Consider the following 57367-nt stretch of genomic DNA (forward strand, 5'->3'; position numbering starts at 1 on the left):
AGTGGCCGAAGCTGAGTGCCGCGGCATTGATCCGGCCAGGCAAGACGCCGGCCGGTGAGACGATACCCGCGTGTGGCCTGCCGCCAGTGCGTGCGGCCTTTGCAACCGGGTCTTCGACGATGTCGGCGATGCTGACTGCCGGGTCGACAATCTGGTTCACGAAAGAAGAATTCGCACCGTTCTCAAGCAACCGGCGGACAAGATAGGCAAGCAGCGTGGCATGCGGACCGACCGGCGCATAGATCCGGCACGGACGTCCGAGCTTCGACGGGCCGACGACCTGGTCATATACGGTTTCGCCCATGCCGTGGAGGCACTGAAACTCATATTCCTTGCCACCGGCGAGCGTATGCACTGCCGCGATGGAGAAGGCGTTGTGCGTGGCGAACTGCGGAAAGATGGCATCCGGCGCGTCGAGCAGGACCCTGGCGCAGGCAATGTAGCTCACGTCAGAATGGACTTTTCGCGTGAACACCGGGTAGCCCGCCGCGCCGGCATCCTGGGCCAGCTTGATTTCGGTGTCCCAGTACGCGCCCTTCACCAGCCGGACGTTGATGCGGCGGCCGGTCGACCGTGCGAGCGCGATAATCCAGTCGGCAACGGCTCGCCCCCGTTTCTGGTAGGCCTGCAGCGAGATGCCGATACCGTTCCAGCCTCGCAAACCCGGTTCCCTGCAAAGACGCTCGAGCATCTCGAGCGTAAGCTCGAAGCGCGCGGACTCTTCCTGGTCGAGATGGAACCCGATGCCATATTTTCTGGCGAGTTCCGCAAGCTGCAGGAGGCGGGGATAGAGCTCGACGAGAACGCGCTCTCGCTGTGCGAGTTCATAGCGCGGATGCAGCCCGGAAATCTTGACGGAAACGCCAGGGCCGTCAATCGGCCCACGACCTTTCGCGTCCTCGCCAATCGCCTCGATGGCGTGCCGGTATGACTCGAAATATGCCTGCGCATCCTCGTCCGTCAGGGCGGCCTCGCCGAGCATGTCGTACGAGTAGCGATAACCTCCTGATTCGCGTCCCTTAGCCGCGCCGATCGCCTCCTCGATGGTCTGGCCCGTGACGAACTGCTTTCCAAGCATCCGCATGGCGTACGCCACACCGGCACGGACGACTGCCTCGCCACCCTTGCGCAAGACGTTCGTCAAGGCCTCTGTCAGCGCCTTCTCGTCCGGCTGCTTTAGCAGCTTTCCCGTCACCAGCAATCCCCACGCCGTGGCGTTCACGAATAGCGAAGGCGATTTGCCGATGTGGGCACGCCAGTCTGCGTCGACAATCTTGTCCCGGATCAGCTGGTTCCGGGTTTCCGTGTCCGGAATGCGCAGCATCGCTTCCGCGAGGCACATCAGCGCAATGCCTTCGCGACTGTCGAGCGAGAACTCCTGCGTCAACAGGTCCACGCCCCCCGCATCGATGCGCGCGTCCCGCACACCTTGCGCGAGTCGCGCTGCAAGCGCCTGAGCCGTCTTGAGCGTATGCGCATCCATTCGCGCGGCCTGCATCATCGCCTGAACGGCAACCTCCTCGCTGAGAGCAGACGCATCGGTAATCCTTTGACGCAAAACGCTGAGGCTCGTCGTAACGTCCGGCATTGCTTTTGTTTCCGACAACATATTGAGGTGACCCGATAAAGAAGGCTCGAAAAGCGGCTATAGCCTGCAGCTAGATTGCGCGTGCACTTCCACGCAGCCGTTCAGTTCTACGACGCAGCATTTCTAGCGTCAGGAGCAACAATGTTGAGATGACAACCAGAACAGTGGCGACGGCCAGGATAGTCGGGCTCAACTGCTCTCTGATGCCGGACCACATTTGCCGTGGCACGGTGCGTTGATCGGTGCCCGTGAGAAACAGCGCGACGACAATTTCATCGAACGATGTCGCGAACGCGAACAGGGCGCCCGAAATGACACCCGGGGCGATAATGGGCAACTTGATCTGAAGGAAGACTCGCACGGGAGAGGCCCCCATGCTTCTGCCCGCCCGCGTCAGGGTCTCGTTGAATCCGGCAAGCGTCGCGGTCACCGTCACCACGACAAACGGAACGCCGAGCGCCGCATGCGCGAGCGTCAGACCCGTCAGACTGTTGGTGAGTCCGAACGGGCTGAACGCAAAGTAGACGCCGACTGCGGTGATGATGACAGGCACGATCATCGGCGACACCAGGACACCCGTAATCAGCGCCTTTCCCTTGAGTCGCGGATGCATCAGACCCAGCGACGCGGTCACGCCAAGAACGGTTGCAAGGAGTGTCGACGCCACGCCGACGATCATCGTGTTCTTGAGCGCAAGCATCCACTCCGGGCTGTTGATGAAGTCGTGGTACCACCGCAGGCTTACGCCAGGAAGCGGATAGGTGAAATAAGGCTGTGAGTTGAACGACAGCGGCATCACAACCAGTACCGGCGAAATCAGAAACAGCAGCACCGCAAGTGAAAGCCCCACGTGGGCAAGTCTTCCGACCCGGCCCCATACTGTCACATAGGCTGGAAAGTTGAACATGTCATCACCCCAGTTTGACGCCGGCGCCACCGGTCATCCGCACAAAAATTGCATAAACAACAAGCACGCCGACAAGCAGAATGGACGCCAGTGCGCTTGCGAGTCCCCAGTTCAATGTGTTGTTCACGTGATTCGCGATGTAATAACTCGCCAGTTGGTCATCCGCGCCGCCGACGATGGCAGGTGTGATGTAGTAGCCAACGGCAAGGATGAACGTGAGCATCCCGGCCGCGCCAACGCCGGGTAGCGTCTGCGGGAAATACGCCTGAAAGAAAGAACGAATCGGGCCTGCCCCCAGTGATCTGGCCGCCTTCACATAAATGTTCGGCACACCTTTCATCACGCTGTAGAGCGACAGGATCGCGTACGGAAGAAGGATGTGCGTCATCGCGATGAGCACGCCATAGCGGTTGTAAATAAGGGCGAATCCTGTCTTTGTCAGCCCCAGGCGTATGAACAGGTCGTTCAGGACACCGTTCGTCTGCAACACGACCACCCATGCGGTTGTGCGCACAAGAATCGACGTCCAGAACGGCAGGAGCACCATGATCATGAAGATGTTGCTGTAGCGCGCCGGGATGTTCGCAAGAAAGTACGCGACCGGATATCCAAACAGCAGGCACAGCGCGCTCACGGACAGGCTCACCCATGCGGTGCGTACAAACACGCTGACATAGAGGCGCTCGCTTTTGGGCTGACGCACGACGGCGCCGCTGCTATCGTGTTTAAAATCGAAAGCCTTCAGGTAGTAACCGAGCGTCCACGTCGACGAAGCATATTTCATCGTTGACCAGGTACCGACATCGTCCCACCGTGAGTCGATCGCCGTCAGACGCTCGTGCCATGTGCCCGACTCGCTCTCACCCAGGTGTCGGGCAGTTTTCATGACGAGGCTTCGCATGCCGGCCTCATCGTAATTGAGCCGGGAGGCGACCCGGCTCACCCCTTCGTTGCTCTTTGCCGCCAGCAGGTCCTGGCCAAACGCGTTGAATACCGGCTCACCAGGGAGCTTGCCCGATGAAGGATCCCATTCGCGCAGCAGCGCGGCCGCGTGCGGCAACTCCTGCGAAATGGTCGGGTCCCGGAAACTTTTCATCAGCAGACTGCCGATGGGCACGAGAAATGTGACGAGGAGAAACGCGAGCAGCGGAAAAATCAGCAGCATCGCCTTGATTCGCTCGGCGCGCTCCGAACTGCGAAGCTTCGCCTTCAGGCTTTTCGAATCAGCAATTGCTACTTGTTCGTTCCCGTTTGCAGGGACCGCAAAGTCACTAGGCATAATCATCATGGTTCCAGCGGCCGCTACCGCGCGCTCCTCGTTATTGCCACGCCAATCAGTTAATTCTGGCCGAGCCAGACGGCGAACTTCTGATTCAGGTCGTCTGAGTGATCTGCCCAGAAAGCCGTGTCAACATCAATTGCGCCCTTCTGATTGCCAGGTGCAGTCGGAAGGTAAGGCGCCACCTTCGCATCGACCATGGGAATCGACGACTTTCGCGCCGGGCCATAGGCGGTTAGCGGTGCGAGCTTTGCGAGAACATCGGCCTGAGTGGCGTAACGGACGAGCTCCTGTGCCGCCTTGAGGTTCCTGGAACCCTTTACGATGACGTAGCCTTCGATGTTCTTGATCTGGCCGTCCCAGATAAATCCAAACGGCTTCTTGTCGGTAATCATCGCGCTATAGATCCGGCCGTTATAGGCGCTGCACATCGTCACCTCACCGTCCGCGAGAAGCTGCGCCGGTTGCGCGCCTGTTTCCCACCAGACGATCGATGACTTGATCGTGTCGAGCTTCTTGAATGCGCGATTCAGTCCCGCCGGAGTTCTGAGCGTTTTATAAACGTCTGCCGGAGGAACGCCGTCGGCAAGGAGCGCCCATTCCAGCGCGCCTTCAGGTGACTTGCGCAGGCCGCGTTTGCCCGGGAAATTCTTCAGGTCGAAGAAATCGGCAATCTTCGCGGGCTCGTGTCCCTTGAACTTGTCCTTGTTATAGGTGATGAGCGTCGACCAGGCGATGCTGCCTACGAGGCAGTCCGACAGCGCTCTAGGAACGAAGTCGTTCTTTGCAGGTGTCCCGTCCTTTGCCGGAGCAAGGCTGGCGGGGTTCACCTTTTCAAGCAGGCCTTCGTCGCACGCCCGGATGGAATCCGCCAGCTGCATGTCAACAACGTCCCACGTCACGTTATTCGTTTGCACCTGGCTGCGCACCTGTGCGATGCCGCCGTTGTAGGTGTCGGTCTTGAGCTGAACGCCGGACTGCGCAGCGAACGGCTTCGCGGCGGTCGACTCCTGTGCGTCCTGCCATGCCCCGCCCCACGAGACGAAAGTAACCTGTGCAGCAGATGCGGTCGTCCCGATACAACATGATGCGAGAAGCGTTATTAACAGCGCGTTGTACTTCATTTCATCGACTCCATTGTTTTAAGAGAGACTCACGGATTAACCCGGCGGCGACTGCCAGTCATTTACTGCAATGCCCGGCAGGCGTCGGCCATCCAGCCGACGTCGACCGAGTCGCCGATACGCAACTGGCGTGCAGCGCCATCATTGGGTAGCTTGACAATGAAGTCGTTACGCCCGCATACCTGCATCACTACACGGAGATGGTCGCCGTAATAAATCAGGTCTTTGACGCCACCCTGGAAGACGTTGTCACAGGAGCGAGCCCGCTCCCCAACAGCAATTCGTTCGGGTCTTAGCGAAACGCTCGCGCCGCCAGTCGCAGAAACGGCAACGCCAGCGCTTGCCTTGATGCTGTGCCCTCCGTCGAGCTTGACGGTACACAGTTCACGGTCAACGGACGCCACGACACCCTTGAGTTCGTTGCTTTCCCCGATGAAGCGGGCCACGAAAGCGTTCTCAGGTTTCTCGTAAAGCTCCGACGGCGACGCCAGTTGCTGGATGATCCCGTTGTTAAACACGGCGATGCGATCCGACATCGTCATCGCCTCGCTCTGGTCGTGGGTCACGTAGACCACTGTCAAGCCGCTTTGCTCGTGAATCTGCTTGATCTCGTATTGCATCTGCTCACGCAGTTGCTTGTCGAGAGCCCCGAGCGGCTCGTCCATCAAGACGAGCGCCGGTTCGAACACGAGCGCCCGTGCAACCGCGACACGTTGTTGCTGACCACCGGAGAGCTGCGCGGGCATCCGGCTGGCGAACTTTTCCATGTTCACCATGTTCAGCGCCTGCGTCACTTTCCGGGCGATTTCGTCCTTCGGCACCTTCCGCACCTTGAGCGGAAAAGCCAGATTCTCGGCGACTGACTTGTGCGGAAAAAGCGCGTAGCTCTGGAACACCATGCCGATGTTGCGACGCTCCGGCGGAATGCGGTTTATCGGCTTCCCCTGAAGAAGAATCTCGCCGTGAGTGGCAGTTTCGAAGCCGGCCAGCATCATCAGACAGGTCGTCTTGCCGGACCCCGACGGTCCAAGCATCGTCAGAAACTCACCCTTTCGAATCTCGAGATTGAGATTCTTCACGACGAGCGTTTCGCCGTCGTAGGTCTTCTGGACGTTTTTGAAAGAGACTATGGTCGACATCGAAATTTCCCTCAGAAAAAGCCGTGAAACACGCTTACGCGCCGAACTGCCAGCTGCGCGGCGGCATGTACGTTTCTTTAACGACTCGCGGCGACACCCAGCGGAGCAGGTTCAGATGCGAGCCCGCCTTGTCGTTGGTACCGCTTGCCCGGCCACCGCCAAAAGGCTGCTGGCCAATCATCGCGCCGGTCGGCTTGTCGTTCAGGTACAGGTTGCCGGCCGCATTGACGAGTGCGTCTTCTGCCTGGTGCAGCGCGAAACGGTCCGTGCAAAAAATCGAACCGGTCAGCGCATAGGGGCTCGTTGCATCGATGAGCTCAAGCGTTTCCGGCCACGCGTTGTCTTCGTACACGAACACCGACAGCACCGGGCCGAAGAGCTCCTCGGTCATCAGTGCATGCCTCGGATTCGAAACCTGAAGCACAGTCGGCTCGACGAAGTAGCCTGGGTCGGACCACGTCTTGCCACCGGAGACGACCTTAACCGCTGAGTCTTCCCTGGCGGCCGACAGGACACGACTGAGTTTTTGATGCGAAGCCTGCGAAATCACGGCACCCATGAACGTGCTGAAATCGGCTACGTCACCCACCTTCAGTTGCGCGAGACGGTCACGCAATTCCTGTTCGACCGAACCCCACAGGCTTCTCGGGATATACGCGCGCGATGCCGCGCTGCACTTCTGGCCTTGATATTCAAACGCGCCGCGAATCAGTGCGATTGCGACTTCCGAAGCGTTCGCAGAAGCGTGGGCCAACACGAAGTCCTTGCCCCCCGTCTCCCCGACGAGACGCGGAATCGTCCGGAACGAATCAACCTTCGACGCGACGCCCTTCCACAGAGACTGGAACACGGCAGACGAACCGGTGAAGTGGATACCCGCGAGGTCGCGTGACGACAGCGCGAGGCGTGTGGTCAGCTCAGCGTCACCCGGTACGAAGTTGATGACGCCCGGCGGCAGACCCGCTTCCTCGAGTGCCTCGAAGAAGATGTAGTTAGCCAGCGCCGATTTCTCGGACGGCTTCCAGAGAACCGTATTACCCATGATCGCGGGCGCGGTCGTCAGGTTGGCGCCAATAGCCGTGAAGTTGAACGGCGAGACGGCATACACGAAGCCTTCCAGCGAACGCCAGTCGGTGCGGTTCACGGCGGTCGAAACCGAGATCGGCTGCTCCGCATACACGCGCTGCGCGTTGTAGGCGTTGAAACGCAGAAAGTCGATGAGTTCACAGGCGCTATCCGGCTCGGCCTGGTCAACCGTCTTGCTCTGACCCAGCATCGTTGCGGCGTTAATCCTTATGCGCGAGCGTGTCGCGACGATTTCCGCTGCCCGATGAAAAATGGTGGCGCGACTTGCGTGCGTCAGATTTGCCCAGTCACGCGCAACCGTCTTCGAGCTGGCGATGGCTTCGTTGATTTGAGCGTCAGACGGACGGTGAATGCGGGCGAGCAACCGTTGGTGGTCATGCGGTGCGCGCACTTCCACGACGTCGTTCGAGAAATAGCGCTTGCCACCGATGACAGTCGGGATTTCAACGACGTCGCGTTGTTCGAGTGCCTTGACCAGCTCGCTGGCTGCCGGGGTTCCACGGCCGAAATGCACTTCCGGCTCGTTTGCCGGCAACGGGAATTGAGGACCTGAAATCACGCCTGCTCCTTAATGAAATCCAACCAGTAAACCGCAAGCAAACCTGGCACCTGCTGTTGGGTTAACCCTTATCGGGCGGGCCTTTGCGGCCAACTTGCTGCGAAGAGAAATCACGCTCCGAGAGTAGTCGCTGCCAAAAGAAGAGGTTCCTAATAAACCCTCCGTTATGAATTGAATCTGATGCGGTTATGCAAACATCAGGGAGCACACACAATCTCACCGCAGCGAGCCTCAACACCGTGCACGCCGATGCTCGCTCACACTTGAACCCACGATGGATCAGGACTTCAATGAACGCCGACCGTGGCAACAGGCGCTCACTTCGCACCCTGTAGCTGGTCAAGCGTTGACGTCGGATTTTTCAGGTCACCCTGTGGGTTGAAGGAGATGTCCCCTGTCATCTCCGTGTATTGCGTGGTGCGCATTAAAGGCCAATGTGTGGGTCTCCCTGGTCGTGCACCGGATCGGGTTCGAAGCGTATGGCCTGACCGACCGGCTTGAAGCGCTGGTTATGGGCTTCCTCGATGGCCAGGCAGACGCTGTTCTCTATGCCCTTCCCGTTAGAAACACCGTCGCCCATCGAGGGACTGGACACGACAATAGTACTGAACACATGTTCAACATAATTTTCATGGCTGTCACTATATAGCCGAACCACGGCGCGTCAAAAATACTTTCCGCATCGATTGCGGTGCTTTTTAGTGATGAAAATATGGATTAAAGGGTAAACACCGATAAAAATTCATTGCACAAAATGAACATTCGTTCAGTGTTTTGCTCGCTTATGCTTTAACCTATGCCATCAGGCCGGTGAACAAACGAGGGATTGGACAGAGCATGCAGGGCGTCAAGACAAAGACCGCAGGGAGCGATCTCCGAAAGGAAGACTCAGCTCAATACGAGGGGATGCCGCTCAAACTCATCGATTCGACGCTGGAGGTTGTGGGACAGGTTGGGCTCGAAAACCTGACCATCCGCAAGGTCAGTGAGCACGCCGGCGTGTCGGTAGGGCTCGTGCATCATCACTTCGCAAACAAGGACAGCCTCGTCTACAAGACGTTCGTGTATCTCATCCGGCGAACGCGGGAGCAGCTCACTGCTGGAAGACGCGGGATTACCGATCCGGTTGAACGCATGAAATTCACCGCGGACATGTGCTTTAGCGACGACGTGATGAGCCCAGGCGTGGCGAATGTCTGGCCGCACATGTGGAGTTCATCCTCCCACAACCAGGAAGTACAGCGCCTTTGCGCGGCCTTTTCACGGCGCCTTCGCTCGAACTTCACGCATGACTTGCGGCAGGCCGGATGTGCGCCAGCAATCGCGAATATCCATGCTATCCAGGCAATGGCACTGGTTCACGGCCTCTGGATCGAGTACCGCGTTGCTGGCGCAATTTCCATCGACGAGGCGCTCGGTGTGTTTCATGGCGTGATTGACAGCGCCACCGGCCAGATCTGGAAGTTGAATATGAGCCAGCCTTCTAGACAGACGCAATAGCGCAGCGGTTTGAGGCGCTACACCTCTTCCGGCAGACAGACATCTTCGGGCTTTAGCGACAGCGCGCTGGCGATGTCACGCGACACCTGGCGCTCATAGGCCCGTCGAAGCAGGTCGTATAAGTCCGCGGGAAGATGACCCAGTTCGTTTTCCCTGAACGCGAGAAAGAACGAACGGCTGAGCGCTGTGTTGGCGCGGCCGTGCCGCGAGAATGCCGACAGCGGCACGACGCGCAAATCCGGCACATAGTGCCGCGACTGCCAGACACACAGCGGCGTGGTGATTGCAAACCCAAGGCCAGCCGCTACAAGGCTGAGCATCGGGTCAGTCGCGTCGAATTCACATGTGCGTTCGACGTTCTCCGCGTTCGCGGCCAGATAGGCATCGACATGCTGGCCGATGACAGAACGGGCACTGTATCGAATGAACTGAAGATGCCGGCTCAGGTCCGCAAGCGTCGAGAAATGATCGACCTCAAAGCTCTTTGGCAAGACGACAAAGTAAGGCTCGGAGAAGAGCTTCTGTCGACGGATACCGGGCGCTTGTGCGAGCCCGGTCGTCGTGACCGCCATGTCGAGCTGGCGAGCCTCGAGCTGACCGTCGAGCGTCGGGGTGATGCCGGACCACAGGCGAATCTGATGCGACGTACCGGTCAGCGCCTTGATGATGATCGGGCCGATCGTCGCCGCAAATGAATCGACGCAGCCTAACCGGACAACAACGCGCTTTGCCCGGGTCACGTTGCGTACGCTCTCGACCATCTGGTCCGCGCCCTGCAACAGGACAGTTGCGTGCTCAAAGAGCCGCTGACCCGCCGCGGTAGGTCGTGCCGGTCGCGTCGCACGGTCCAGAAGCGTGGTGTCGAGAATTGTCTCCAGCGCCTTGATGCGCTGGGACACCCCGGCCTGGGAAATGGAGAGCCGGCTTGCCGCGTCCGAAATGGAACCGGCCTCCACCACTGCCACCCAGCTGGCAAGCAAGTCCCAGTCGGGATACTGTTCGGGTGCGCTCTCTTTCATGGTCGGCGGCGAAGTGGCAGCGAAATCTCGTTAGTCGGCCGCCCGGGGCGTTCAATCTCCCGGACGCATTTTTATTGGCGCCCCTCGGGCCCGGAACCGAAGTGAGCGTGCTCTCCGTTCCTGGACATCGTCCTCAGGACCGCATCGAGCGCATCCAGCACGTTGCCCGGCGCAGCATCCTCGTTCGCTCCACCTCCCGGGAAAGCAGCATCTCGCGGCTCGCAGTCGAGGCGCCAGCGGCCAGCCACCTCGACCTCGATCGCATGCACCCCGTTCAGAGGCATGCCGTAATGCTGGGCGGCAAACGCGTCCACGAGCTTTCCGTTGACCACCCAGGACCGGCTGGATTCCTGCACCGATTTCGTGATTGCGGCTACGAGGCGTCTGTCGCAAGCCGCACCGCGGTTAGTGCCTATATTACATTCTGCAGCACCCGGTTGTTCCCGATAGGGCGACAACCACGAGCTGGCATGCGAGACGAGGAGCAGAACATTGTCGTGCAGGCTACGCAGCCGCAGCAGTTCCTTTAGGAGCGCCGCGTGAAACGGCTTCCAGCACTCTTCCACGCGGGCGTTTACGTCGGCTTCGGAGGGTTCCTGCCCCTCCGGGTATAACGCCTCTCCGCGGGACGTGTGCGTCCTGCACAGTCCGACGTGATTGAGCCTTGACGAAAGCGGCCGGCTATCGGGCGCGACGTTGAGGTCGATGACACACGGATGATACAGAGCAGAAATGCACGTCATGTCCCTCTTCAAGGCGGCCGTCCGCAAAATTGCGCCGAAAGGGTCCGCCAGACGACCCTCGACGGCCAACCAGGCAGGATTGACGCGCAACCCAGCCGGTACGGACGTTCCGGTGTGTGGTGTCACGACCAGCACTGGAGCGTCCCCTTGAGAAATCTGGCCGTAAGGCAGGTTCTGCATGTTAGTACCCTCAGGTTCGCATCCACGCGCAGCGGATGCGCGTTATTCGAGCTGGCGCATCTGGACGTCATTCGATGTCGCTCACGGTACCTGAACAGGATTCCGGGCTGCCTTTCGTAAGCCCGGGTTTACCTGTCCATAAGTGGCGCTTAAGAAGTGCAGACGCTGTGGCGTGGCGAAAAGCCTTATTCTGTGGCCCGACAGCTTAAGGCCGCGCCCCATTCACGACGACCATGAGAGACCGTTGTCTCTTACCTGACCTTTGGAGCGGCATGCCGTCATGTTGCAGCGCACTCCGGTCGGCTTCAATTCCCGTTGCGATGGCTCGCCGTCAGCCGGCCATTCTCGAATATCATCACGGGCAGCGGTGCATGCGTGACCGTTTTTCTTGCAAGCCATCTTCACAACCAGACAATGAAATCGGCCACTCAGGGAGCAAAGGGATATCGGCGACTTATACCGTCGTTGACCGCCCTTGTTGAATTTGAAGCTGTCGCCCGCTTGAGCAGTTTCACGTTGGCAGCCAACGAGCTCGGGGTCACGCAAGCGGCCGTGAGCAGGCAGGTCCGGCTCCTCGAGGAATCCCTGGGCGTTCACCTTTTCCATCGCCTGCATCGGTCAATCAAGCTCACGCGCGAGGGCGAAGCGCTATATCTCGTGGTTGCGGAGTCCATGCAGAGAATTGCGGGAGTCTTCGACCGGCTGGCGGACGGAAGCGAGCAACAGGAACTGGTCCTTGCCACCACGGCGGCCTTCTCCCAGTTCTGGGTGCTACCCAGGTTGCCCGAGCTGAAACGTCTTCAACCACAATTGAAGCTTCGTTTGACGACTCAGATGTTCACCGCCGACCTGCGCCACAACGAAGTGGACATAGCAGTCCGGTTCGGCAACGGTAAGTGGCGCGACGGAACGTCATCATTGCTGTTTGACGAAGAAGTGTTTCCGGTATGCTCACCGGCCTGGTTGCAGGAGAACGGGTCGCCGCACTCTCTCGCGGAACTCGCAAAGACACAGTTGATCGATTCTGACTCGACGTCTGAAGGGTGGATGGGTTGGGAGACCTGGTTTGAAGCCGTCGGCTTACGACCACCACGGTTACAGTACGCGCTACGCTGCAGCCTGTACACGGACACGATTCAAGCTGCGCTGCATGGGCAAGGTGTTGCACTGGGCTGGCACAGACTGTTGACCCGCCACCTCGAATCGGGAACGCTTGTGCGCCTCACGGAGGCGACGGTCAAGGTCAGCGATTCGTATTTCGTCGTTATCCCTCACGGTCGCGCGATTACACCCACTACGAATCGCGTGATTGAATGGCTGCGCGGCGATGTCGCGGTCTCCTCGCACCAGGATGAATGAATTGCCCAACGCCTTGCTGCGTCAATCAAGGCCCTGAAGCAAGCTGGCAGTTCTCGCATAACTTAAAGTAATGTCAGAGCAAGAATAAAGCGCATTGACGGCCAATATCGTCGATTCAATACTGGATTCATAACGTTGATGCGGTGGCATCACGACTGTCAATCCAGGTAAGGGGCAATCGATGTCTGTGGCAAATCTTAAAACTCACAGTGAACTCGCGCGCGGTCGCACACCTGGCCATGGCATGCCGGGAGAACTGTTCGGGCGGCAGGACGTGTTCGAGACAGACGTCGACGTGTTCTTTCACAAGCACTGGATTCTCGCCGGCGTCACCGCTGATGTTCCAGAACCCGGCGATGTGTCTACCGTCGACATCGGCAAGGCATCGATTCTGATCGTGCGCGACGACGATGAAAACATTCGTGCCTGGCGAAACGTGTGCCGGCATCGCGGAGCCCGACTGAAAGACGCTGGAAAATCCACGGTCGGCATGCTCGTTTGCCCTTATCACCAGTGGACCTACGACCTCGACGGCAGCCTGAAACACACGACCCACATGGGCGTTGATTTCGACCGCTCGTGCCGCGGCCTTATCCCCGTGAAGACACGTATTGTCGGCACCCATATCTTCGTGTGCCTGTCGGATGACGCGCCCGCCGACATGGATATCCTCGAACAAACGATGGCTCCCAGGTTCGCACCGTATGACCTGACACGAACCAGAATCGCACACGAGGCCGAAATCATCGAGAACGGCAACTGGAAGCTCGTGATCGAGAACAACCGGGAGTGCTATCACTGCGGTGCGACCCATCCGGAGCTGACAGCGTCCTTCCTTCCTGAAGATTTCGGATTCTGCCCGCAGGGTTTGAGCGAGGAATCCCAGCGCGCACTCGACGCGTACCACGCACGCAACGCCGCGAGCGTCTCCAGTTGGGAAAAGGATGGATTGATCTGCAACGCGTTCGAACGGCTCGACCCCGATGCCGCCACCAGCTTCCGGACGCAGCGCCTGGTTATCGCCGGAAACGGCGAATCGCAAACGATGGACACCAGGGTAGCAAGCAGGAAGCTCCTCGGTGAATTACAGCGCCGTGACCTCGGCGACGTGCATATGTGGACCCACAATTCGTGGACGCATGTGATGAGCGACCATGCGGTCGTCTCCTACATTGTCCCGCTGGCACCGGACAAGACGCTCGTGCGTACCAAATGGCTGGTCCACGAAGATGCAGTGGAGGGAGTCGATTACGACCTGAACGCGTTGACTGAAGTCTGGGTTGCAACGAACGCCCAGGACGCAAGCCTGGTTGCAACCAACTATCGTGGGACACAGGATCCGGCCTATGAGCCCGGTCCGTTCTCTCCTTTTACAGAGACCTATGTGGAACTGTTTGCCCAATGGTACGCAGCCCGGTTGGGTGCGCACGGAGTTTAAGTGACTGCCATGAATTTTCCAGACACGTACGCCGACGCTACCCTGCCGGACGCGCTTGAAGACAGGTTGACCGATAGCGCCGTCTGGGAGCGCGCCGGCGGTCAATGGACCAGCGCCGAGAAGAGGCGGCTGGTGTGTTGTCGCACCATTGACGAAACACTCGACGTCAAAACGTTCGTTCTCTGTGCGAATGACGGCGTTCCGTTCAGCTTCGAGCCGGGGCAATTCATTACGATATCGGTCGACGTCGGCGGTCAGGCGCTGTCACGCTGCTACACGATATCCTCGCCCCCGACACGCCCGTACACCCTGTCCATCTCGGTCAAGCGCGTACCCGGCGGTGTCGTATCGAACTGGCTGCACGACAATCTGTGGCCGGGCGGCACGTTGCAGGCCTACGGACCTTCAGGCGTGTTCACGCCTTCATCTCATCCTGCAAGGAAGCTGCTCTACCTTTCCGCCGGTTCAGGCGTGACACCACTGATGTCGATGACGCGCGCGGGTCATGACCTCGGACTCAACCGTGACATCGTGTTCCTGCACAGCGCGAGAACACCTGCGGACATCATCTTTCGAAACGAGCTGGCTCAGCTTGGCGCGTCCGCGGACCGGCTCAGGGTCGTCCATATATGCGAAGGTGTCGGCCTGGAACGCGACTGGAGCGGCCCTGTCGGCAGATTGTCGCTGGAACTACTGGAGCGTTCAGTACCCGACTTCCGGGAGCGGGAAGCATTCACGTGCGGCCCCGCGGGTTACATGCAGTCGGCAAAAGAAATCCTGCGTGAAGGCGGTCACGACCCGGCACGGTATCACCAGGAAAGCTTCGACATCGGCGCCAGTCGTGCCGAAGGCGGCGTTGCTGTCGCTCCTGTTTTGCCGTGCAACGCAACCTCCGATGGCCGACAGTCGTTCAGCATCCGGCTCGCCCGCTCCGGGAAAACGTTCACGATGAACGATACCGAGACCGTGCTCGCCGCGGCTCGCAAGGCTGGCGTGCCCGTTCCGTCTTCCTGCGGACAGGGTCTTTGTGGAACCTGTAAAACCGCTGTTCTCGAGGGTGATGTCGATATGCAGCACAACGGCGGCATACGTCAGCGGGAAATCGACAAGGGACTACGGCTGCTATGCTGCAGCCGCGCCAGATCGGATCTTGTGCTGGATCTTTAGCCAGGCGGCCTCAAATATCCGGATATGTGCCTGTCTTCCGCTTCAGTCGGCGTCTTCCGTCAACAGCGTCTCGCCAGGCGCACCCAGTGCAAGCCATCCGCCATCGACGTTGAGCGTCGTCCCCGTTATAAAGCTGGCGCGGGAAGAAGCCAGAAAGGCGATTGCCTCGGCGACTTCTTCCGGTTCGGCCATCCGTCCCATCGGCGTGCGGCGAACGATCGCGTCGCGGTCGAGCACCCCTCGCTTCGACAGGTCATCCACGAGCGCGGTACGCACATAGCCCGGCGCCACGGCATTGACGCGCACGCCCCGACGAGCCCACTCGCATGCCATCGAGCGCGTCATGGCCACGATGCCAGCCTTGGCGGCACCGTACGCGTTGCGTGCAGGGATACCCGCCTGTCCGGCAATCGAACCGAGATTGACGATGGCACCCTTTCCGCGGGCAACCATGCCGCGTGCCACGGCCTGACTGACGAGGAAGGTGCCTCGCACATGTACGTTGATGACCCGGTCGAACGATGCCACGTTCTGGGTCAACGTCGTCCCTGCCTGTTCACCGATACCGGCGTTATTGACGAGCACATCGATCCTGCCGAATCGCTCCAGCACGGATGCCACTGCCACCTCCACCTGCTCCTGTGAACTGACATCGGCGGCCAACCCCATGTGCGGCTCCCCCAGCTCGTGCGCACGCTCAAGCGCCAATTCCCTGTTCAGATCGACAATCACCACGTGTGCGTGATCGCGGGCAAGACGTTGCGCCGCGGCCCATCCGATCCCGTCCGCTGCGCCAGTAACAATAACCACCGATCCGCTTTGCGGATGACCCAACGACTGTTCCATCGATTCACCTTGCCCGATCAATCTGGTCTGCCTGCTTGAGGAGGTTTAAAGAGCCATGCTCGACACTGCGGATCAGCCTTGTCTCCTGTGCCACGACGAGGTGTGCCGATGCGCTTAGATACGCGGGAAAATCCGGATGCGTGTCGCGGCGCAAACACCTCGCTTCATAATCGGCAAGGCTGTCGTATCCCCACAGATGCACAAACTGGTTCAATGGACCCACGACGCTGGTATAGAAACCGAGTGGGTGTCCTAGCGTTTCAAGCAGGATGGGCATTGCCATCCTCTCGAACACTTCGATGAACTCGTTCATCCTGCGCGGCGGGATCATGTATATCCGGTGATCCACCCATGCCTTAGCGACGGCCATTGACCACCTCCTTCTCGCGCACTACTGGGTTCGCAACCGTGTTCGCGGCATTGCCCGCCTGCGCAATGTGCCGGCCGGTGATGAACCCGAACGTCATGATGGGTCCGAGCGTGATTCCCGCACCCGGGTAATTGCCGCCCATGATGCTGGCGCGGTCGTTGCCCACGGCATACAGGCCAGCAATCGGCTTGCTGTTCGCATTAAGCACCTCACCCACGACACTGGTGCGAATGCCATCGAACGTGCCGAGGTCGCCCATGTAAATCTTCAACGCGTAGTACGGGCCCGTTTCGACTGGTGCAACGCATGGATTCGGCTTGTGTTCGGGATCCGCGAGATAGCGGTTAAACGATGTGGTGCCCCGGCCGAACTGACGGTCTTCGCCGTGTACCGCTCCTTCGTTGTATTCGCGCACCGTCGCCTCAAGCGCGGCCGCATCGATACCGGCTTTTAGAGCAAGCTCGGACAGCGTGTTCGCCTTCGTCAGATAGCCATTCCTGACAAGCGGTCCAAGGGGCAGCGGCCCGGGTTTTGCATAACCCAACCCATACCTGGCTATCGTGGCGTGGTCGCAAATGAGCCACATCGCCGTCTCATGCTCACCTTCACAGGCCGTAATCATCGCGGCGCCAACGTCGTGGTATGAACTGGATTCGTTGGTGAACCGGCGTCCGTTACGAAGCACGCCAATCACCCCCGGTTTGTAGCGGTCAAGCAGATGCGGAAAGACGCCGTAGCGACCGCCTTTCAGCGGCACGCGCGAGACTGGCATCCACGCTGCCGCATCCTTGAAACGGATGTCGACTGTTCCCCCTGCTTTCTCGGCCATCCGCCCGCCATCGCCTGTATTCGACTCAGGTACGGGCGATACATGCTCGCCACCGCGACGCACGTGCGGGTACGCTTTGCCAATGCGCTGAACGTCATGGGAGAAACCGCCACAGGCGAGAACGACACCGCAACGGCTTTCGACACGCACGGTCTGGCCATTGCGTTCAATGAGCGCACCGGTAATCGCTCCATTGGAAACCAGCAGCTCTTTCGCCAGACTCGAGGTCCAGATCGGAATCTCAAGATCGAGCGCCGATTTCGCAAGCCGGGCGGCCAGAGCGTTTCCACTGGTGACATGAATCCCGCGGCGATAGAGAAGCAGCTCTTTCATATGAGCCGCAAGACGCTTCGTCACATACACTGCGGACGCAACCGATTTGGTAACGTTGAAAAAATGCTTCAGATCGGCGTTGGACGAGTTGAACATCATGCCGATGAAGGTGATGGTCTTGAGCGGCGGACGCAGCCGACGCATATCCTCGCCCAGTTCCCTGATGTCGAAGGGAGCCGCGAGAATCGACCGTCCCACGTCGACGCCTCCACCAACCGTCGGGTGATAATCCGGGTAAAGCGTCGGAACGAACTTGACGCTCGTCTCGCGCTCGAACCACTCCACCATCTCCGGGCCGGTGTCGAGGAATGCGTTCACCGCCGCTTCATCGAAGAACGGACCGGTCTCGTTCTTCAGATACTCAAGCGCGGCTTCGCGGCTGTCCGTTACACCCTTATTCCGTGCCACATGATTATCAGGAATCCAGAGCACTCCGCCCGAGAAGGCCGCGGTGCCGCCAAAAACATCCGCCTTCTCCGCGACGACGACGCTCAAGCCATGCTTGCGCGCCGTGATGGCCGTCGACATGCCGCCAGCGCCCGCACCAATGACCAGCAGGTCGCACTCGACCCGGTTCGGACTGGTTGAAACGTTCCCCATGATTCATCTTCCTTGCGTATTTCTCAACGCGGAGTCGGTTGACTGCGTCCGGTCCCGTTGAACCCGGGACGAGGCACGAGATCCATGAGCATGGCGTCCATGCCTCCGTTCACGGCGACTTCAGCGCCAGTCACATAGCTCGACCTGTCGCCAAGAAGAAAAAGGGTGACGTTGGCGATGTCGATGGGCTCGCCGACCCGCTTGCTGGCGGTCACTGCCGCCCGCTTCTCCTCGAAACCCGGTTCTTCGTAGAACTTTGCTGAAAGCGCGGTGCGGATCATGCCCGGGCAGACGGCATTGCTGCGGATGCCCGGACCCCATTCGGCTGCGATCTGCCTCGACAGCAAAAGGACGCCCGCCTTGCTTGCGCTATACGCGCCACTTCCTGTTTGCGGATGACTGGCGGCGATCGATGCGACGTGGACGATGCTGCCGCCTCCCGCAGCATTCATCTGATCGGCAAAGGCGCGTGAACAGACGAGGTAGGCCGTGAGATTCACCGAAAGAACCTTGTTCCATTCGTCGGATGTCACCGATTTCAAGGCCGAAGGTCTTAGCATCCCGGCGTTGTTCACGAGTGCCGTGCAGGGTCCAAGTTCGTCGTTGACGCGACGGGCAGCCTGGATGACGGCCGCTTCGTCGGAGACATCGCACGCAATTCCGATTGCGGTGAGGCCACGACCGCATAGCGCGTCCGCGGCTTCCTTTGCGGCGGCGCCGTTGAGGTCCAGCAACGCGACCTTCGCACCAGCGACCGCGAGCTGTTCGGCAATGGCTGAACCAATTCCACTGGCCGCACCGGTCACAACGCAAACCTTGCCTGCAAGACCAAGCCAGGAAAAATGGTCGAATGTATTTGTCATGTGCAATCGGACTATGTAATCTAACCCGGACAATTCCGGCGTATCCGGGCTTGTCGTCCAGCGGCAAATCGAGCCTCGCCGTGCTGTGGACATCCCCCGGATTTCAGGGAAAACCTCTATTTTCAGCAGTATTTATGCGGTTTTTGATTCGCAAAGTGTAGAAGCCAAAGGTAGTCTCCTCAATAGACAAACCAGGCTGATAGCCGGACAAAACATGCATAAGAGACCAAAGCCGGGATTACCCCTATGAGCAAGATTCCAAATTACGCACTCTATGGAACCGACCCGAAACCACCATGGGAAGACTTCGTATTTTTTGAGCGAATCCCTGAACGTTCCGGACTGCACAATTTTCAGATCGAGCCCCACATGCATGACGGCATGCTGCATCTGCTGTATGTGAGAAGGGGCGGCGGGGACACGTTTGTTGATGACGTGAAATGGCCGCTGCGCGAGGACAGTCTGGTGATCGTCCCATCTCAATGCGTGCATGGGTTCCGGTTCACGAGCGATATCGATGGCCCGGTTGTCACGGCGGCGCAAAGGCCGATAGAGTCGCTGGCGGCGGTATCGGCGCCCTACCTTCTGGACACGATTCGTCAGCCGGCGGTGGTGGACACGTCGCTCTCGCCCCGGCATGCGGAGGCGTTGATGCCGCTCTTCGAGGCGATTGCCGAGGAGGCACGGGTTCAGGCGGCCGACCAGATGGCGTGTAGTGCGGCGTTGATGCTCGCGCTCTTTATCCAGATTCACCGGATACGCCAGTCGAGCGAGCATGCAAGCGCAGTCGGAGGGACGCTTTCCCGCCGGGGCATGCAGATCGAGAAATTCCGTGCGCTTGTCGATGCTCATTTCCGCGAGCGTCCCGCTATCAGCTGGTACGCCACCGCGCTCGGGCTAAGCGCCGGTCAACTCTCGCGCCTGTGCCGCGAAAGCCTCGGCATGTCGAGCCTCGAGGTCATCAATGCGCGTGTCACGCACGCGGCTGAACGAGAGCTTATCTATTCGACGCTGACGATCAAACAGATTGCCAATAACCTCGGCTTTGCAGACGAGGCGTATTTCGGTCGATTCTTTCGCAAGCAGACAAACCGGTCGCCGAACGAATTCAGGCAGATGGTGCGTGAACGACTGGCGGCAAGTCCGCACGTGCTTCAGGAATGAAAGCCGAGGAGGTTTCGGCGCTATCCGATCTGACTTCGCCGATCGAACCACCGGGTCAGGCACGGCTCGCAGACAAATTCAGCCGCGCCAAATAAACCGCAACCCGTTGTGAGCTATAGTTTCGGATAACCCCGCTCACGGGCGGAACTTCGACATCGATCCACGTCAGCCGCGGATTCTCGTGCGGCATGGTTTCATTCACCATGGCCACCTCGCGCATCCCCTCCATACAAGGACTGCTGGCGTTCGAAACGCTGGCCCGGCTGCGCAGCGTCACGCTCGCCGGCGAGGAACTCAGCGTCACGCCCAGCGCGGTCAGCCATCGCATCCGGCAGCTCGAATCTCAACTGGGCATCAAACTTTTCGCGCGCGGCGACTTCAGCCTGAGCACCGAGGGTGCGGCCTACCTGAACCGCGTGCGCGAGGCGCTGGCCGTGCTGCAGCAGATTCCCGGCCGCGGCAGTGCAGCCGGCACCACGCGGCTGCGCGTCGCGGTCACGCCGACTTTTTCTCGCCAGATGCTTTTGCCCAGGCTGGCGCTGTTTCGCCACGCCTATCCAGAGATCGACCTGGTGCTCCACGTCACGATTCCGATGCTCAACGTGACGGCCGAGGAGGCCGACATCGAACTGCGCTTCGGCACCGGCCCCTATGCGGATCGCGAATCATTGCTCCTCTCGTCCGACGAGGTGACGCCCGTGTGCAGCCCCGAATACCTGAACGAAGCCGGGCCGCTCGACGAATTCGCCACGCTCGACGCGGTCTCGCGCGCCCGGTTGATCCGCTGCCCACTCGAGCCCTGGCGTACCTGGTTCAGCGCAAACGGCATCACGCTGGACGAACCGGGCGGGGGTTCGCAGTTCAACGACATCGGCCTCGTACTCGATGCGTCGGTCGCCGGCTTCGGCGTCGCCCTGATGCGTCTGCGACTGGGCGCCGCGTGGCTGGACAGCGGGCGACTGGTTCGCCTCTCGCCGCGCAGCGTGCCCTCGCCGCACCACTACTTTCTGTGCTGGAAACCGGGCGCGCTCGACCGCTGGGAATGTGCGGCCTTTGTCGAGTGGCTGAAGCACGCGCTCGGGTGAGCACCGACCGGGCCGCTTGAAAAACATTCACGCCGCGGCCACCCACGATTCATCCCAGGTCGCCCACTGCTGACTAAATTGTCGCCTCAACGGCGGATGAACCGTCGAGGAGACAACGATGGTGTGGCAGCAGGTCTACGACCCCTTTGGCAACATGTTCATTTCCACCGCACTGGCGGCCATTCCCATCGTGGTGATGCTGGCGTGCCTGGGGCTTTTCCACATCAAGGCCCACATTGCGGCCGGACTGGGCCTGCTCGCCGCTGCGCTGGTGGCCGTGTTCGCGTATGGCATGCCGGCCGGCATGGCCGCCCGCGCGGCGCTCTACGGAGGCTTCACCGGGCTGCTGCCGATCGGCTGGATCGTGCTCAACATCATTTTCCTACAGCAGCTCGCCGAGCGGAACGGGAGCTTCAAGATCCTGCAGGACTCGCTCTCGGGCATCACCGAGGACCGGCGGCTGCAACTCCTGCTGATCTCGTTTTGCTTCGGCGCCTTCTTCGAGGGAGCCGCAGGCTTCGGCACGCCCGTGGCGGTGACTGCGGGCATCCTGATCGGGCTGGGCTTCTCGCCGCTGGCCGCCTCGGGCCTGTCGCTGATCGCCAACACCGCACCGGTGGCCTTCGGCGCCCTGGGCACGCCCGTCATCACACTGGCCAGGGTGCATGGCTACGACCTGATGGAGGTCACGGCCATGATCGGCCGCCAGTTGCCGCTGTTTTCGTTGATGGTGCCGTTCTGGCTGATCTGGGCCTTTGCCGGGCGCAAGGCCATGATGGAAATCTGGCCCGCCATTCTGGTAACCGGCCTGTCGTTCGCCATCCCGCAGTACCTGGTCTCGAACTTCATCGGCCCCGAACTGGTGGACATCATCGCGGCGCTGGTCTCAATGGTCTCGCTGGTGCTGTTCCTGCGCGTCTGGCAGCCCAGGAAGATCTGGACCTCTCCGTCGCTGAAGAGCCGCGATGCAAGCGCCGCCGAAGCCACGCCGGCCGGCCCGATCGTGCGCCACAGCCGTGCCGCACTGGTTCGCGCCTGGACGCCCTGGGTGATCCTCACGGTGTTCGTGTTCGTCTGGGGGCTACCCTCGGTCAAGACCTGGCTCGACCATCTCTATGCACCGAAATTCCCGCTGGCCGGGCTGCACAACCTGGTCGAGAAAATGCCGCCGGTGGTGCGCGCGCCGACCAGGGAAAGCGCCGTCTACGTGCTGGGCCTGCTCTCGGCCACCGGCACGGGGATCCTGCTGTCGGCGATCGTGAGCGCGCTGGTCATGAAGTACAACCCGGTAGAAATCGTGCGCACCTTTTTCCGCACGCTCTGGCTGGTACGCTACTCGCTGTTCACCATCGTGCTCATGCTGGCGTTGGGCACGCTGACGCGTTATTCGGGAACCGACACCACGCTGGGGCTGGCGTTCGCCAACACCGGCATGCTGTATCCCTTCTTCGGCACGCTGATGGGCTGGCTCGGTGTCGCGATGACGGGCTCGGACACCGCGTCGAACGTGCTGTTCGGCGGCATGCAGAAAGTCGCGGCCGGCCACCTGGGCCTGGGCGCGAACCTGATGGGCGCCGCCAACAGCTCGGGTGGCGTGATGGGCAAGATGATCGACGCGCAGTCGATCGTGGTGGCATCCACCGCCACGCGCTGGGTCAACCACGAAGGCGATATCCTGCGCTATGTGTTCTTTCACTCCATTGCGCTCGCCTGCCTGGTCGGGCTCTTCGTCACGATGCAGGCCTACGTCTGGCCCTTCACCCTGATGGTGGTGCGCTGAGTGCGGTGTCCGAAGCAACTAACCTGAACGAGGTTTTCCAATGACCGTCATCACCACCGTCGAAGACCTGCGGGTTCTGGCAGAGCGTCGCGTGCCGCGCATGTTCTATGACTACGCCGATTCGGGCTCCTGGACCGAGAGCACCTACCGCGCCAACGAGAGCGACTTCCAGAAGATCAAGCTGCGCCAGCGCGTGGCCGTGAACATGGAAGGTCGCACGACGCGCACCACCATGATCGGGCAGGACGTCGCCATGCCAGTGGCCATCGCGCCGACCGGCTTCACCGGCATGCAGCATGCCGACGGCGAGATACTGGCCGCGCGCGCGGCCGAAAAATTCGGCATTCCGTTTTCGCTCTCGACCATGAGCATCTGCTCGATCGAGGACGTGGCGGCGCACACCCAGGCGCCGTTCTGGTTCCAGCTGTACGTGATGCGCGACAAGGATTTCGTCGAACGCCTGATCGAGCGCGCCAGGGCTGCGAAGTGCTCGGCGCTGATCCTCACGCTTGACCTGCAGGTGCTGGGCCAGCGTCACAAGGATCTGAAGAACGGCCTGTCGGCACCGCCGAAGCCCACCATCACCAACCTGATCAACCTGGCCACCAAGCCGCGCTGGTGCATGGGAATGCTGGGTACGAAGCGCCGCACTTTCGGCAACATCGTGGGCCATGCCAAGGGCGTGGGCGATCTGTCGTCGCTGAGTTCGTGGACGGCCGAGCAGTTCGACCCGGCGCTGAGCTGGGCCGACGTGGAGTGGATCAAGAAGCTGTGGGGCGGCAAGCTGATCCTCAAGGGCATCATGGACGCGGAAGATGCGCGCCTGGCAGTCGCCAGCGGCGCCGATGCGTTGATCGTCAGCAACCACGGCGGCCGCCAGCTCGACGGCGCGCCGTCGACCATCGAGGCGTTGCCGGCCATCATCGAGGCCGTCGGCTCGCAGATCGAGGTCTGGCTCGACAGCGGCATCCGCTCGGGGCAGGACGTCCTCAAGGCCGTCGCGCTCGGCGCCAGGGGCACCATGATCGGTCGCGCCTTTCTCTACGGACTGGGCGCGATGGGCGAGGCCGGGGTCACGAAAACGCTGGAAATCATCCACAAGGAACTGGACATCACGATGGCCTTCTGCGGGCACCGGGACATCCGCACGGTCGACCGCTCCATCCTGCTGCCGGGCACCATTCCGTCCTGAAGTCGCATGTGGGGATATCAGCGCTCGTCGCAGATTTTTTCAGGGCCCGTTGGAATCAACAGGTGTAACGAGCTGTATTTGAAACCGGCCGTACCAGGTCGGCACACACTGGCCATTTTGCGCGATCGTACCGCGGACCGCGATACCTCCAGCCATCCTGCAGGTTTTCATGACCGGTCTCATGAAAAACTACCTGATGGTCGCGCAAACGGCCTGCATGGCGTAAGCCCTAAGGTTGTGCAGACGCAAGCGGCGTCGGCTCGCCATTTCGATAGGTGTAGATGGTGATGGGAGACTCCGTGAGATCGCGATTCCTGTCGAACCGGTAGTGCCCGGAAACACCGCGGGTATCGATGTTCGCCAGCGCGGCGCGGTATTGGGCCGGTTCGATCGAATTGGCCTTCGTCATCGCCTGTGCGACGAGGTTCATGCCGTCGTACAAGGCAGCGCTATAGGTCAGCGGATCGGTATGAAAGCGCTGCTTGTAGTCCGTCTTGAACCGGCGGCCTTCAGGTGTCTGATCGAGAACGCGGCCACCTTGCGGACAATACACACGCGTGTCGACCGCGTCACCGCCAAGTTTCGCCAGTTCGGCATTGCACATTGCGTCGCCACCCAGCAGGTAGCCATTCATCGCGAGACGCTTCATCTGCTTGCGTAGCGCGCCGGCCTGGGCGTAGTAACCACCGTAGAAAATCCCTTCGGCGTTCGAGCCCTTCACGTGCGTAAGGATCGAGACGAAGTCGGTCGCCTTGTCGGTCGTATATTCACGATCGACGATCTCGATGCCGTTGGCTTTAGCCGCGTTGATGAACTCGTCGGCGAGGCCCTGACCGTACGCGGTGCGATCGTCGATCACGGCGATACGCCTGACCTTCAGTTCCTTTGCTGCAAACTCCCCCATCCGGCTGCCAAGTTGCGTATCGCTGGCGGAGATGCGAAACACGAACGGATAGTCGTGCTGCGTGATCGACGGATTCGACGCGACGGTCGCCATCACAATGCCCGACACGTTCACGAGGTTCGAGATCGGAATCGCAACACCGGAATTGAAAGGCCCGAAAATAACCTTGACGTTGGCATCGACCAGGCTTTGCGCCACCGTCATACCGGTGCGCGGATCGCCAGCGTCGTCTTGCGAGACCAGCTCGAAACGCGTTTTCTGGCCGCCGATCACGAGACCCTCGGCGTTCAGGCGCTCGATCGCCATTCGCACGCCGTTTTCGTCGTCCTTGCCGATGGCGGCCTGCGGGCCGGTCAGTGGTCCCGTCAAACCGATCTTGACGACCTGATCGCCGGCGGTCGCGCTCAGGGAGATCATGCTCAAAGCGATTGCTGTCAACCAGCTCGCACCTGCGTATGGCTTCTTCATCATGCTCTCCTCACCTTGTGTGATGTGCCAGACCGTGTCGTCGCCGAGAGGCGAATCTCACCGACGTGGGCACAGATAACATCGCGTGGCCCCTTTCGTCGCGACCGCTCTTCCGGTGCCCGGACAGTGGGGTTGACAGTAATTCTGGGTAGCCAAATTCCCCAATAAAATGCATCATTGATGAAATACATTTCGGAAATCACCGAAGTAATCAAGAGGCGGCACGATGCAGGTTCAGGACACGGATCTTAAGTTATTGCGGATCTTCGAAACTATCGTGCGATGCGGCGGCTTCGCCGCTGCGCAGCCCATTCTCAACATCGGCGCATCGAGTATCAGCGAATACATGTCGCAACTGGAGACACGACTCGGGTTGCGGCTATGTGAACGCGGACGCGCCGGTTTCCGGCTCACCGAGGAAGGCGCGGAACTGCATGCCGCCGCGCAACGTCTGCTCGGCGCAGTCGACACGTTTCAGATGGAAGCCGGAGCACTGCGCAATCAGCTTTCCGGCGTGTTGCGCTTCGGCATGATCGAAGCGACCCTGACCGACACGTACTCGCCTCTGCCAATGGCGATTCGCGAGTTCGGCCAGATGGCGCCGGAAGTCCGCCTGCATGTGCAGATCGACACGCCCGGCAGCATGGAGCAGCACGTGCTGGACGGCCGTCTGCATCTCGCCGTGGGGCCGTTTCCCGTGCAGATTCCCGGCCTTGACTACTCGTCACTCTATCGTGAGGAACAGGGGCTCTACTGTGCCTCGACTCATCCGTTGCACGAACGGGCAGGCGGCAGGGTTCCTGTTTCATTGCTCAGCAAGCAGCGGCTGGCTGCCCGGGCGTACCTGGGCAGCCACGAATTGAAGTTGCTGCGCATGCCGGAAGCCGCGGCCTCCGTCGACAACGTTGAAGGGCGGGCCATGCTGATTCTGTCCGGCAACTACATCGGCTTTCTGCCGCCACACTATGCCCAGGCCTGGGTGGACAGCGGTCTGTTAGCCCGCATCGATCCCGAGCACTACGTGACGCATCTGGACTTTCAGATCATCACGCGCAAAGGGGGTGAACCGGCACGGGTCGTACAGGCCTTTTGCAACCAGTTGCGGACTGCGGCCAAAGAAGTGCGCCGCGCCTCGCGAGGCGGCAAGTAGCGTGCGGATTAGCGGGAAAGGTTTCGTTTAACCTTGCGTTGATGCATGACACGGCCAATAGTGTTCAGCAGCAATTGCGCCGCAAGAATTGAAGTCGAACCCGAATGGTCGTAATCAGGGGCAACTTCCACGAGATCGATGCCGACCACGTCACCCTGTTCAGCAAGGCCCGCGAACAGTTCGAGGCCTTCGTAGTACAGCAGGCCGCCGTGGCTCGGTGTGCCCGTGCCTGGCGCGATCGAAGGATCGAAGCCGTCGATATCGATTGTCAGGTAATAGCGCACGCCCTTCGGGATGCGGTCCAGCACACCCTGGATGCCGAGGCGCCGGAGGTCGCGCACCGAGATGATGTCCGAGCCCATCTCACGTGCCTGCGCATAGCCCTCGCGCGCGGTCGACGACACGTTGCGAATGCCGATCTGCGTCATGCCCGACACCACGCTTTTCTCAGCCGCGCGCCGCAGCGGATTGCCATGGCCGTTGCGCACACCATGACGCTCGTCGACGAAATCGAGGTGTGCGTCGATATGAACGATATGAAACGGCTCCTGGCCTTCGAACGCGTTGATGCACGGGATGTTGATCGAGTGATCGCCACCCATCACCACCGGCAACGCGCCGGCCGCCAGGATCTTGCGCACGCCGTACTCGATGTTTGCGTGGCTCTTTTCAGTGTTGGTATGCACCATGTCCGCATCGCCGATGTCGACGATACGAACTTCGTCACTAGGCAGATAAACGACATCGTCTTCGAAGTCGTATGCGCCGCCGTGGCCGAACGAGAACAGCGTCGACGCATCGCGAATCGAACGCGGGCCGAAGCGTGCCCCGGCCCGCCACTGGGTGCCGCAGTCGAAGGGCGCGCCCATTACCGCGACGTCCGCGTCGATCTTTTCCCAGTCGAGACACAATGGGGATTTCGCGAACGTGCAGATTCCCACAAACGGCAAATTGAGCCGCCCCGTTTCGTAGCTGTTTTCAGACATGATGGCGTCCGCCCTCTGTTCATTCGTTCAGATATGCGCGACGCGCAGGCGCCACGCTCTCCATTACTGCAGCAACGCCCTTTGTCAGGAGCGCGTGGTGCATCTGAAACGAAGTCTAGGCAAACAAATTCAACGGAAAAATTCCAAAAACATGAAATGCACTTCGGAATAGTCCGAAGCGATGTTTAAACATAGCGAGAGCGTGAAGGCTCTGGTGCAAATGGAGGTAATAGTCGGGGAAGCTAATTTTGACAGGATCGCTTATTCAGCTGGGAGGGCCGCATCGCAAGCGGTCGGTGTGGCGGTGTCTTTGATGCCTGGCGTCGCGAGATTAAACTGGCCTTTGCGAATGCGATGGATCAGCTCGATACCTGAGATCGTGGTCGCCGCGTTCCTGAACCGGTTGAACCCGAGCATGGCCTTTGTCCAGGGCTTGATCTTCGATCGTCTTCTTCGATCAGGTTATTCAGATACTTCGAGGATCTGACTTCGGTGTTGGCAGGCAGGTAGCAAGCCGTCGGCCCTCATCAGTCGTCGCACGCGGGAGCAAAGTTATTCTGGGCAGAACCGTGGGTCAAGATTCATAAATCGCTCTCGCCGAAAATAGCGCAAAGGATTTCGCGGAAAGAAAGTTATATGGTCAATCAGGCGGCGCAATAGCGCTTGGAGAAGGGGCGCGGCGCTTCATCCGGGAGAAAGCCCCAGGAGCCGCTGACGAACCGCACAGAAGCATCCACGCCGATTCTTGCAACAGAAGCCGATTTTAATGATGTCGGTTGCGAGATCGAACGTGGTGTTCTGGGCACGCCGAATTTGCACAGGTGGGGATGGCTGCGGCCGACCGGCCGGCCGCAGCCTGAAGAAACGGGGGTTGCACAGGGGCAAAACCCCTCGGCGCCTGGCAATCAAGCATAACCTGTCCAGGCGGCCACGTTATGCCTAACGACACACACTCCGAAGAGTGGCTTTCAAGTGTTTGGTGGGCCTCCCGTGAGTCGAACACGGCACCAACGGATTATGCTTACCAGCTACGGTTTTCACCGCCCCTTTCAGGTTTGTGGTCTGGACTGTCTCTTGTCTTTACGACCTGCCCGTTCAGTCTCTACACGTTCTCTCAAAGAGAGCTTCGCTCGGGATTGCCACGCTGCCGGGGCAGCAGAGGTTTCCCCGAATTTGAGCAGTTCTACCGAGAGGCAGAGCTAACTTACCCCAAGGCAACCCATTCATGACTCACCATGCCGTGCTGCATGGTTTAGGTGAGCCCTTGCTAAGTCCGCTGCTCTAACCAGGCATGAGCTAGAGGCCCTAAAAGCTGCAGATTCCACTGGAACCCGGTTTAAACACCGAGCCCGATCGCTGATGTGGCCGACATGGTACACGAAAAAAGGGGCTTCCTGGACCACCCTGCGTTGCACAGAACGATCTGGAAACCCCTTCTGCGGCAGCAGCCAGCCTTGAAGCCAGCCGCTTCCGGTCAATTCCCTTCGAGGAACGACTTCAGCTTGTCCGACCGGCTCGGGTGACGGAGCTTTCTCAGCGCCTTCGCCTCGATCTGACGGATCCGTTCACGCGTCACGTCGAACTGCTTGCCGACTTCTTCGAGCGTGTGATCGGTGCTCATCTCGATACCAAAACGCATGCGCAGCACCTTCGCCTCGCGCGGCGTGAGGGAATCAAGCACGTCCTTCACGACGTCACGCATGCTCGCGTGCAGCGCTGCATCGGCCGGCGCGACCGTGTTCGTATCTTCGATGAAGTCGCCCAGATGCGAATCGTCGTCGTCACCGATCGGCGTTTCCATCGAGATCGGCTCCTTCGCGATCTTCATGATCTTGCGGATCTTGTCTTCCGGCATCTCCATCTTTTCAGCCAGCGTCGCCGGATCCGGCTCGAGACCGGTTTCCTGCAGAATCTGACGCGAGATGCGGTTCATCTTGTTGATCGTTTCGATCATGTGAACCGGAATCCGGATCGTACGCGCCTGGTCCGCGATCGAACGCGTGATGGCCTGACGGATCCACCACGTTGCGTACGTCGAGAACTTGTAGCCGCGGCGATATTCGAACTTGTCCACCGCCTTCATCAAGCCGATGTTGCCCTCCTGGATCAGGTCCAGGAACTGCAGGCCACGGTTCGTGTACTTCTTCGCGATCGAGATCACGAGACGCAGATTCGCCTCGGTCATTTCACGCTTCGCCTGACGCGCCTTCAGTTCGCCGGCCGCCATCTGACGGTTGGTTTCCTTCAGGTCCTTCAGCGGCAGCACGACGCGCGCCTGCAAGTCGAGCAGACGTTGCTGCTGTTCGCGGATCGCCGGAATGTTACGCGTGAGGATCGCGCTGTACGCGTGACCTTCGCCGACGATCTTTTCCGACCATTCGAGGTCCGTCTCATTGCCCGGGAAACGCGCGATGAACTCGGCACGCGGCATGCCGCACTTGTCGACGACCGTATGCAGGATCTGACGCTCGACCTGACGCACTTCGTCCACCTGCGCGCGCAGCGTGTCGCACAGCCGCTCGACGGTACGCGCCGTGAAGCGGATCATCATCAACTCGTTCTGAATCGTTTCCTGAGCCTTCAGATACGCCTTCGACTTGTAGCCTTCCTTCTCGAACGCACGACGCATCTTGTCGAACCATTCGCTGATCGACGCGAATTTTTCGAGCGACGCGCGCCGGAGCGCCTCGAGCTGTGCCGCATTGGCCGTAGCCTGCGCGGTGCCGTCGTCTTCCTCTTCTTCCTCTTCTTCCTCTTCGGCTTCCTCTTCTTCAGCCTCGATCGCTTCCGCTTCCTGCTCGGAGAAACCGTCCGCGTCCGCGTTGGCGTCGATCAGGCCGTCGACGAGTTCGTCGATACGGATCTCCTCGTTCGCCACGCGCTCGGCCATCGCGAGGATGTCGGCGATCGTCGTCGGGCATGCGGAGATGGCCATCACCATATGCTTCAGGCCGTCCTCGATGCGCTTCGCGATTTCGATTTCACCTTCGCGCGTCAGCAACTCGACCGTACCCATTTCGCGCATGTACATGCGGACCGGGTCGGTCGTGCGGCCGAATTCGGAGTCGACGGTGGAGAGCGCGACTTCGGCTTCTTCCTCGACTTCATCGTCCGACGAAGCCGCCGGCGCGTTGTCGTTCAGAAGCAGCGTTTCAGCGTCGGGCGCCTGCTCGTACACCGCCACGCCCATGTCGTTGAACGTGCTGATGATGCCTTCGATCGCTTCCGTCTCGGCGAAGTTGTCCGGGAGGTGATCGTTGATTTCGGCGTACGTCAGGAAGCCGCGTTCCTTGCCGAGCTTGATCAGCGCGCGCAGTTTCGCGCGACGCTCCTCGAGCTCTTCGGCGGTGCCCGGCTGCGTGGACGCAAACGCGTCTTTCAGCAGCGCTTTTTCCTTTGCGCGGCGGTCGCGTGCCTTGACCTTTTCGACCTTGACCGGAACGACCGGCGCTGCTGCCTCTGCGTTCTGGGTTGCGTCGTCATCGACGGATACTTCGTTCAGCTTTTTCGTCATGGAGTTCGCCATACCGGCTATAGTCTCGACTCGCGGCTGCTGGACAACAGCCGATTGAACCGTGGATACTGGAGTCTCGCGCACTGCCGCATTGTCCTTCGCGACAGCCGCTTCCCTGGTACTTCTGGAACCTGGCCGCTTCGTTGCTGGCTGCGTGGTCTTTGAAGCTTTCGAGGCGCCAGCCGCGTTAGCTACAGATGCCGCAACCGGCGCCGCTCGCGCGGCAGAAGTGGACGGGGATCTCTTCCCAGGAGGAGGCGCGACGCTCGTGGCAGACGTTTTTTTCGCGGAAGAAGAAGCAGACTTGGCCTGCGTGACCTTTCTGGTCGGCTCCTCGGAGCCTTTGCCCGTCGCTTTCTTTCCGCCCGTAGTCTTTACCATCGCAATTCGCCCTCTTGCCTGGAAAACAAACAAAACTGCAAACAAACTGCTGTGAACCTTTTATTATAGCACCTCAGGTTCCAGCACCCCCCATCACAGCCCGAGTTGACGTTTCATGTCCGCCCGCCTGCGGTTCAGATCGGTATATTCAACCAGCTCTTCCGGCGTGTGCCGGGACTGTCGCGACAACTGGTCGAGCCGCGCGCTGTACGCGTCATAGCTCATCCTGAAGATCGCCGCCTTCAGTTCCTCGCCGACAATCCGCTCCTGCTCGCGACGCTCCTCAGCGACCGTTTCGTCCTCAGGATTCTTCAGCAGCAGGTCACGCACGTTTTCATCATAGTCCAGAATTTCGCGGAAAATTTCTTCGAAAGTCGGGGCATTTGCGCTGTTTCTAAGCAGGTCCGACAGCAACTGAAACTCGGCCGCTTCGCCCAGCGCACGCGCATGGGTCGTCACCTCCTCGAACAGTTCGCCGTGACGCGTCACCGTCAGCAGCGCCTGCTCAGCGTCTTCGTCCAGCACGGCGACGATGCGCGGGTGCATCACCAGGTTGCGCAGCGCCCGCTGTTCGATCCCGGTCACGCTACGACGATCCTTGCGCGGCGGCGCGGCGCGCGACGCCGCGGCAATCCGGGCATCGACCTCGCAAAGCGCGGCCACTTCGTCGAACGGCACGTCGAGCCGGTCGGCGAACATATGCATGATCTGGGCGCGCAGCGCGTTCGCCGGCAGCGCCTGTAACAGCGGCTTGGCGTCGAAGAGCGCGCGCGCCTTGCCTTCCGGCTGATCCAGCTCCTTGCCGGTCAGCACCTCGTTCAGCATGAACTGCGACAGCGGCATCGCCCGGGCGACCTGCTCCGAGAAACCCTCGGTGCCGAACTCGCGCACATAGCTGTCCGGATCGTGTTCCGCCGGCAGGAACAGGAAGCGGATCGTGCGGTTGTCAGCCGCGTGCGGCAAACAGGCATCCAGCGCGCGCCGCGCGGCGCGGCGGCCTGCCGAATCGCCGTCGAAGCTGAAGATCACTGTCTCCGTCTGGCGCATCAGTTTCTGCACATGAACTGGCGTACACGCCGTTCCGAGGGTCGCAACCGCGTTCTGGAACCCAAGCTGCGCCAGCGCGACGACATCCATATATCCTTCGACCACCAGCACGTACTGCTGCTCACGGATTGCAAGGCGCGCCTCAAAAAGGCCGTACAGCTCGCTGCCCTTGTTAAATAGAGGCGTTTCCGGCGAATTCAAATATTTGGGCTCGCCGCTGTCCAGCACGCGACCACCAAAGCCGATCACCTGCCCCTTGACGTTGCGGATCGGGAACATGATCCGCTCGCGAAAGCGGTCATAACGGCGGTTCTGACCCTGTGCATCGGACTTTTCGCTGACGATCACGAGCCCGGACTCGACAAGTGAATCGTCCCGGTAATCGGGGAACGCGGATTCGAGGTTCTGCCAGCCGTCCGGCGCGTAGCCGAGCCCGAAACGGGCCGCGATTTCGCCGGTCAGTCCGCGTTTTTTCAGGTACTGGATGGCGTTGGGTGCGCCACGCAGTTGCTTGCGGTAAAAGTCGCACGCGACCTGCATCACGTCTGAGAGCGCGGTAGTGACGGCTTTCGATACAGCCGGCGCATAACCTTCACCCCCGCCTCCGCCGCGCATCGGCGAAGGTTCCTGCGGCACCGTGAGGCCCACCGATTGCGCCAGCTCGTTCACCGCCTCAGGAAACGTCAGCCCGGCGTGCTCGATCAGGAAACCGATCGCAGTGCCGTGCGCGCCGCAACCGAAGCAGTGATAAAACTGCTTAGTCGGACTAACGGTAAACGAAGGGCTCTTTTCGTTGTGAAACGGGCACAGGCCCATGAAATTCGCGCCGCCCTTCTTCAACTGCACGAAACGACCGACCACGTCGACGATATCGACGCGGTTCAGCAGATCCTGCAGGAACGAGTGCGGAATCACAGTGGAAAGGCGGCCTCGGATGACATGAAAATCCGGCGGCAAGCCGGCGTGGCTTGCCGCATGCGGATGGGGTGTTACTTCGCGAGTGCTGCCTTGACGAGCCCGGACACGGCCGTCATGTCCGCGCGGCCAGCGAGCTTCGGCTTGAGCACGCCCATCACCTTGCCCATGTCCTGCGGGCCGGCGGCGCCCGTCTGCGCGACCGCAGCCTGCACTTCGGCGGCGACTTCGGCGTCGGACAGTTGCTGCGGCATATAGGCCGTGAGCACGGTGAGTTCGGCCGCTTCCTTGTCGACGAGGTCGGTGCGCCCCGCCGCTTCGAACTGGCTGATCGAGTCCTTGCGCTGCTTGATCATCTTGTCGATAACGGCCGTGATCGCCGTATCGTCGAGCGTCACGCGCTCGTCGACTTCGCGCTGCTTGATCGCGGCAAGCAGCAGACGGATCGTGCCGAGACGTTCGGTCTCGCGCGCCCGCATGGCGGCTTTCATGTCGTCGTTGATCTGGTCCTTGAGACTCATCACTCACCTGATTGCGTTGAATTTAAACAAGCCTGATGAACAAGCCCTGAAATCGGTCCGGCAACGCGCATGCGTCAAGACAAAAACCCGCTTGGGACACCTTCCTCAAGCGGGTTGTCGTAAATTCGCGTAATGGATGCGGCCTCACCGGTGCGGCCTTCCGGCCTGGGTTTTTCCGCTTGCGACGACATCGGCTGGATGCCATCACCGGTTGCCCGCCATTGCGCTCAAAGCGACGGCGGCGAGCAAGGAATCAGTAAAGCTTTTTGGGCAGCATCTGGCTGCGCAGACGCTTGAAGTGCCGTTTGACCGCGGCCGCCTTCAGGCGCTTGCGTTCTGCCGTTGGTTTTTCGTAAAACTCGCGCGCGCGAAGTTCGGTGAGGAGACCGTTCTTCTCGATCGTGCGCTTGAAGCGGCGCATCGCGACTTCGAAGGGCTCGTTATCTTTTACGCGGATAGTCGTCATTTTTCAATAACGGAGCTTTGCAAAGGTTTGAAATTATAGCAGACGTTTCGCACAAAGATATGACGCCGTCAAGCCCCCAAAACCTGCTCCGCGGCCGCCTGGCCTGCCGCGACACCCGACGCCCACGCCCACTGGAAGTTGTAGCCGCCCAGCCAGCCCGTGACGTCGACGGCCTCGCCGATGAAGTACAGCCCGGGTACGCGGGCGCTCATCATCGTCGAAGAAGACAGCTCGCGCGTGTCGATGCCGCCGCGGGTGACTTCGGCCTTGCGATAGCCTTCGGTGCCGTTCGGGGTGAGCGTCCAGCGCGAGAGCGCCTCACCGATCCGGCGCAGCGCCCTGTCCGGCAGATCGGCGACGCGCGCCTCGGCTGGAATCGCGTGCGTCTCCAGCCACACGTGCGCGAGGCGCGTCGGCACCCACTCGGCGAGCAGGTTCGCGATCTGCCGCTTCGTGCCGGTTTTCGCCTCCAGGAGCGCCGTCGGGGCGTCCCGGTCCGGAAGCAGGTTCACGTGGATCGGCTCGCCCGGCTGCCAGTAGCTCGAAATTTGCAGCACGCCCGGGCCGGACAGCCCGCGATGGGTGAGGAGCAGATCTTCGATGAATTCACCGCCGGTCTTTTTGCTGCCGGTCGCCAGCTGGACTTCCAGCGAAACGCCCGATAGCGCCGAAAACGGCGCCCAGTCGTCAGCGGCGAACGTCAGCGGCACGAGCGCCGGGCGCGTATCGATCAGCTTGTGGCCGAACTGCTTCGCGAGACGGTAGGCGAAGTCGGTCGCGCCGATTTTCGGAATCGACAATCCGCCGGTCGCCACCACGAGGGCGCGCGCGTGGATCGGGCCGGCGTGGGTGTCGAGCGCGAAGCCCGTGGTGGCGTCGTGCCTCACCTGCTCGACGGCGAGCGGACGGCGCCACGCTACGTTGCCGGCGTCGCATTCGTGCTTCAGTATGTCGATGACCGCTTCGCTCGACTGGTCGCAGAAGAGCTGGCCCTTGTGCTTCTCGTGCCACGTGACGCGGTGGCGCTTGAGAAGCGCCATGAAATCGCGCGGCGTGTAGCGCGCAAGCGCCGAGCGGCAGAAATGCGGATTCGCCGACAGGTAGTTGCCCGGCCCGGCGTACAGGTTCGTGAAGTTGCAGCGACCGCCACCGGAAATGCGGATTTTTTCCGCGAGGCGCGGTGCGTGGTCGATCAGCACCACGCGCCGGCCGAGTTGCCCGGCCACCGCCGCGCACATCATGCCCGCCGCGCCCGCGCCGATCACCGCAATATCGAAGGATTCCATGGCGCGCATTGTACCTGCCGCCCTTCGCGCCCCTGCCGGCGCTGCTATACTTTGAGGCTCGCCCTTACCTTTCGGACGCCTTCGCGGCGCCCGTCCAGCCCCCGAATCATGCTCGTTCTCGGCATCGAAAGCTCCTGCGACGAAACCGGTCTCGCGCTCTATGACACAGAGCGCGGCCTGCTCGCGCACGCGCTGCATTCGCAGATCGCCATGCATCGAGAATACGGCGGAGTGGTGCCGGAACTGGCGTCGCGCGACCACATCCGTCGCGCGTTGCCGCTGCTCGAAGAGGTGCTCGAGCGAGCCGGAGCGGCGCGCACCGAAATCGACGCAATCGCGTATACGCAGGGGCCGGGGCTCGCCGGCGCGCTGCTCGTCGGCGCGAGCATCGCCAACGCGCTCGCGATGGCGTGGGACCGCCCGACAATCGGCATTCACCATCTCGAAGGGCATCTGCTCTCGCCGCTGCTGGTCGACGCGCCGCCGCCGTTTCCGTTCGTCGCGCTGCTGGTGTCGGGCGGACATACGCAGCTGATGCGCGTGACCGACGTCGGCGAATACGAAACGCTGGGTGAAACGCTCGACGATGCGGCCGGCGAAGCCTTCGATAAAACAGCGAAACTGCTCGGCCTCGGGTATCCGGGCGGCCCGGAAGTGTCGCGGATGGCGGAGTTCGGCACGCCGGGGGCGGTCACGCTGCCCCGTCCGATGCTGCATTCCGGCGACCTCGATTTCAGCTTCAGCGGCCTGAAAACCGCGGTGCTGACACAGACGAAAAAACTCGGCGGCAACGTCTGCGAACAGGCGAAAGCGGACCTCGCACGTGGTTTTGTCGATGCGGCCGTCGATGTACTCACGGCGAAATCACTGGCGGCGCTCAAGAAGACGAAGCTCAAGCGGCTCGTGGTGGCAGGCGGCGTCGGCGCGAACCGGCAGTTGCGCGAGGCGCTGTCAGGCGCCGCGCAAAAGCGCGGCTTCGAAGTCCACTATCCCGATCTCGCGCTATGCACGGATAACGGCGCGATGATTGCGCTCGCGGGCGCGCTGCGCCTGCAGCGCTGGCCGGAGCAGGCTGGCAAGGACTACGCGTTCACGGTGAAGCCGCGGTGGGATCTGTCGTCGCTGGCGCGCTAGCGACGAAGCATTCATCAAGGACACTACAAACCATAACGGCCGCAATCAGCGGCCGCTATGTCATCCAGCGCAAGGCGCGGCGCCAGCTATCGCACGGTGCGCTTGTCGTTCTCGATCAACGCATACGCGCTGTGATTGTGGATCGACTCGAAGTTCTCGGCTTCGAGCACATACGCGACGATCCGCGAATCCGCGTTCAGACGCTGCGCCACGTCGCGCACCAGGTCCTCGACGAACTTCGGGTTCTCGTAGGCGCGCTCGGTCACGAACTTCTCGTCGGGACGCTTCAGCAGGCCCCACAGTTCGCACGACGCTTCTTCTTCCGCGATACGGATCAGGTCTTCCACCGGCACGTCGTCGGCGAGCTCGACGTTGATCGTCACGTGCGAGCGCTGGTTATGCGCGCCGTACTGCGAGATTTTCTTCGAGCACGGGCACAGGCTCGTCACCGGCACCAGCACCTTCAGGAACAGACGCGTCATGCCGTTGCGCGTGTCGCCGGTCAGCGTCACGTCGTAATCGAGCAGGCTTTCGACGCCAGAAACCGGCGCGGTCTTGTTCACGAAGTACGGAAACGACACCTCGATACGCCCCGCTTCGGCTTCGAGTTTTTCCAGCATCGTGGCCAGCATCGCGCGAAACGCGGCCGTGTCGAGCGGCGCGCGGCTCTCTTCGAGCAGCGCGACGAAACGCGACATGTGCGTGCCCTTTACTTCGGCGGGCAGATGAACATCGAGGCTCCACGTGCCGATCGTCGGCTGGGCGTCGCCGCGCGGCGTGCGTACGGTGAGCGGATGGCGTACCGCCTTCACGCCCACGCGCTGGATCGCGATCTGGCGCGTATCGACGGTGCTCTGCACGTCGGGCATCACGAAAGCGGGATTCATCTGGTTCATGTTGTTGTCCTCGCCGGCCGCGCGTATCGATTCGCGCAACCGCATGCGCCGGCATGCCGCCAACGCTGCGCGACGGGCCAGGCGGCCCGTCGGTTCGTCTGAAGAGAAATTGCCGCCTCAGGACGGCCGGGGCATCACGCGACGCGCTTGACCGACTTGCCGGCGGCGTGATCCACGAAGCGTTCGCGGATCGATTTCGCGATGCCCGCGGCGTCGAGACCACATTGCGACAGCAGCTTCGCCGGATCGCCGTGGTCGATGAAACGGTCAGGCAGGCCCAATTGTAAAACGGGCCGGATAATCCCGCTCTCAAGGAGGGCTTCCACGCAGGCCGAACCCGCGCCGCCCATCACACAGCCTTCTTCGACCGTGACAATGGCATCGTGCGTTTCGGCGAGCTTGCGAACCAGCTCGGCGTCGAGCGGCTTCACGAAGCGCATGTTCGCGACGGTGGCGTCGAGCTGTTCGGCAGCCGCGAGCGAAGGCGCGACCATCGTGCCGAACGCCAGAATCGCAATGCGCTTGCCGGCCGGTTGCGACGTCTCGCGACGGATTTCGCCCTTGCCAAGCGGAATCGCGGCCATCTGCCTGACCGTCGCCACGCCCGTGCCGGCGCCACGCGGATAACGCACGGCTGTCGGATTCGGCTGTTGCAGCGCCGTGTACAGCATCTGACGGCATTCGTTTTCGTCCGAAGCCGCCATCACCGTCATGTTCGGAATGCAGCGCAGGAACGCCAGATCGTACGCGCCCGCGTGCGTCGCGCCGTCGGCGCCGACGAGACCCGCGCGGTCGATCGCGAACACCACCGGCAGGTTCTGCAGCGCGACGTCGTGGATCAGCTGGTCGTAGGCGCGCTGCAGAAACGTCGAATAGATCGCGACAACAGGCTTCATGCCTTCGGCAGCCAGGCCGCCCGCGAACGTCACCGCGTGCTGTTCGGCGATGCCGACGTCGAAATAGCGATCCGGGAAGCGCTTCTCGAACTCCACCATGCCCGAGCCCTCACGCATGGCCGGCGTGATGCCGACGACGCGCGCATCGAGCTCGGCCGCGTCACACAGCCATTCGCCGAAAACCTGCGTGTAGGTCTTTTTCGCGGGCGTGGCGGACGGCTTGATGCCCTCGGCCGGATTGAACTTGCCCGGACCGTGATACAGCACCGGATCCGCTTCGGCGAGCTTGTAGCCCTGGCCTTTCTTCGTGACGACGTGCAGGAATTGCGGGCCGCGCAGTTCCTTGATGTTCTGCAGCGTCGGGATCAGCGAATCGAGATCGTGACCGTCGATCGGACCGATGTAGTTGAAGCCGAATTCCTCGAAAAGCGTCGCCGGCACGATCATGCCCTTCGCGTGCTCTTCGAGCTTGCGGGCGAGGTCGAGCATCGGCGGCGCGACGCGCAGCACACGCTCGACGCCCGCGCGCGCGGCTGCGTAGAAGCGGCCCGACATCAGACGCGCCAGATGGCGGTTCAGCGCGCCGACCGGCGGCGAAATCGACATGTCGTTGTCGTTCAGGATGACGAGCAGCGGCACGTCGTCTTCGACGCCCGCATTGTTCATTGCTTCGAACGCCATGCCGGCCGTCATCGCGCCGTCGCCGATCACGGCGATGCCCATGCGGTTTTCACCCTGCAGCTTGCTCGCGACCGCCATGCCGAGCGCGGCCGAAATCGACGTGCTCGAGTGTGCCGTGCCGAACGTGTCGTATTCCGACTCGTCGCGCTTCGGGAAACCCGAGATGCCGCCCTGCTGACGCAGCGAGTGCATCTGGTCGCGGCGACCCGTCAGGATCTTGTGCGGATACGTTTGATGGCCGACGTCCCAGACGATGCGGTCGCGCGGCGTGTCGAACACGTAATGCAGCGCGATCGTCAATTCGACCGTCCCGAGATTGGACGACAGGTGGCCGCCCGTCTGCGAGACGCTGTCGAGCACGAAGGCGCGCAACTCGTCCGCAAGCGGTTGCAATTGGCGGCGATCGAGGCGGCGCAGGGCCGCCGGGTCGTCGATGGTTTTCAGCAAGTCGTACATCGTCGTTCCATTGTAGGAAAACTTACGCGCCCGCACTTCGTTACGCGCACCCGGTGTGAATCGTGCGCGGCGGCGGGCTTTCGCGTTTTTAACTCACCCGGTCAACGACCAGGTCAGCGAGCTCGGCCAGACGCCGCGCACGCGCGCCAAACGGCGCGAGTGCGGTGTGCGCGTCCGTGCGCAGCTGTGCGGCAAGCGCACGCGACGCGTCGAGCCCGATAATCGACACGTAGGTCGGCTTGCCGTCCTTCGCGTCTTTACCGGCGGTTTTGCCGAGCGTGGCGGAATCGGTCGTCACATCGAGAATGTCATCGACGACCTGAAACGCCAGGCCCACAGCCGCTGCATACACATCCAGCGAGTTCATCGCATCCACCGAAGGCGTCGTGCCCGCCAGCGCGCCCATGCGCACCGAGGCGCGCAGCAGCGCGCCGGTCTTCATGCGGTGCATCGTTTCGAGCTGCGCGCGCGTGAGCGTATGGCCGACGCTTGCCAGATCGATCGCCTGGCCACCGGCCATGCCGGTCGAGCCGCTCGCGAGCGCCAGTTCGCGCACGAGCGCTGCCTGCTGCGCGGGCGCCAGCACGGCGTCCGTCAGCGTAACGAAAGCCTGCGACTGCAGCGCATCGCCGACCAGCAGTGCCGTCGGCTCGTCATACTGCACGTGTACCGTCGGCTTGCCGCGACGCAGCGCGTCGTCGTCCATGCAGGGCATGTCGTCGTGGACGAGCGAATAGACGTGAATCATTTCGAGCGCGCACGCCGCCGCGTCGAGGCATTCGGGACGCGCATCCGTCAGTTCACCGGCCGCATGAACGAGCAGCGGACGCACCCGCTTGCCGCCGCCCAGCACGGCGTAGCGCATCGCTTCGTGAAGCGTGGCGGGTTCGGTCGTCTGTGCCGGCAGGTAATGATCGAGTGCCGTCTCGACGCGATCGAGTACCGACCGCATCCATTGTTCGAAAGTCATAGGTCGTCTCCGCTCTCCCCAGCGGCTGTGCCTGCGGCGTTCGTCGGCAGCGGCCTGAGCGTCTCGCCATCGAGAACGCGAACCTGCTGTTCGACCTTTTCCAGTTGTTGCTGGCAGAAGGCCACGAGCGCCGCGCCACGCCGGTAGGCGGACAACGATTCCTCGAGGCTCAGACTGCCGCCTTCCATGCGTCCGACAAGGCCTTCGAGTTCCGCCACCGCCGCCTCGTAGTTTTCGGGCAGCGGCACGCCGCTTGCGTCCTGCGCGGATGCTGCAGCGGTGTCGTTCGGTGCGGTCTTCGCCATGAGTCGTCGCAAAATTAAAACAAGTCGGACATTCTACGGCAAAAGCGCAAAACCCGACCCGCTCGTGGTCGCACGTCAACTATCCGACAGCTTGCACCCGACAGAAAAAAAGCGGTCGATTGCCCCGCGAAATCGCGGACTTCCGTAACAATTTTGACCCAAATCAGGCACTTAAGCGCCCCATGAAAGGGGAAACAGGTATAATTGCCGGCTCCCTAAATCGAATCTTCGATGGTTGGGTTGTTCACTGCTTTCACGTTTTCATCGGGAGTGGGAATGTCCAATCTGAGCAATGCATTGCAGCTGAAATCCGTTCACAGTCAGTTGCCAGTCACGGCTTACTTTGACGAAGCGCTTCTTACGCGCGAAATCGACACCCTTTTCAGAAAAGGTCCTCGCTACATCGGCCACGATCTCATGGTGCCCGAAGCGGGGAATTATTTTGCCTTGCCGAGCGAGAGCGAGGGGCGCGTGCTCGTCCGTAACCAGCAGTCGCAGGTCGAACTGCTGTCGAACGTGTGCCGTCACCGCCAGGCGATCATGCTCAACGGCCGCGGCCAGACGCAGAGCATCGTCTGCCCGCTGCATCGCTGGACGTATGACCTGAACGGTCAACTCCTTGGCGCCCCCCATTTCGCTGACAACCCCTGCCTGAATCTCGGCGCCACGCCGCTGCAGAACTGGCAGGGCCTGCTGTTCGAGTCGCAGGGGCGCGACGTCGCGAGCGATCTGGCAAGGCTCGGCACGAAGCAGCATTTCGACTTTTCGGGCTTCATGTTCGATCACGTCGAAGTTCACGAATGTAACTACAACTGGAAGACCTTCATCGAGGTCTATCTGGAGGATTACCACGTCGCGCCGTTCCATCCGGGCCTCGGCAGCTTCGTTTCGTGCGACGACCTGACGTGGGAATTCGGCGACTGGTACAGCGTGCAGACGGTCGGCGTCCACAAGGATCTGGAACAGCCGGGCAGCCCGACGTACCGCAAGTGGCATGACGAAGTGCTGCGTTTTCGCAATGGCACGCCGCCGGAATTCGGCGCGATCTGGATGGTGTACTACCCGGGCATCATGATCGAGTGGTATCCGCACGTGCTGGTCGTGTCGTGGCTGATTCCGCGCGGTCCGCAGAAAACGACGAACGTCGTCGAGTTCTATTACCCTGAGGAAATCGTGCTCTTCGAGCGGGAATTCGTCGAAGCCGAGCGCGCCGCCTATATGGAAACGGCTCGCGAAGACGACGAAATCGCCGAACGCATGGACGCCGGGCGTCGTGCGCTGATGGAACGTGGCGAATCGCAGGTCGGCCCGTATCAGAGCCCGATGGAAGACGGCATGCAGCACTTTCACGAGTTTCTGCGCCGCGAGCTCGGCGTGATCTGAAGAGCGGTCGCCCACCGGGCGCCGCCACGCGAATCGACGGAAAGACGGGCTGCGGCCCGTCTTTTTTTGTTTAGACTAGAAATGTCAGCCGGCCGCGCCGGAAACGCCAGTCTCAGGAGTTGTCATGCCGCACACTCACTACACCACGCTCATTTCCGCCACGAATCTTGGGGAACGGCTCGCCGCCGCACCGGGCAGCGTGCTGGTCTTCGATTGCCGCTTCGATCTCGCCGATACGGCCGCAGGCGAAACGGCATATGCCGCAGGACACATTCCCGGCGCGCAGTATCTGCATCTCGATCGCGACCTGTCCGGGCCCAAAACGGGCTCCAACGGACGCCATCCGCTCCCTGAGCGCGCGAAGTTCATCGAGACGCTCGTCGCGCACGGGCTTACGAACGGCCAGCAGGTAGTCGCGTACGACGCTCAGGGCGGCATGTACGCCGCCCGTTTGTGGTGGCTGCTGCGCTGGGTCGGGCACGATTCGGTCGCGGTACTCGACGGCGGCCTGGACGCCTGGCAGGCGGCAGGCCAGCCGTTGACGAAAGACATACCGGCAAAAACGAAGGGCAATTTCACGGCTGGCGCGCCGCTGTCGGTAACCACCGACACGCAGGCGATCCAGCGCAATCTGACCACGCACGAACTGACGGTGGTCGACGCCCGCGCACCCGACCGGTATCGCGGCGAAAACGAAACGATCGACCCTGTCGGCGGCCACATTCCCGGCGCGCTGAACCGCTTCTTCAAGGACAATCTCACCGCCGACGGCCGCTTCAAGCCAGCACATACCCTGCGCGAGGAATTCGGTGCGCTGCTGCCCGCGACGGCGCCCGACCGCGTCGTGCTGCAATGCGGCTCGGGTGTGACGGCCTGTCACAACCTGCTGGCGATGGAAATCGCCGGGTTGCACGGCGCATCGCTGTATGGCGGTTCGTGGAGCGAATGGGTGGCCGACCCATCGCGTCCGGTGGCAACAGGTCCGAAGCCTTGAACAACGTGTGAAGGTGAAGCGCCATTGCCATTGCTCCAGCGCGATGGCGCCTGTTGCGTCAGGCCACGCCGTGCTGCCTGAACCACGCTAACGCACGCCGCCAGCCGTCTTCCGCGTCGGCCTTGCGATAGCTCGGCCGGTAGTCCGCGAAAAACGCGTGTCCGGCATCGTCGTAGACGACAATCTGTGATCCGCGCGCCGACTCGGGCCCTTGGGCAATCGCCGCTTTCATCTTGTCGAGCGTGTCCTGCGGGATGCTCTGGTCCTGCCGCCCAAAGAGACCCAGCACGGGCACACGCAGGTCGCCGACGCGATCGAGCGGGTTCGTCGGCTGGGCGGCGTTCGGTGTGCCAACCACGCGTCCGTACCACACCACCGCCGCCTTCAAACGCGGATTGTGCTCCGCATAGAGCCACGCAATCCGGCCGCCCCAGCAGAAGCCGTTGATGCCAACCCGCTTCAGATCGCCGCCATGCTCGCCCGCCCATGCGACGGTCGCGTCGAGATCGCTCATGACCTGCGCGTCCGGCACCTTGCTCGCGATGTTGTCGTTGATCTGCTGTATCGACGTGTATGCCGTCGGGTCGCCTTCGCGCTCATACAGGTTGGGCGCGATCGCAAGGTAGCCGGCCTTGGCGAAACGGCGGCAGACGTCGGCGATATGCTCATGCACGCCGAAAATCTCATGGATGACGATGATCACCGGCAGATGCGTCTTGCCCTTCGGCTGCGCGCGATACGCCGGTACGATCGTGCCGCCCGAGCGCACGGCGATCTCGCCGGCTTCGAGCCCTTCGTCATCGGTATGGATGGTCTGTGCCGAGACCGGCATCACGGCGGCGGCGAAACCCGTGCCGAGCGCGGCCTTGATGAAGGTACGGCGATCGAAGGGAACGTGGGGCACCAGACTGTCGACATCAGGTTTCAGCATGCGAGCTCCTTGTGTACACGGCAAGGGAAAGACGACGGCAACCATATTGCATGGGACCGGAGTAAGTGCTTTGCATGGGATCGGAGTAACGCGCTAAAGCGCGAACTCCGATCGACAGCTGAAGCGCCAACTCTGGTCGACAATATACAACTGTCGTCCACCCTGCCGCAGAAGCCGCCGGCCCCGTCGCGGAGCGTGGGGAAACTCAGTGAAGCTTGACGCGTGGCAGCGTCGAGCGGCGCAGCCAGTGTGCGAACGTATCGAGCACCATCCGCGGATAGCCGTGCAGCGCGGCAATATGCAGACGATAGAGCGACATGTACATGAAGCGCGCGAAGAGCCCTTCGATCAGCATGTTGCCGCCGATCACGCCACCCATCAGGTTGCCGACAGCGCTGAAATGCCCGAGCGACACAAGCGAGCCGAAGTCGCGATAGGTGAATTCCGGCAACGGGCGGTTCTCGAGACGCGCCGCAAACGACTTCATCAGAAAGCTCGCCTGCTGGTGTGCCGCCTGCGCGCGCGGCGGCACGTTGCGCTCGTTGCCCGGCCACGCACACGCCGCGCAATCGCCAAGCGCGAAAATGTTGTCATCGGTTTCCGTTTGCAGCGTGCGACGTACCCCGAGCTGGCCCAGCCGGTTCACCGGCAAACCGTCCAGTTCGCCAAGGATCGGAGGCGCCTTGATGCCGGCGGCCCATACGGTCAGGTCGGCGCGAATCGTTTTGCCGCTCGCGGTTCGCACGATACCGGGCGCCACTTCCGCGACCGTCTCGCCGATCATGACTTTTACGCCGAGCCGCGTCAGCAGTTCGGCGGTGGCCGTCGAAACACGCTCCTGCAGCGCGGGCAGAATGCGCGGGCCCGCTTCGATCAGCACGATGCCGACGTCATGACGCGGATCGAGCTTGTGCAACCCATACGCCGACAAAACCTGCGCCGTATTGCGCAGCTCGGCCGACAATTCCACGCCGGTCGCGCCGCCGCCGACAATCGCGACCTGAATGCGCGGTTCCGTTAAACCCGACGTGTCCGGCCCGGACTCGACGCGCTCATGCACCTGATGCTCCGCGCGCATGCAGGCCGCGATGAGGCGCTTGCGAAAGCGCTCCGCCTGGCTCACGGTATCGAGCGCGATCGAATATTCAGGCGCGCCCTTCACGCCGAAGAACGCAGTCGTGCTGCCGATCGCGATGATCAGCGTGTCGTATTCGAGGTCGCGTGGGGGCAGCAGTTCGGCGCCGTCGTCGTCCGCGACGGCCGAGAGCGTGATGCGCTTCGCCGCGCGGTCGATCCCGGCCAGCTCCCCCTGCTGGAACTCAAAGCCATGCCAGCGCGCCTGTGCGGCGTATTCGAGTTCCTGCGTGAACGGATCCATGCTGCCTGCCGCCACTTCATGCAGAAGCGGCTTCCAGATATGCGTGGGATTGCGGTCGACCAGCGTCACCTGCGCTTTTGCCGCACGTCGCTTACTGGGTGAAGCGTAGCGATCACCCAGACGTGTCGCCAGCTCAAGACCACCCGCCCCGCCACCAACGATAATGAAACGATGCATCGAGACTCTCCGTGCTAACCGGGGGTTGTGCGTCGCGGACGGCGCATGCTGCCAGTAACACGCCGTCCATTACGGATTGTCTGCGACTAGTGTGCTTCGTCACAAGCTGTCAAATCACATGTGTGACATGCGCACGACGCTATCGTCCAGCGCGGGCGCCAGCCCGTTGCCTGGTCAATGCGCTTCTTCCCAGTTCGCGCCGGCGCCCACTTCGGCGACGAGCGGCACCTTGAGTTCGGCCACGCCGCACATGAGTTCGGGCAGGCGTTTGCGTACCTCGGGCAGTTCGCTGTCGGGCACTTCGAGGATCAGTTCATCGTGAACCTGCATGATCATCCGCGTGTCGATCTTCGATTGTTCGATCCAGTCCTGCACCGCGATCATCGACAGCTTGATGAGGTCGGCCGCGGTACCCTGCATCGGCGCGTTGATCGCCGCGCGCTCCGCCGCCTGACGACGCGGGCCGTTGCCCCCGTTGATCTCCGGCAGCCACAGGCGCCGCCCGAACACCGTTTCGACATAACCCTTCGATTTGGCGCTCAGACGCGTTTCGTCCATATACCGCGCGACGCCCGGATAACGCTGGAAATAGCGGTCGATATACAGCTTCGCCGCGTCGCGCGTGATGCCGAGGTTGGACGCGAGGCCGAACGCACTCATCCCGTAGATCAGGCCGAAGTTGATCACCTTCGCGATGCGGCGCTGGTCGTTCGAGACTTCGATCGGCGTCACGGTGAACACCTCGGCAGCGGTCGCCCGGTGGATGTCCTCGCCCTGCGCGAACGCGCGCAGCAACGACTCGTCACCGGAAATGTGCGCCATGATGCGCAGCTCGATCTGCGAATAGTCGGCCGACACGAGTTTGTGTCCGGGCTTCGCGATAAACGCTTCACGAATACGCCGACCTTCGGCCGTGCGAACCGGGATGTTCTGCAGATTCGGATCGTTCGACGCAAGCCGGCCCGTGACCGCGACGGCCTGCGCGTAGTTCGTATGCACACGGCCCGTCTGCGCGTTCACCATGCGCGGCAGCTTGTCGGTGTAGGTCGATTTCAGCTTCGACAGACCGCGATGTTCGAGCAGGATCTTCGGCAACGGATAGTCTTCGGCGAGCTTCTGCAGGACTTCTTCGTCCGTCGAGGGCGCGCCGCTCGGCGTTTTCTTGACGACCGGCAGCTCCAGCTTCTCGAAGAAAATCTGGCCGATCTGTTTCGGCGAGCCGAGATTGAATTCGCCGCCGGCAAGCACATACGCTTCGGCTTCGAGTTCGATGAGACGCGTCGCGATCTGCCCGCTTTGCACGCGCAGCTTTTCGGCGTCGATCAGCACGCCCGTGCGCTCCATCTTGCGCAACACGCGGGACGTCGGCAGCTCGATCGCGCGATAGACGTGATCGAGGTCTTTCTCCGCGGCGACTTGCGGATACAACGCCTGATGCAGACGCAACGTGATGTCCGCGTCTTCGGCGGCGTACTCGGCGGCCGTTTCTAGCGCGACTTCGTCGAAGCCGATCTGGCTCGCGCCCTTGCCCGCCACCTCTTCGTACTTGATCGTCTTCAGACCGAGATGGCGCAGCGCGAGATTGTCCATGTCGTGCGGGCGATGCGACTCCAGCACATACGACTGCAGCAGCGTGTCGTGCTCGATGCCGTTCATCTCGATGCCGTAGTTCGCGAGCACCTGCTCGTCGTACTTCATGTGCTGGCCGACCTTCTTCCTGTCGGCGCTTTCGAGCCACGGCTTGAGCTTCGCGAGCACTTCATCGCGCGGCAGTTGCACCGGCGCATCCGGCCCGCGATGCGCGACCGGAATATAGGCGGCCTTGCCCGGCTCGACCGCCACCGACAAACCGACGAGCTGCGCCGTCATCGGATCGAGCGACGTGGTTTCCGTATCGAACGCGGTGATCCCAGCAGCTTCGATCTTCGCGAGCCACGCGTCGAACTGTTCCCACGTCTGCACCGTGTCGTATTCGCGCTCGCCTGGTGCCTCGATGGTCGGCGCGGGCGGCTCGTCGGTCTGGGGGCCTTCCATCGTGTCGGCGATTTCCACCTCGCGCAGCCACGTCTTGAAGCCGTGGTGCGTGAACACGTCGCGCAGTTCGTCGCGCGATTCCGGTCGCGCCGGCAGCGTGTCGGCGATCGACACGACCTGGTCCGCCAGGTCGCAGTTCGTGTCGACCGTGACGAGCTTTCTCGCCATCGGCAGAAAATCGAGCGCCCGACGCAGATTGTCTCCTACCGCACCTTTAATTTCGTCCGCATGTGCAACGATGCCATCAAGCGTTTCGTATTGCGCGAGCCACTTGATCGCTGTTTTCGGGCCGCACTTCTCGACGCCAGGCACGTTGTCGACGGTATCGCCGATCAACGACAGATAATCGACGATCCGCTCCGGCGGCACGCCGAACTTCGCGAGTACGCCCGCGCGGTCGAGCGTTTCGTTCGTCATCGTGTTGACGAGGGTGACATGATCCGTCACGAGTTGCGCCAGGTCTTTGTCGCCCGTCGACACGACCACGTTCATGCCGTGTTTTTCGGCGGCACGGCACAGCGTGCCAATCACGTCGTCGGCCTCGACGCCTTCGATCATCAGAAGCGGCCAGCCCAGCGCGCGCACGGCGACGTGAATCGGCTCGATCTGCTTCGACAGGTCCTCGGGCATCGAAGGACGGTTCGCCTTGTAGTCCGGATACCAGTCGTCGCGAAACGTTTTGCCCCTGGCGTCGAACACGCACGCGCTATACTCTGCGCTAACTTCCTTGCGCATGCGGCGAAGCATGTTGATCATTCCGTACAGCGCACCCGTTGGTCCGCCGTCGGGACCACGCAGATCAGGCATCGCATGGTAGGCTCGGTACAGGTAACTCGAACCGTCTACCAGTAGCAGGGTCTTACCTTCCAGCCCAGTTACCAGCCTGGCATTCCGATCAGTTTCAAGGACTCGTTCTTCGGGCATTATGAACAAAAGAAAAGTGATTCCGAGTCTGCGATCACTCGCAGATCAAGAGCGCGCGACAGCCAAGAAGGCCCGCGCATCGTGGCAGATGTTCACGATTATGGCAGAGTTTATCGAGGCGACCGAGTACCTCTCGGAGATCCGCCCGGCTGTCAGCATCTATGGTTCAGCGCGTCTGAAACCGAACTCGCCGTATTACAAACTCGCCACGCAGATCGCGCGAAAACTGTCCGACGCGGGCTTCGCCGTGATCTCCGGCGGCGGCCCCGGCATCATGGAAGCGGCCAACAAAGGCGCGCATGCGGGCAAGGCGCCTTCGGTCGGCCTGAACATCGAACTGCCGCACGAGCAATCGGGCAACCAGTGGCAGGACATCTCGCTGCGCTTTCGCCACTTCTTCACGCGCAAGGTCACGTTCGTGAAGAACTCGGACGCCGTGATCGTGATGCCAGGCGGCTTCGGCACACTCGATGAACTGGCTGAGGTGCTCACGCTGATCCAGACGAAGAAGTCGCGTCACGTACCGATCATTCTCGTCGGCGGCGAGTTCTGGCGCGGGCTGCTGGGGTGGTTCAAGGAAGCGCTCGTGCCAATGGGCCTCATCAATCCCGACGACATGAACCTGATGCAGGTGATCGACGAACCCGAGCAGGTGCTCGAAGCCGTGCTCGCGTTCTACGAAGATCGCGACGAAGGCGAACATCCTCCGTCGAAGTCTGAAGAAGACCGCATGTTTTATCTGTGATGCCGATGGGCGGCCGCGTGCCGCCCTGTTCGTGTGTTCGTGATCTTCGCGGCTTTGCGGGTCACGTTCTCATGCAGGGCCGGCCTGCGACTCGAGCCAGCGGCAGAACTGCGCGACGAGCGGAGCCTCGGCCACCTCGCGCCGCGCGACCCACCAGTAACCGCGCGCATCGATGCGCGGGCCGTCGAGCGGCAATACAAGTCGCCCCGACGCCAGTTCCTCCGACAGCAGCGGCAACGGCCCAAGCGCCACGCCAAGACCGTCCACCGCGGCCTGTAACGCCAGATAGAAGTGATCGAACGACTGCTTCTTGCGGCACTTCGCCTTGACGCCCGCGGCGGCGAGCCAGTTGCGCCACGCATCCGGGCGCGTATCCGAATGCAGCAGCACGTGCTTCGCGAGATCGTCGGCGATGTGGATCGGCGAGCGTTGCAGCAGTGCCGGACTGCACACCGGTATCTCCGTCTCCTCCAGAAAGTGACCGCTCGCGCAGTTGGCCCAGTGCGCCGGTCCGCGCCGCACGGCTACGTCGAAGTTCTCCAGCGTTTCAACGGGCGTATTCGATGTCGAGAGACGCAACTCCACGCTGGGCGCAATGCGCTGAAACTGGTTGAGGCGCGGCAACAGCCACTTCATCGCGAAGGTCGGCAGCGCGTTCACCCGCAGCACATGCACGACACCCGTGTCGCGCAGCTGCTCTGTCGCGATCGCAATGCTGTCGAACGCGGCCTGCACGGTGGCAAGGTAGCGGCGCCCGTCGTCGGTGAGCCGCACGCGCTTGCCGTTGCGATGAAATACCTGCACGCCGACCCACGCCTCGAACGCCGCCACCTGACGGCTGATTGCACCGTGCGTCACATGCAGTTCGTCCGCGGCGGCGGTAAAGGTTTCGTGCCGCGCGGCGGCTTCAAACGCGCGCAGCGCGGAAAAGGGAGGAAGTTCACGGGCCATGCTTGTGATTCTAGATCACAAGGCGACGCTCTAAAAATCGTTTTGCGAGGCGTGTGAAGCGCGATAACCTCGACAGCTTCAGACCTCACCCGCAATTGCACATGAATCACGACACGTCCGCCGCCAGCCCCGCGCCGCCACCAGGGCTGGCCGCCCTGTTTCTCGGCTTTCTCAACCTCGGATTCATCTCGTTTGGCGGCGCGCTGCCGCACGCGCGGCGCATCGTCGTCGAAAACCGGCGCTGGCTGACGCCGGCCGAATTCACCGACCTGCTGGGCCTGTGCCAGTTCCTGCCCGGCGGAAACATCATTAACCTTTCAGTTGCGATCGGCATGCGGTATCGGGGGCTATCCGGTGCGCTGGCTGCGCTGCTCGGCCTGATCGCGGGCCCTTCGATCGTGGTGATCGCGCTCGGTGTGCTGTACGAACACACGCAGAACGACCTGCACGTGAAGCATCTTTTCGCCGGACTCGCCGCCGCTGCGGCGGGGCTTCTGGTTGCGATGTCCCTGAAAATCCTGGTGCCGTTGCGACGCAGTCCCGTCGCGGCGATCATCGCGGTGCCGGGCTTCATCGCGATTGCGATCATGCATTTTCCCCTGCTCCCGACGATGCTCGTTCTCACGGCGCTTAGCATCGTGGTCGCCGTGAGGGCCGCATGATGACCGACACCCTCGTCTCGCTCGCCATCATTTTCGGGCAGCTTTCGCTGCTTGCATTCGGCGGCGGCAATACGATTCTTCCCGAGATGCAGCGGCAGGTGGTCGACGTGCATCACTGGATGCCGGCGAGCGAATTCAGCGCATTGTTCGCGCTTGCGCAGGCCGCGCCAGGCCCGAACCTGATGGTGGTGACACTCGTCGGCTGGCACGTTGCGGGATGGGCCGGCATGCTGGTCGCGTCCATCGCGAAGTTTGGACCTTCTTCGATCGTGACGATCCTCGCGTTACACGCATGGGAGCGCTTCAAGGACCGGCCGTGGCGCACGATCGTGCAGAAGGCGCTGGTGCCCGTGACCGCGGGCATCGTCGCGGCGAGCGCCATGCTGATCGCGCAGGCGTCCGACACGACGTGGATCGCGTGGGCCACGACAGGCGTGTGCGCCGTGCTCGCGTGGCGCACACGTATCCATCCGTTATGGCTGCTGGCCGCCGGCAGCCTGATCGGGCTGACGGGGTTCGGCCAGCTTTGATCCACACGTTTCCCGCGCGCGTTGCAAACGGCGCTGAATAACGCGTTACTGGAACGCGACCTCGGCGAAACTGCGAAGCTTGCGGCTGTGCAATCGATGCAGTCCGTTCGTGCGCAGTATCTCCATCGCCTTGACGCCGATCCGCAGATGCTGGTCGACCTGGCCTCGATAGAACTGGTCCGCCATGCCGGGCAATTTCAGTTCGCCATGCAGCGGCTTGTCCGACACGCACAGCAGCGTGCCGTACGGCACGCGGAACCGGAAGCCGTTCGCCGCGATCGTCGCGCTCTCCATGTCGAGCGCGATCGCGCGGCTTTGCGACAGGCGCAGCACCGGTTCGCGGTGGTCGCGCAGCTCCCAGTTGCGGTTGTCGACGCTCGCCACCGTGCCCGTGCGCATCACGCGCTTCAGTTCGGTGCCCTCGAGCTTGGTGACTTCCGCGACTGCACGTTCCAGCGCGACCTGCACTTCCGCGAGCGCCGGAATCGGCACCCATAGCGGCAGGTCGTCGTCGAGCACGTGATCTTCGCGCACATAGCCGTGCGCCAGCACGTAGTCGCCCAGTCGCTGCGTGTTGCGCAAACCGGCGCAGTGGCCAAGCATGATCCACGCATGCGGACGCAGCACGGCGATGTGATCGGTGATCGTCTTCGCGTTCGAGGGCCCCACGCCGATGTTGATCATCGTGATGCCGCTGCCGTCGGCGCGCTTCAGGTGATATGCGGGCATCTGCGGTAGACGCGGTGGCGCACTGCCCTCGTCCTGCTGCTCGTCGATGTTCGCGTTGTACGTGACCACGTCGCCGGGCTCGACAAACGACGTGTATTCGCTGCGATACGCGCGCAGGTCTTCGTCGTCGGTGGCGGCCATCATCGTGCGGCCGAGCTTCACGAACTCGTCGATATAGAACTGATAGTTCGTGTACAGCACGTAGTTCTGCACGTGCGTGGGCGAAGTCGCGGTGTAGTGCTTCAGACGATGCAGCGAGAAATCGACGCGCGCCGCCGTGAACAGCGCGAGCGGATACGGCTCGCCCGGCGGCGGTTCATACGTGCCGTTCACGATGCGATCGTCCAGCAGCGCGAGATCGGGCGTGTCGAACACGTCGCGCATCGCGAGCAGATGGTCGCGATCGAGGTCGCCTTCCAGGTGAATACCTTCGGCAAACGCGAAATGAATCGGAATCGGATACTGCGACACGCCGACTTCGATTGCGACGTGATGGTTCTTCGTGAGCAGGCGAAGCTGCTCACGATAGTAGTTACCGAACAGGTCCGGGCGTGTAACAGTCGTTTCGAAGCTGCCAGGGCCCGCCACGAAACCATACGAGCGGCGCGAATCGACGTGCGTGTTGACCTCGGTGCGAATGCGCACGAACGGGTAGCACGCGCGCACGCGGCGCTCGAACGGCTCGTTGCGGCGATAGCGCGCGAACGCGTCGCGCAGGAACGACGTGTTGGCTTCGTAAATGGCGGACAGACGCGCGACCGCTTCGGCGGCGTCGTCGAATGACTCGGTCGGGAAGTCGCTGGCGGGCGTCTGCACAGTGCGCGGGTTCGTGTTGTTGTTCATCTTCATCGCCTCATTTGATGAGATGACATTACCACGGAAATTACGCATCCAGATGTGGCGACCCGCACGCGAAAAGCGTGCTGAAAAACCCGGCGGGCGGCGCGAAAGCAGCGCAAAATAAGGCGATCACGCCCTTCTGGCAGGTCGGATTTGCTAGAATCGGGGCACCTACCCGGAGAATTACCATGAAGCCGCTCCTTCCCGTCGCCGTTGTGCTGACGCTCGCCCTTGGCGGCGTCGCGATGGCCGCGCAGCCTGCCGTCGACGCCCAGGCTGCCGCCGAGGCCCACGCCGCCAACGAACGGGCCGGCTTGCCGGATCTGGAGGCGATCAACCGTCCAGCCGCGGAAGTCAGCTCCAAGGTGGAAATCAACCAGCCGCGCACGCCGAGCTTCCACGAACGCAGTGGCAACGGCACCGAAATCACCGAATACCGCGACAAGGGCAAGCCCGTCGAAATCGACGTGCGTTCGAATTTCGGCACGCGCTACCAGATGAGCGCACCGCTCGACACGTCGCCGCAGGTGCGTGACAACGGTCGCGCCAGCACGCGCCTGCCATCGGTCAACCTGCATTACTGATCGTGGAGCGGCAGCGCGCGTGCGCTGCCTGCATGCCTGGATGGCACGCGTAACACATGTTATGCGCGCCGGCTTCCGGCTCCGTCTGCCGCCGTTCTGAATGTACTGGCCACATGCGCCAGTCCGACCAACCTGATTCCACCGTTCCCGCATGGCCGTCTTCACCGCTGTCACCGACACTCAACTCGCTCACTGGCTGCGTCATTACGATCTCGGCGAAGCCGTCGATTTTCGCGGTATCCAGTCCGGCATCGAAAACAGCAATTTCTTTCTGACGACGACGCGCGGCGATTACGTCCTCACGATTTTCGAAAAACTGACGGCTGGACAATTGCCGTTCTATCTGGATCTGATGCGCCATCTGGCGGCCCACAAGGTGCCCGTACCCGACCCGATGCCGCGCGATGACGGCGCGCTGTTCGGGTTGCTGCACGGCAAGCCCGCGGCGATCGTCACGCGCCTTGAGGGCGCGCCGGAACTCGCGCCGCGCGAGGAGCACTGCGTCGAAGTCGGCCAGATGCTGGCGCGCATGCATCTCGCCGGGCGCGATTTCCCGAACCATCAGCCGAACCTGCGCAGCCTCAACTGGTGGCGGGAAACCGTGCCGGAGGTGCTGCCGTTTCTGACCGGCCCGCAACGCGAACTGTTGAGCACGGAACTCGCCCACCAGCAAGCGTTCTTCGCCTCGGACGACTATGCCGCGCTGCCCGAAGGCCCGTGCCACTGCGATCTGTTCCGCGACAACGTGCTGTTCGCGCATGCGGCGCCTGAAAGCGGGCACGACGTGCGCCTTGGCGGCTTCTTCGACTTTTACTTTGCCGGCTGCGACAAGTGGCTCTTCGACGTCGCCGTGACCGTGAACGACTGGTGCGCCGATCTCACGACAGGCGCGCTCGACATGCCGCGCGTCGAGGCGATGCTGCGTGCGTACCAGACCGTGCGTCCGTTCACCGCGCAGGAAAACCGTCACTGGGGCGACATGCTGCGCGCGGGCGCGTACCGTTTCTGGGTCTCGCGCCTTTATGACTTTTACATGCCACGTGCAGCTGAAATGCTGAAGCCGCACGATCCTGGCCATTTCGAACGCATTCTTCGTGAACGCCTGTCCGGCGTTGCACTTCCAGGCATCCACACTCCATGCAACTGATCGAAGTTCCCGCGAAAACCGGCTACGTCTGGTTCCGGCAGGGTATCTGGCTGTTCCGCAAGAATCCGCTCGCGTTCCTGACGCTGTTCTTCACGTATCTGCTCGCGATGATGCTGATCTCGCAGATTCCCGTCATCGGCGGGATTCTGCCGCTCGTGTTCATTCCGGGCGTGGCGGTCGGCTTCATGGCCGCGTGTCGCGACACGATCGCGGGCAAGCCGGTTTTCCCGACGATCCTCGCCGACGGCTTCCGCTCGTACGGCAGCACCGCCGCGAAGCGGCTCGCCGCGCTCGGCCTCCTGTACGTGGTGGCAATGGCGCTCGTGCTGGGCGGCTCGGCGCTCGCCGACGGTGGCACGTTGCTGAAGGTAATGATCGGCGCCTCGGCCATGGAGCCGGAGGCGATGGCCAGCAGCGATATTCCGCTCGGCATTCTGGCCGCGCTCGCGTTCTACATTCCGGTCGCGATGCTGTTCTGGTTTTCGCCCATCCTGATTACGTGGCACGAAGTGCCGCCCGCGAAAGCGATGTTCTTCAGCCTCGTGAGCTGCTGGCGCAATCGGGGCGCGTTCATCGTGTTCGGCGCGCTGTGGTTCGCGATGGCGATCACCGTTTCGCTCGGGCTGTCCACGCTGATGCAGGCGCTCGGCGCCGGGGAATACGCGTTTGTCGTGCTGATGCCCGCGACGATCGTCGTCACGACGATGCTGTACTGCTCGTTTTACGCCACGTATCGCGGCTGCTTCGGCATTCAGTCGCCTGAAACGCCGGACTCACCCACCACGCCAGCCGCCTGAAACCGCGCCGCTGCGGCGTGCAGTCCACTGGAGACCGCGCCCACGGCGCACCGGATCGAGCCGCCCGCACCGGAGCGGCTCGCCGCCGCGGGGTAACTCACACCACCCGCAAAGCACTCGCAAGCCATTCACGATTGATGCACAATGATTTGCGCGCGATTGATTAGCGCACACTTTCTGGACGGTAAGCACCATGACCCAGCGCCCGGCTTTCCCTTTCACGCTCGACGAGCAACTGTGCTTCGCGCTCTATTCGACTTCGCTTGCGATGACGAAGGCGTATAAGCCCATCCTCGAAAAACTCGGCCTGACCTATCCGCAATACCTGGCCATGCTGGTGCTCTGGGAATCCAACGACATCACGGTCAAGGACATCGCTACCCGCCTGAATCTCGATTCGGCCACAGTCACACCGCTGCTCAAGCGCCTCGAAACGCAGGGTTACATCGAACGCGTACGCGGGGTGAGCGATGAACGGCTCGTCTATATCCGGCTCACGAAGACGGGCACGGCGCTCAAACGCACCGCCCGTGAAGTGCCGGCCGAAATCTTCTGCGCGACGCAGCAGACGCCCGAATTCCTCCTCAAACTGCGCGATGACCTGACGCGCCTGCGCACCACGCTCAACGACTACAACGAAAGCTAGCCACCTTAGGCCTGGCATCGCGTCGAAAAAATATCGAAATTAGTTTGCACGCTAATGATTAGTGTACTATCTTAACGACATGCCAGATCGATGGCGATCGCCACCCACTGCGTGGCACCTACTTTCAAGGAGCAACATCATGAGCGTACTTTACAAGGCAACGGCAACGAGCACCGGTGGACGTGATGGCCGCGCGGTATCGTCGGACAAGGTGCTGGACGTGAAACTGGCCGCACCGCGCGAACTCGGCGGCAACGGTGCCGAGGGCACGAACCCGGAGCAACTGTTCGCAGCCGGCTATTCGGCGTGTTTCCTGAGCGCGATGAAGTTCGTCGCTGGCCAGCGCAAGCAGGCGGTTCCGGCGGATACGACCGTCACGGCAGAAGTCGGGGTCGGCCCGAACGACAAGGGCGGCTTCGCACTGGATATCGAACTGCGCGTCTCGCTGCCGGGCCTTGCCGCCGACGCAGCACGTGAACTCGTCGACGCTGCTCACCAGGTGTGCCCGTATTCGAATGCAACGCGCAATAACGTGGCAGTGCGCCTGCAGATCGTCTGAGCGTAGCCTTACGTTGCAGCGTGCAGTAAAAGAATGGCGCGATTTTCCGGCACGGTGCCCGAAGGGCGCCGTTCAGCTTCGAGGGTGTCGTCAGTTGGCGAACGCGATCTCATCAGCGTTGGCTGCTGACGACGCGCGCTGCGCATCCAGGCGTTACCGTGCAGGGCCGACGTACCCATGAAATGGATCCGTGCGCCGGGGCTGGCGGAAAGCTGGACAGCTGAAAAATG

At 61.6% G+C, this 57367-nt stretch carries 49 protein-coding genes and 1 pseudogene (2 of these 50 running past the window's edge); 21 read left to right on the forward strand and 29 right to left on the reverse strand.

Going from position 1 to position 57367, the window contains the following annotated elements; genetic code table 11:
- The 6 genes from putA to pruA all read right to left on the reverse strand — a co-directional run.
- Positions 1-1588 carry the beginning of a bifunctional proline dehydrogenase/L-glutamate gamma-semialdehyde dehydrogenase PutA gene (gene putA / locus BLV45_RS22185; protein WP_090536565.1) on the reverse strand. Its footprint begins 2156 nt before the window's first position, so the window shows 1588 of its 3744 coding nt (coding positions 1-1588); it begins with the start codon at positions 1586-1588; its stop codon lies off the left edge, out of view.
- 70 nt (positions 1589-1658) lie between these two features.
- Positions 1659-2495: an ABC transporter permease gene (locus BLV45_RS22190; RefSeq protein ID WP_090536567.1), complete on the reverse strand. Its 837-nt coding sequence runs from the start codon at positions 2493-2495 to the stop codon at positions 1659-1661.
- A gap of 4 nt (positions 2496-2499) precedes the next feature.
- On the reverse strand, positions 2500-3780 hold the full coding sequence (locus BLV45_RS22195; protein WP_090536812.1) for an ABC transporter permease: 1281 nt from the start codon (positions 3778-3780) through the stop codon (positions 2500-2502).
- Between the two features lie 53 nt (positions 3781-3833).
- On the reverse strand, positions 3834-4898 hold the full coding sequence (locus BLV45_RS22200) for an ABC transporter substrate-binding protein (protein WP_090536570.1): 1065 nt from the start codon (positions 4896-4898) through the stop codon (positions 3834-3836).
- A gap of 62 nt (positions 4899-4960) precedes the next feature.
- Positions 4961-6037 carry an ABC transporter ATP-binding protein gene (locus BLV45_RS22205; RefSeq protein WP_090536572.1) on the reverse strand — a complete coding sequence of 359 codons (1077 nt, stop codon included), beginning with the start codon at positions 6035-6037 and terminating at the stop codon, positions 4961-4963.
- Between the two features lie 34 nt (positions 6038-6071).
- A complete protein-coding gene (gene pruA, locus BLV45_RS22210; RefSeq protein WP_090536574.1) occupies positions 6072-7682 on the reverse strand; it encodes an L-glutamate gamma-semialdehyde dehydrogenase in 1611 nt (536 codons plus the stop codon).
- An 837-nt stretch (positions 7683-8519) separates the two neighbouring features.
- Here pruA and BLV45_RS22220 point away from each other — a divergent pair.
- Positions 8520-9182: a TetR family transcriptional regulator C-terminal domain-containing protein gene (locus BLV45_RS22220; RefSeq protein WP_090536578.1), complete on the forward strand. Its 663-nt coding sequence runs from the start codon at positions 8520-8522 to the stop codon at positions 9180-9182.
- A 17-nt stretch (positions 9183-9199) separates the two neighbouring features.
- Here BLV45_RS22220 and BLV45_RS22225 read toward each other — a convergent pair whose 3' ends face one another.
- Together BLV45_RS22225 and BLV45_RS22230 are read right to left on the reverse strand one after the other, a co-directional pair.
- Entirely contained in the window at positions 9200-10201 is a 1002-nt protein-coding gene (locus BLV45_RS22225; RefSeq protein ID WP_090536581.1) for a LysR family transcriptional regulator, read from the reverse strand.
- A gap of 71 nt (positions 10202-10272) precedes the next feature.
- Positions 10273-11124 carry an N-formylglutamate amidohydrolase gene (locus tag BLV45_RS22230; RefSeq protein ID WP_090536583.1) on the reverse strand — a complete coding sequence of 284 codons (852 nt, stop codon included), beginning with the start codon at positions 11122-11124 and terminating at the stop codon, positions 10273-10275.
- A 414-nt stretch (positions 11125-11538) separates the two neighbouring features.
- Here BLV45_RS22230 and BLV45_RS22235 point away from each other — a divergent pair, with 414 nt between their 5' ends.
- The 3 genes from BLV45_RS22235 (at position 11539) to BLV45_RS22245 (ending at position 15088) form a co-directional block, all read left to right on the forward strand.
- Entirely contained in the window at positions 11539-12483 is a 945-nt protein-coding gene (locus BLV45_RS22235) for a LysR substrate-binding domain-containing protein (protein WP_090536586.1), read from the forward strand.
- Between the two features lie 181 nt (positions 12484-12664).
- Positions 12665-13921 (forward strand): aromatic ring-hydroxylating oxygenase subunit alpha, encoded by a 1257-nt coding sequence (locus BLV45_RS22240; protein WP_090536588.1) that lies wholly within the window; start codon positions 12665-12667, stop codon positions 13919-13921.
- Positions 13922-13930: 9 nt separating this feature from the next.
- Complete coding sequence (locus BLV45_RS22245; RefSeq protein WP_090536815.1) at positions 13931-15088, forward strand: hybrid-cluster NAD(P)-dependent oxidoreductase; 1158 nt, start codon at positions 13931-13933, stop codon at positions 15086-15088.
- A gap of 42 nt (positions 15089-15130) precedes the next feature.
- On the opposite strand, the gene BLV45_RS22250 is transcribed toward BLV45_RS22245, so the two are convergent.
- Genes BLV45_RS22250 through BLV45_RS22265 form a run of 4 tightly spaced genes read right to left on the reverse strand, consistent with a single transcriptional unit; the run spans position 15131 to position 18929 of the window.
- Positions 15131-15934 carry an SDR family NAD(P)-dependent oxidoreductase gene (locus BLV45_RS22250; protein WP_090536591.1) on the reverse strand — a complete coding sequence of 268 codons (804 nt, stop codon included), beginning with the start codon at positions 15932-15934 and terminating at the stop codon, positions 15131-15133.
- A gap of 4 nt (positions 15935-15938) precedes the next feature.
- Entirely contained in the window at positions 15939-16304 is a 366-nt protein-coding gene (locus tag BLV45_RS22255) for an NIPSNAP family protein (protein WP_090536593.1), read from the reverse strand.
- Positions 16291-18066, reverse strand: a complete 1776-nt coding sequence (locus BLV45_RS22260; RefSeq protein WP_090536595.1) for an FAD-dependent oxidoreductase — start codon at positions 18064-18066, stop codon at positions 16291-16293. Before BLV45_RS22260 ends, BLV45_RS22255 begins: the two co-directional genes overlap by 14 nt.
- A gap of 23 nt (positions 18067-18089) precedes the next feature.
- On the reverse strand, positions 18090-18929 hold the full coding sequence (locus BLV45_RS22265) for an SDR family NAD(P)-dependent oxidoreductase (RefSeq protein WP_090536598.1): 840 nt from the start codon (positions 18927-18929) through the stop codon (positions 18090-18092).
- Between the two features lie 246 nt (positions 18930-19175).
- On the opposite strand from BLV45_RS22265, the gene BLV45_RS22270 reads away from it, so the two are divergent.
- From BLV45_RS22270 to BLV45_RS22285, 4 genes are all read left to right on the forward strand, one after another.
- The gene (locus BLV45_RS22270; protein WP_090536600.1) at positions 19176-20093 is read left to right on the forward strand and encodes a helix-turn-helix domain-containing protein; all 918 of its coding nucleotides are present in this window, start codon (positions 19176-19178) and stop codon (positions 20091-20093) included.
- A gap of 203 nt (positions 20094-20296) precedes the next feature.
- Positions 20297-21178: a LysR substrate-binding domain-containing protein gene (locus BLV45_RS22275; protein ID WP_090536817.1), complete on the forward strand. Its 882-nt coding sequence runs from the start codon at positions 20297-20299 to the stop codon at positions 21176-21178.
- 118 nt (positions 21179-21296) lie between these two features.
- Positions 21297-22958, forward strand: coding sequence for an L-lactate permease (locus tag BLV45_RS22280; RefSeq protein ID WP_090536602.1), 1662 nt, complete (start codon positions 21297-21299; stop codon positions 22956-22958).
- Between the two features lie 40 nt (positions 22959-22998).
- Positions 22999-24150: an alpha-hydroxy acid oxidase gene (locus BLV45_RS22285; protein ID WP_090536607.1), complete on the forward strand. Its 1152-nt coding sequence runs from the start codon at positions 22999-23001 to the stop codon at positions 24148-24150.
- 229 nt (positions 24151-24379) lie between these two features.
- Here the strand turns inward: BLV45_RS22285 and BLV45_RS22290 are convergent, their stop codons facing one another.
- Positions 24380-25522 carry a branched-chain amino acid ABC transporter substrate-binding protein gene (locus BLV45_RS22290; protein ID WP_090536609.1) on the reverse strand — a complete coding sequence of 381 codons (1143 nt, stop codon included), beginning with the start codon at positions 25520-25522 and terminating at the stop codon, positions 24380-24382.
- Positions 25523-25748: 226 nt separating this feature from the next.
- Between BLV45_RS22290 and BLV45_RS22295 the strand changes: the two genes are divergently transcribed.
- Positions 25749-26672 (forward strand): LysR family transcriptional regulator, encoded by a 924-nt coding sequence (locus tag BLV45_RS22295; RefSeq protein WP_090536611.1) that lies wholly within the window; start codon positions 25749-25751, stop codon positions 26670-26672.
- An 8-nt stretch (positions 26673-26680) separates the two neighbouring features.
- Here BLV45_RS22295 and speB read toward each other — a convergent pair whose 3' ends face one another.
- The 7 genes and pseudogenes from speB to BLV45_RS22330 form a co-directional block, all read right to left on the reverse strand.
- Complete coding sequence (speB, locus tag BLV45_RS22300; RefSeq protein WP_090536613.1) at positions 26681-27658, reverse strand: agmatinase; 978 nt, start codon at positions 27656-27658, stop codon at positions 26681-26683.
- Positions 27659-27919: 261 nt separating this feature from the next.
- A pseudogene (locus BLV45_RS22305) lies at positions 27920-28146 on the reverse strand (DDE-type integrase/transposase/recombinase); the annotation flags it as partial.
- A gap of 986 nt (positions 28147-29132) precedes the next feature.
- Positions 29133-31553, reverse strand: a complete 2421-nt coding sequence (gene rpoD, locus BLV45_RS22310) for an RNA polymerase sigma factor RpoD (protein ID WP_090536615.1) — start codon at positions 31551-31553, stop codon at positions 29133-29135.
- 93 nt (positions 31554-31646) lie between these two features.
- A complete protein-coding gene (gene dnaG / locus BLV45_RS22315; protein ID WP_090536617.1) occupies positions 31647-33515 on the reverse strand; it encodes a DNA primase in 1869 nt (622 codons plus the stop codon).
- Positions 33516-33589: 74 nt separating this feature from the next.
- The gene (locus BLV45_RS22320) at positions 33590-34036 is read right to left on the reverse strand and encodes a GatB/YqeY domain-containing protein (RefSeq protein WP_090536620.1); all 447 of its coding nucleotides are present in this window, start codon (positions 34034-34036) and stop codon (positions 33590-33592) included.
- 253 nt (positions 34037-34289) lie between these two features.
- The gene (rpsU, locus tag BLV45_RS22325) at positions 34290-34502 is read right to left on the reverse strand and encodes a 30S ribosomal protein S21 (protein ID WP_090536623.1); all 213 of its coding nucleotides are present in this window, start codon (positions 34500-34502) and stop codon (positions 34290-34292) included.
- Positions 34503-34570: 68 nt separating this feature from the next.
- Positions 34571-35788: a BaiN/RdsA family NAD(P)/FAD-dependent oxidoreductase gene (locus BLV45_RS22330; protein WP_090536626.1), complete on the reverse strand. Its 1218-nt coding sequence runs from the start codon at positions 35786-35788 to the stop codon at positions 34571-34573.
- 108 nt (positions 35789-35896) lie between these two features.
- On the opposite strand from BLV45_RS22330, the gene tsaD reads away from it, so the two are divergent.
- On the forward strand, positions 35897-36922 hold the full coding sequence (gene tsaD / locus BLV45_RS22335; protein WP_090536628.1) for a tRNA (adenosine(37)-N6)-threonylcarbamoyltransferase complex transferase subunit TsaD: 1026 nt from the start codon (positions 35897-35899) through the stop codon (positions 36920-36922).
- An 86-nt stretch (positions 36923-37008) separates the two neighbouring features.
- Here tsaD and folE2 read toward each other — a convergent pair whose 3' ends face one another.
- The 4 genes from folE2 to BLV45_RS22355 all read right to left on the reverse strand — a co-directional run bounded on the left by folE2 (position 37009) and on the right by BLV45_RS22355 (position 41126).
- Positions 37009-37818, reverse strand: coding sequence for a GTP cyclohydrolase FolE2 (gene folE2 / locus BLV45_RS22340; RefSeq protein WP_090536820.1), 810 nt, complete (start codon positions 37816-37818; stop codon positions 37009-37011).
- Positions 37819-37952: 134 nt separating this feature from the next.
- Positions 37953-39851, reverse strand: a complete 1899-nt coding sequence (gene dxs, locus BLV45_RS22345) for a 1-deoxy-D-xylulose-5-phosphate synthase (RefSeq protein ID WP_090536629.1) — start codon at positions 39849-39851, stop codon at positions 37953-37955.
- Between the two features lie 88 nt (positions 39852-39939).
- Positions 39940-40821, reverse strand: coding sequence for a polyprenyl synthetase family protein (locus BLV45_RS22350; protein WP_090536630.1), 882 nt, complete (start codon positions 40819-40821; stop codon positions 39940-39942).
- Positions 40818-41126 carry an exodeoxyribonuclease VII small subunit gene (locus tag BLV45_RS22355; protein WP_090536632.1) on the reverse strand — a complete coding sequence of 103 codons (309 nt, stop codon included), beginning with the start codon at positions 41124-41126 and terminating at the stop codon, positions 40818-40820. Before BLV45_RS22355 ends, BLV45_RS22350 begins: the two co-directional genes overlap by 4 nt.
- Before the next feature lie 276 nt (positions 41127-41402).
- Here BLV45_RS22355 and BLV45_RS22360 point away from each other — a divergent pair, with 276 nt between their 5' ends.
- Together BLV45_RS22360 and BLV45_RS22365 are read left to right on the forward strand one after the other, a co-directional pair.
- Entirely contained in the window at positions 41403-42509 is a 1107-nt protein-coding gene (locus BLV45_RS22360; protein WP_090536634.1) for an aromatic ring-hydroxylating oxygenase subunit alpha, read from the forward strand.
- 124 nt (positions 42510-42633) lie between these two features.
- Positions 42634-43503 carry a sulfurtransferase gene (locus tag BLV45_RS22365; protein ID WP_090536636.1) on the forward strand — a complete coding sequence of 290 codons (870 nt, stop codon included), beginning with the start codon at positions 42634-42636 and terminating at the stop codon, positions 43501-43503.
- Positions 43504-43561: 58 nt separating this feature from the next.
- Here BLV45_RS22365 and BLV45_RS22370 read toward each other — a convergent pair whose 3' ends face one another.
- The 3 genes from BLV45_RS22370 to polA all read right to left on the reverse strand — a co-directional run bounded on the left by BLV45_RS22370 (position 43562) and on the right by polA (position 48947).
- Positions 43562-44434, reverse strand: a complete 873-nt coding sequence (locus BLV45_RS22370; RefSeq protein WP_090536638.1) for a dienelactone hydrolase family protein — start codon at positions 44432-44434, stop codon at positions 43562-43564.
- A 205-nt stretch (positions 44435-44639) separates the two neighbouring features.
- Positions 44640-45989 carry an NAD(P)/FAD-dependent oxidoreductase gene (locus tag BLV45_RS22375; RefSeq protein WP_090536640.1) on the reverse strand — a complete coding sequence of 450 codons (1350 nt, stop codon included), beginning with the start codon at positions 45987-45989 and terminating at the stop codon, positions 44640-44642.
- 174 nt (positions 45990-46163) lie between these two features.
- Positions 46164-48947 (reverse strand): DNA polymerase I, encoded by a 2784-nt coding sequence (gene polA / locus BLV45_RS22380; RefSeq protein WP_090536642.1) that lies wholly within the window; start codon positions 48945-48947, stop codon positions 46164-46166.
- Position 48948: 1 nt separating this feature from the next.
- On the opposite strand from polA, the gene BLV45_RS22385 reads away from it, so the two are divergent.
- Positions 48949-49692, forward strand: coding sequence for an LOG family protein (locus BLV45_RS22385; RefSeq protein ID WP_090536643.1), 744 nt, complete (start codon positions 48949-48951; stop codon positions 49690-49692).
- Positions 49693-49761: 69 nt separating this feature from the next.
- Here BLV45_RS22385 and BLV45_RS22390 read toward each other — a convergent pair whose 3' ends face one another.
- Complete coding sequence (locus BLV45_RS22390) at positions 49762-50643, reverse strand: transcriptional regulator GcvA (RefSeq protein WP_090536645.1); 882 nt, start codon at positions 50641-50643, stop codon at positions 49762-49764.
- A 101-nt stretch (positions 50644-50744) separates the two neighbouring features.
- On the opposite strand from BLV45_RS22390, the gene BLV45_RS22395 reads away from it, so the two are divergent.
- Both BLV45_RS22395 and BLV45_RS22400 read left to right on the forward strand, forming a co-directional pair.
- Complete coding sequence (locus tag BLV45_RS22395; protein ID WP_090536647.1) at positions 50745-51305, forward strand: chromate transporter; 561 nt, start codon at positions 50745-50747, stop codon at positions 51303-51305.
- The gene (locus BLV45_RS22400) at positions 51305-51835 is read left to right on the forward strand and encodes a chromate transporter (RefSeq protein WP_090536823.1); all 531 of its coding nucleotides are present in this window, start codon (positions 51305-51307) and stop codon (positions 51833-51835) included. Before BLV45_RS22395 ends, BLV45_RS22400 begins: the two co-directional genes overlap by 1 nt.
- A gap of 45 nt (positions 51836-51880) precedes the next feature.
- Here BLV45_RS22400 and BLV45_RS22405 read toward each other — a convergent pair whose 3' ends face one another.
- A complete protein-coding gene (locus tag BLV45_RS22405; protein ID WP_090536825.1) occupies positions 51881-53407 on the reverse strand; it encodes an AMP nucleosidase in 1527 nt (508 codons plus the stop codon).
- A 185-nt stretch (positions 53408-53592) separates the two neighbouring features.
- On the opposite strand from BLV45_RS22405, the gene BLV45_RS22410 reads away from it, so the two are divergent.
- From BLV45_RS22410 to BLV45_RS27645, 6 genes are all read left to right on the forward strand, one after another.
- On the forward strand, positions 53593-53988 hold the full coding sequence (locus BLV45_RS22410) for a hypothetical protein (protein ID WP_090536649.1): 396 nt from the start codon (positions 53593-53595) through the stop codon (positions 53986-53988).
- Positions 53989-54139: 151 nt separating this feature from the next.
- Positions 54140-55135 carry a homoserine kinase gene (locus BLV45_RS22415; RefSeq protein WP_090536651.1) on the forward strand — a complete coding sequence of 332 codons (996 nt, stop codon included), beginning with the start codon at positions 54140-54142 and terminating at the stop codon, positions 55133-55135.
- Complete coding sequence (locus tag BLV45_RS22420; protein WP_090536655.1) at positions 55126-55932, forward strand: BPSS1780 family membrane protein; 807 nt, start codon at positions 55126-55128, stop codon at positions 55930-55932. Before BLV45_RS22415 ends, BLV45_RS22420 begins: the two co-directional genes overlap by 10 nt.
- A 193-nt stretch (positions 55933-56125) precedes the next feature.
- Positions 56126-56578, forward strand: coding sequence for a MarR family winged helix-turn-helix transcriptional regulator (locus tag BLV45_RS22425; protein WP_090536657.1), 453 nt, complete (start codon positions 56126-56128; stop codon positions 56576-56578).
- A gap of 139 nt (positions 56579-56717) precedes the next feature.
- Complete coding sequence (locus tag BLV45_RS22430) at positions 56718-57137, forward strand: organic hydroperoxide resistance protein (RefSeq protein ID WP_090536660.1); 420 nt, start codon at positions 56718-56720, stop codon at positions 57135-57137.
- A gap of 177 nt (positions 57138-57314) precedes the next feature.
- On the forward strand, positions 57315-57367 hold the 5' portion of the coding sequence (locus tag BLV45_RS27645) for a hypothetical protein (RefSeq protein WP_176954229.1). The gene runs 88 nt beyond the window's last position; only the first 53 of its 141 coding nucleotides appear in the window; the start codon lies at positions 57315-57317; its stop codon lies beyond the right edge, outside the window.

Source organism: Paraburkholderia sartisoli (assembly GCF_900107685.1).
Taxonomy (GTDB): domain Bacteria; phylum Pseudomonadota; class Gammaproteobacteria; order Burkholderiales; family Burkholderiaceae; genus Paraburkholderia; species Paraburkholderia sartisoli.

Coding starts and splice junctions, on each gene's coding strand:
- BLV45_RS22190 (WP_090536567.1), bottom strand. CDS start 2,495: ATGTTCAACTTTCCAGCCTATGTGACAGTATGGGGCCGGGTCGGAAGA.
- BLV45_RS22195 (WP_090536812.1), bottom strand. CDS start 3,780: ATGATTATGCCTAGTGACTTTGCGGTCCCTGCAAACGGGAACGAACAA.
- BLV45_RS22200 (WP_090536570.1), bottom strand. CDS start 4,898: ATGAAGTACAACGCGCTGTTAATAACGCTTCTCGCATCATGTTGTATC.
- BLV45_RS22205 (WP_090536572.1), bottom strand. CDS start 6,037: ATGTCGACCATAGTCTCTTTCAAAAACGTCCAGAAGACCTACGACGGC.
- BLV45_RS22220 (WP_090536578.1), top strand. CDS start 8,520: ATGCAGGGCGTCAAGACAAAGACCGCAGGGAGCGATCTCCGAAAGGAA.
- BLV45_RS22225 (WP_090536581.1), bottom strand. CDS start 10,201: ATGAAAGAGAGCGCACCCGAACAGTATCCCGACTGGGACTTGCTTGCC.
- BLV45_RS22230 (WP_090536583.1), bottom strand. CDS start 11,124: ATGCAGAACCTGCCTTACGGCCAGATTTCTCAAGGGGACGCTCCAGTG.
- BLV45_RS22235 (WP_090536586.1), top strand. CDS start 11,539: ATGAAATCGGCCACTCAGGGAGCAAAGGGATATCGGCGACTTATACCG.
- BLV45_RS22240 (WP_090536588.1), top strand. CDS start 12,665: ATGTCTGTGGCAAATCTTAAAACTCACAGTGAACTCGCGCGCGGTCGC.
- BLV45_RS22245 (WP_090536815.1), top strand. CDS start 13,931: ATGAATTTTCCAGACACGTACGCCGACGCTACCCTGCCGGACGCGCTT.
- BLV45_RS22250 (WP_090536591.1), bottom strand. CDS start 15,934: ATGGAACAGTCGTTGGGTCATCCGCAAAGCGGATCGGTGGTTATTGTT.
- BLV45_RS22255 (WP_090536593.1), bottom strand. CDS start 16,304: ATGGCCGTCGCTAAGGCATGGGTGGATCACCGGATATACATGATCCCG.
- BLV45_RS22260 (WP_090536595.1), bottom strand. CDS start 18,066: ATGGGGAACGTTTCAACCAGTCCGAACCGGGTCGAGTGCGACCTGCTG.
- BLV45_RS22265 (WP_090536598.1), bottom strand. CDS start 18,929: ATGACAAATACATTCGACCATTTTTCCTGGCTTGGTCTTGCAGGCAAG.
- BLV45_RS22270 (WP_090536600.1), top strand. CDS start 19,176: ATGAGCAAGATTCCAAATTACGCACTCTATGGAACCGACCCGAAACCA.
- BLV45_RS22275 (WP_090536817.1), top strand. CDS start 20,297: ATGGCCACCTCGCGCATCCCCTCCATACAAGGACTGCTGGCGTTCGAA.
- BLV45_RS22280 (WP_090536602.1), top strand. CDS start 21,297: ATGGTGTGGCAGCAGGTCTACGACCCCTTTGGCAACATGTTCATTTCC.
- BLV45_RS22285 (WP_090536607.1), top strand. CDS start 22,999: ATGACCGTCATCACCACCGTCGAAGACCTGCGGGTTCTGGCAGAGCGT.
- BLV45_RS22290 (WP_090536609.1), bottom strand. CDS start 25,522: ATGAAGAAGCCATACGCAGGTGCGAGCTGGTTGACAGCAATCGCTTTG.
- BLV45_RS22295 (WP_090536611.1), top strand. CDS start 25,749: ATGCAGGTTCAGGACACGGATCTTAAGTTATTGCGGATCTTCGAAACT.
- speB (WP_090536613.1), bottom strand. CDS start 27,658: ATGTCTGAAAACAGCTACGAAACGGGGCGGCTCAATTTGCCGTTTGTG.
- rpoD (WP_090536615.1), bottom strand. CDS start 31,553: ATGGTAAAGACTACGGGCGGAAAGAAAGCGACGGGCAAAGGCTCCGAG.
- BLV45_RS22320 (WP_090536620.1), bottom strand. CDS start 34,036: ATGAGTCTCAAGGACCAGATCAACGACGACATGAAAGCCGCCATGCGG.
- rpsU (WP_090536623.1), bottom strand. CDS start 34,502: ATGACGACTATCCGCGTAAAAGATAACGAGCCCTTCGAAGTCGCGATG.
- BLV45_RS22330 (WP_090536626.1), bottom strand. CDS start 35,788: ATGGAATCCTTCGATATTGCGGTGATCGGCGCGGGCGCGGCGGGCATG.
- tsaD (WP_090536628.1), top strand. CDS start 35,897: ATGCTCGTTCTCGGCATCGAAAGCTCCTGCGACGAAACCGGTCTCGCG.
- folE2 (WP_090536820.1), bottom strand. CDS start 37,818: ATGAACCAGATGAATCCCGCTTTCGTGATGCCCGACGTGCAGAGCACC.
- dxs (WP_090536629.1), bottom strand. CDS start 39,851: ATGTACGACTTGCTGAAAACCATCGACGACCCGGCGGCCCTGCGCCGC.
- BLV45_RS22350 (WP_090536630.1), bottom strand. CDS start 40,821: ATGACTTTCGAACAATGGATGCGGTCGGTACTCGATCGCGTCGAGACG.
- BLV45_RS22355 (WP_090536632.1), bottom strand. CDS start 41,126: ATGGCGAAGACCGCACCGAACGACACCGCTGCAGCATCCGCGCAGGAC.
- BLV45_RS22360 (WP_090536634.1), top strand. CDS start 41,403: ATGTCCAATCTGAGCAATGCATTGCAGCTGAAATCCGTTCACAGTCAG.
- BLV45_RS22365 (WP_090536636.1), top strand. CDS start 42,634: ATGCCGCACACTCACTACACCACGCTCATTTCCGCCACGAATCTTGGG.
- BLV45_RS22370 (WP_090536638.1), bottom strand. CDS start 44,434: ATGCTGAAACCTGATGTCGACAGTCTGGTGCCCCACGTTCCCTTCGAT.
- BLV45_RS22375 (WP_090536640.1), bottom strand. CDS start 45,989: ATGCATCGTTTCATTATCGTTGGTGGCGGGGCGGGTGGTCTTGAGCTG.
- polA (WP_090536642.1), bottom strand. CDS start 48,947: ATGCCCGAAGAACGAGTCCTTGAAACTGATCGGAATGCCAGGCTGGTA.
- BLV45_RS22385 (WP_090536643.1), top strand. CDS start 48,949: ATGAACAAAAGAAAAGTGATTCCGAGTCTGCGATCACTCGCAGATCAA.
- BLV45_RS22390 (WP_090536645.1), bottom strand. CDS start 50,643: ATGGCCCGTGAACTTCCTCCCTTTTCCGCGCTGCGCGCGTTTGAAGCC.
- BLV45_RS22395 (WP_090536647.1), top strand. CDS start 50,745: ATGAATCACGACACGTCCGCCGCCAGCCCCGCGCCGCCACCAGGGCTG.
- BLV45_RS22400 (WP_090536823.1), top strand. CDS start 51,305: ATGACCGACACCCTCGTCTCGCTCGCCATCATTTTCGGGCAGCTTTCG.
- BLV45_RS22405 (WP_090536825.1), bottom strand. CDS start 53,407: ATGAACAACAACACGAACCCGCGCACTGTGCAGACGCCCGCCAGCGAC.
- BLV45_RS22410 (WP_090536649.1), top strand. CDS start 53,593: ATGAAGCCGCTCCTTCCCGTCGCCGTTGTGCTGACGCTCGCCCTTGGC.
- BLV45_RS22415 (WP_090536651.1), top strand. CDS start 54,140: ATGGCCGTCTTCACCGCTGTCACCGACACTCAACTCGCTCACTGGCTG.
- BLV45_RS22420 (WP_090536655.1), top strand. CDS start 55,126: ATGCAACTGATCGAAGTTCCCGCGAAAACCGGCTACGTCTGGTTCCGG.
- BLV45_RS22425 (WP_090536657.1), top strand. CDS start 56,126: ATGACCCAGCGCCCGGCTTTCCCTTTCACGCTCGACGAGCAACTGTGC.
- BLV45_RS22430 (WP_090536660.1), top strand. CDS start 56,718: ATGAGCGTACTTTACAAGGCAACGGCAACGAGCACCGGTGGACGTGAT.